General features: G+C 44.4%; 51 protein-coding genes and 1 riboswitch (1 of these 52 running past the window's edge). Of the genes, 34 read left to right on the top strand and 17 right to left on the bottom strand.

Features of this window, described 5'->3' with window-relative positions; translation table 11 throughout:
* The first annotated feature begins 296 nt into the window (after positions 1–296).
* A protein-coding gene (locus tag QQ041_RS09470) for an IS5 family transposase (protein WP_285953728.1) occupies positions 297–1,048 on the top strand; the annotation gives its coding sequence in 2 pieces (ribosomal slippage) (positions 297–357 and positions 357–1,048; 753 coding nt in all).
* Between the two features lie 141 nt (positions 1,049–1,189).
* Here the strand turns inward: QQ041_RS09470 and QQ041_RS09465 are convergent.
* A complete protein-coding gene (locus QQ041_RS09465; protein ID WP_285953727.1) occupies positions 1,190–2,461 on the bottom strand; it encodes a hypothetical protein in 1,272 nt (423 codons plus the stop codon).
* A gap of 584 nt (positions 2,462–3,045) precedes the next feature.
* On the opposite strand from QQ041_RS09465, the gene QQ041_RS09460 reads away from it, so the two are divergent.
* Positions 3,046–3,165 carry an AHH domain-containing protein gene (locus QQ041_RS09460; protein ID WP_285953726.1) on the top strand — a complete coding sequence of 40 codons (120 nt, stop codon included), beginning with the start codon at positions 3,046–3,048 and terminating at the stop codon, positions 3,163–3,165.
* A 361-nt stretch (positions 3,166–3,526) separates the two neighbouring features.
* Here QQ041_RS09460 and QQ041_RS09455 read toward each other — a convergent pair whose 3' ends face one another.
* On the bottom strand, positions 3,527–3,742 hold the full coding sequence (locus QQ041_RS09455; protein ID WP_285953725.1) for an acetyltransferase: 216 nt from the start codon (positions 3,740–3,742) through the stop codon (positions 3,527–3,529).
* A gap of 171 nt (positions 3,743–3,913) precedes the next feature.
* Here QQ041_RS09455 and QQ041_RS09450 point away from each other — a divergent pair, with 171 nt between their 5' ends.
* Positions 3,914–4,963 (top strand): cysteine synthase A, encoded by a 1,050-nt coding sequence (locus tag QQ041_RS09450; protein WP_285953724.1) that lies wholly within the window; start codon positions 3,914–3,916, stop codon positions 4,961–4,963.
* A 96-nt stretch (positions 4,964–5,059) separates the two neighbouring features.
* On the opposite strand, the gene QQ041_RS09445 is transcribed toward QQ041_RS09450, so the two are convergent.
* Positions 5,060–5,626: a helix-turn-helix domain-containing protein gene (locus tag QQ041_RS09445; RefSeq protein ID WP_285953723.1), complete on the bottom strand. Its 567-nt coding sequence runs from the start codon at positions 5,624–5,626 to the stop codon at positions 5,060–5,062.
* A 99-nt stretch (positions 5,627–5,725) separates the two neighbouring features.
* Here QQ041_RS09445 and QQ041_RS09440 point away from each other — a divergent pair, with 99 nt between their 5' ends.
* The gene (locus QQ041_RS09440; protein WP_239718838.1) at positions 5,726–6,919 is read left to right on the top strand and encodes a benzoate/H(+) symporter BenE family transporter; all 1,194 of its coding nucleotides are present in this window, start codon (positions 5,726–5,728) and stop codon (positions 6,917–6,919) included.
* A gap of 170 nt (positions 6,920–7,089) precedes the next feature.
* Entirely contained in the window at positions 7,090–7,476 is a 387-nt protein-coding gene (locus QQ041_RS09435) for a hypothetical protein (RefSeq protein WP_285953722.1), read from the top strand.
* 128 nt (positions 7,477–7,604) lie between these two features.
* Here the strand turns inward: QQ041_RS09435 and QQ041_RS09430 are convergent, their stop codons facing one another.
* Positions 7,605–8,537, bottom strand: a complete 933-nt coding sequence (locus QQ041_RS09430) for a LysR family transcriptional regulator (RefSeq protein WP_285953732.1) — start codon at positions 8,535–8,537, stop codon at positions 7,605–7,607.
* A gap of 199 nt (positions 8,538–8,736) precedes the next feature.
* Between QQ041_RS09430 and QQ041_RS09425 the strand changes: the two genes are divergently transcribed.
* Complete coding sequence (locus QQ041_RS09425; RefSeq protein WP_285953721.1) at positions 8,737–9,762, top strand: zinc-binding alcohol dehydrogenase family protein; 1,026 nt, start codon at positions 8,737–8,739, stop codon at positions 9,760–9,762.
* Positions 9,763–9,931: 169 nt separating this feature from the next.
* On the opposite strand, the gene QQ041_RS09420 is transcribed toward QQ041_RS09425, so the two are convergent.
* From QQ041_RS09420 to QQ041_RS09400, 5 genes are read right to left on the bottom strand one after another with little or no spacing between them, the layout of a single operon-like run.
* The gene (locus tag QQ041_RS09420) at positions 9,932–11,134 is read right to left on the bottom strand and encodes a type III PLP-dependent enzyme (RefSeq protein ID WP_285953720.1); all 1,203 of its coding nucleotides are present in this window, start codon (positions 11,132–11,134) and stop codon (positions 9,932–9,934) included.
* The gene (locus QQ041_RS09415; RefSeq protein ID WP_285953719.1) at positions 11,127–12,992 is read right to left on the bottom strand and encodes an IucA/IucC family siderophore biosynthesis protein; all 1,866 of its coding nucleotides are present in this window, start codon (positions 12,990–12,992) and stop codon (positions 11,127–11,129) included. The genes QQ041_RS09420 and QQ041_RS09415 overlap by 8 nt, the downstream gene beginning before the upstream one ends.
* Positions 12,964–14,181 (bottom strand): MFS transporter, encoded by a 1,218-nt coding sequence (locus tag QQ041_RS09410; RefSeq protein ID WP_285953718.1) that lies wholly within the window; start codon positions 14,179–14,181, stop codon positions 12,964–12,966. The genes QQ041_RS09415 and QQ041_RS09410 overlap by 29 nt, the downstream gene beginning before the upstream one ends.
* Before the next feature lie 6 nt (positions 14,182–14,187).
* A complete protein-coding gene (locus QQ041_RS09405) occupies positions 14,188–15,999 on the bottom strand; it encodes an IucA/IucC family protein (protein WP_285953717.1) in 1,812 nt (603 codons plus the stop codon).
* The gene (locus QQ041_RS09400; protein WP_285953716.1) at positions 15,996–17,207 is read right to left on the bottom strand and encodes an acetyl-CoA carboxylase biotin carboxylase subunit family protein; all 1,212 of its coding nucleotides are present in this window, start codon (positions 17,205–17,207) and stop codon (positions 15,996–15,998) included. The genes QQ041_RS09405 and QQ041_RS09400 overlap by 4 nt, the downstream gene beginning before the upstream one ends.
* Positions 17,208–17,447: 240 nt before the next feature.
* Between QQ041_RS09400 and QQ041_RS09395 the strand changes: the two genes are divergently transcribed.
* The 7 genes from QQ041_RS09395 (at position 17,448) to QQ041_RS09365 (ending at position 26,301) form a co-directional block, all read left to right on the top strand.
* On the top strand, positions 17,448–19,484 hold the full coding sequence (locus QQ041_RS09395) for a TonB-dependent siderophore receptor (RefSeq protein ID WP_285953715.1): 2,037 nt from the start codon (positions 17,448–17,450) through the stop codon (positions 19,482–19,484).
* A gap of 202 nt (positions 19,485–19,686) precedes the next feature.
* Positions 19,687–21,816, top strand: a complete 2,130-nt coding sequence (locus QQ041_RS09390; protein ID WP_285953714.1) for a TonB-dependent siderophore receptor — start codon at positions 19,687–19,689, stop codon at positions 21,814–21,816.
* 87 nt (positions 21,817–21,903) lie between these two features.
* Complete coding sequence (locus QQ041_RS09385) at positions 21,904–22,881, top strand: Fe(3+) dicitrate ABC transporter substrate-binding protein (protein ID WP_285953713.1); 978 nt, start codon at positions 21,904–21,906, stop codon at positions 22,879–22,881.
* On the top strand, positions 22,878–23,912 hold the full coding sequence (locus QQ041_RS09380) for an iron ABC transporter permease (RefSeq protein WP_285953712.1): 1,035 nt from the start codon (positions 22,878–22,880) through the stop codon (positions 23,910–23,912). The genes QQ041_RS09385 and QQ041_RS09380 overlap by 4 nt, the downstream gene beginning before the upstream one ends.
* Positions 23,912–24,883, top strand: coding sequence for an iron ABC transporter permease (locus QQ041_RS09375; protein WP_285953711.1), 972 nt, complete (start codon positions 23,912–23,914; stop codon positions 24,881–24,883). Before QQ041_RS09380 ends, QQ041_RS09375 begins: the two co-directional genes overlap by 1 nt.
* 2 nt (positions 24,884–24,885) lie before the next feature.
* Positions 24,886–25,650 (top strand): Fe(3+) dicitrate ABC transporter ATP-binding protein FecE, encoded by a 765-nt coding sequence (fecE, locus tag QQ041_RS09370; RefSeq protein WP_285953710.1) that lies wholly within the window; start codon positions 24,886–24,888, stop codon positions 25,648–25,650.
* 228 nt (positions 25,651–25,878) lie between these two features.
* Positions 25,879–26,301, top strand: a complete 423-nt coding sequence (locus QQ041_RS09365; RefSeq protein ID WP_285953709.1) for a VOC family protein — start codon at positions 25,879–25,881, stop codon at positions 26,299–26,301.
* A 113-nt stretch (positions 26,302–26,414) separates the two neighbouring features.
* Here QQ041_RS09365 and QQ041_RS09360 read toward each other — a convergent pair whose 3' ends face one another.
* Positions 26,415–27,314, bottom strand: a complete 900-nt coding sequence (locus QQ041_RS09360) for a DMT family transporter (RefSeq protein WP_285953708.1) — start codon at positions 27,312–27,314, stop codon at positions 26,415–26,417.
* Positions 27,315–27,581: 267 nt separating this feature from the next.
* Here QQ041_RS09360 and QQ041_RS09355 point away from each other — a divergent pair, with 267 nt between their 5' ends.
* The gene (locus QQ041_RS09355; RefSeq protein ID WP_285953707.1) at positions 27,582–28,982 is read left to right on the top strand and encodes an alpha-amylase family protein; all 1,401 of its coding nucleotides are present in this window, start codon (positions 27,582–27,584) and stop codon (positions 28,980–28,982) included.
* 92 nt (positions 28,983–29,074) lie between these two features.
* On the opposite strand, the gene QQ041_RS09350 is transcribed toward QQ041_RS09355, so the two are convergent.
* A complete protein-coding gene (locus QQ041_RS09350; protein WP_285953706.1) occupies positions 29,075–30,067 on the bottom strand; it encodes a LysR family transcriptional regulator in 993 nt (330 codons plus the stop codon).
* 100 nt (positions 30,068–30,167) lie between these two features.
* Here QQ041_RS09350 and QQ041_RS09345 point away from each other — a divergent pair, with 100 nt between their 5' ends.
* Entirely contained in the window at positions 30,168–31,520 is a 1,353-nt protein-coding gene (locus QQ041_RS09345; RefSeq protein WP_146490834.1) for an MATE family efflux transporter, read from the top strand.
* Between the two features lie 183 nt (positions 31,521–31,703).
* Here QQ041_RS09345 and QQ041_RS09340 read toward each other — a convergent pair whose 3' ends face one another.
* Positions 31,704–32,141 carry a Spy/CpxP family protein refolding chaperone gene (locus tag QQ041_RS09340; RefSeq protein WP_285953705.1) on the bottom strand — a complete coding sequence of 146 codons (438 nt, stop codon included), beginning with the start codon at positions 32,139–32,141 and terminating at the stop codon, positions 31,704–31,706.
* Between the two features lie 211 nt (positions 32,142–32,352).
* Here QQ041_RS09340 and QQ041_RS09335 point away from each other — a divergent pair, with 211 nt between their 5' ends.
* From QQ041_RS09335 to QQ041_RS09320, 4 genes are all read left to right on the top strand, one after another.
* A complete protein-coding gene (locus QQ041_RS09335; RefSeq protein WP_017630837.1) occupies positions 32,353–32,598 on the top strand; it encodes a hypothetical protein in 246 nt (81 codons plus the stop codon).
* A 303-nt stretch (positions 32,599–32,901) separates the two neighbouring features.
* Positions 32,902–33,906 (top strand): response regulator, encoded by a 1,005-nt coding sequence (locus tag QQ041_RS09330; RefSeq protein ID WP_285953704.1) that lies wholly within the window; start codon positions 32,902–32,904, stop codon positions 33,904–33,906.
* 1 nt (position 33,907) lies between these two features.
* Positions 33,908–34,345 (top strand): PAS domain-containing protein, encoded by a 438-nt coding sequence (locus tag QQ041_RS09325; RefSeq protein ID WP_048606084.1) that lies wholly within the window; start codon positions 33,908–33,910, stop codon positions 34,343–34,345.
* An 867-nt stretch (positions 34,346–35,212) separates the two neighbouring features.
* Complete coding sequence (locus tag QQ041_RS09320; protein WP_048659894.1) at positions 35,213–36,256, top strand: GMP reductase; 1,044 nt, start codon at positions 35,213–35,215, stop codon at positions 36,254–36,256.
* Positions 36,257–36,634: 378 nt separating this feature from the next.
* On the opposite strand, the gene QQ041_RS09315 is transcribed toward QQ041_RS09320, so the two are convergent.
* Complete coding sequence (locus QQ041_RS09315) at positions 36,635–38,428, bottom strand: AAA family ATPase (RefSeq protein WP_285953703.1); 1,794 nt, start codon at positions 38,426–38,428, stop codon at positions 36,635–36,637.
* Positions 38,429–38,819: 391 nt separating this feature from the next.
* Positions 38,820–39,494, bottom strand: coding sequence for a glutathione S-transferase family protein (locus QQ041_RS09310; RefSeq protein ID WP_285953702.1), 675 nt, complete (start codon positions 39,492–39,494; stop codon positions 38,820–38,822).
* Positions 39,495–39,990: 496 nt separating this feature from the next.
* Here QQ041_RS09310 and QQ041_RS09305 point away from each other — a divergent pair, with 496 nt between their 5' ends.
* The 11 genes from QQ041_RS09305 (at position 39,991) to thiM (ending at position 50,154) form a co-directional block, all read left to right on the top strand.
* Positions 39,991–41,088, top strand: coding sequence for an ElyC/SanA/YdcF family protein (locus QQ041_RS09305; protein WP_285953701.1), 1,098 nt, complete (start codon positions 39,991–39,993; stop codon positions 41,086–41,088).
* 107 nt (positions 41,089–41,195) lie between these two features.
* Positions 41,196–41,447, top strand: a complete 252-nt coding sequence (locus QQ041_RS09300; protein ID WP_285953700.1) for a DUF2999 family protein — start codon at positions 41,196–41,198, stop codon at positions 41,445–41,447.
* A 421-nt stretch (positions 41,448–41,868) separates the two neighbouring features.
* Positions 41,869–42,894 (top strand): DUF4382 domain-containing protein, encoded by a 1,026-nt coding sequence (locus tag QQ041_RS09295; RefSeq protein ID WP_285953699.1) that lies wholly within the window; start codon positions 41,869–41,871, stop codon positions 42,892–42,894.
* A gap of 173 nt (positions 42,895–43,067) precedes the next feature.
* Positions 43,068–43,808, top strand: a complete 741-nt coding sequence (locus QQ041_RS09290) for an AraC family transcriptional regulator (RefSeq protein WP_285953698.1) — start codon at positions 43,068–43,070, stop codon at positions 43,806–43,808.
* Positions 43,809–43,885: 77 nt separating this feature from the next.
* The gene (locus tag QQ041_RS09285; protein WP_285953697.1) at positions 43,886–44,803 is read left to right on the top strand and encodes an EamA family transporter; all 918 of its coding nucleotides are present in this window, start codon (positions 43,886–43,888) and stop codon (positions 44,801–44,803) included.
* Between the two features lie 98 nt (positions 44,804–44,901).
* A riboswitch (TPP riboswitch) is annotated at positions 44,902–45,013 on the top strand.
* A gap of 98 nt (positions 45,014–45,111) precedes the next feature.
* A complete protein-coding gene (thiD, locus tag QQ041_RS09280) occupies positions 45,112–45,996 on the top strand; it encodes a bifunctional hydroxymethylpyrimidine kinase/phosphomethylpyrimidine kinase (RefSeq protein WP_285953696.1) in 885 nt (294 codons plus the stop codon).
* Positions 45,986–46,765, top strand: coding sequence for an ABC transporter ATP-binding protein (locus QQ041_RS09275; RefSeq protein ID WP_285953695.1), 780 nt, complete (start codon positions 45,986–45,988; stop codon positions 46,763–46,765). The genes thiD and QQ041_RS09275 overlap by 11 nt, the downstream gene beginning before the upstream one ends.
* Positions 46,758–47,573 carry an ABC transporter permease gene (locus QQ041_RS09270; RefSeq protein WP_239718866.1) on the top strand — a complete coding sequence of 272 codons (816 nt, stop codon included), beginning with the start codon at positions 46,758–46,760 and terminating at the stop codon, positions 47,571–47,573. The genes QQ041_RS09275 and QQ041_RS09270 overlap by 8 nt, the downstream gene beginning before the upstream one ends.
* Before the next feature lie 120 nt (positions 47,574–47,693).
* Entirely contained in the window at positions 47,694–48,650 is a 957-nt protein-coding gene (locus QQ041_RS09265; protein ID WP_285953694.1) for an ABC transporter substrate-binding protein, read from the top strand.
* A gap of 8 nt (positions 48,651–48,658) precedes the next feature.
* A complete protein-coding gene (tenA, locus tag QQ041_RS09260; protein ID WP_146490818.1) occupies positions 48,659–49,339 on the top strand; it encodes a thiaminase II in 681 nt (226 codons plus the stop codon).
* A 29-nt stretch (positions 49,340–49,368) separates the two neighbouring features.
* The gene (thiM, locus tag QQ041_RS09255; protein WP_285953693.1) at positions 49,369–50,154 is read left to right on the top strand and encodes a hydroxyethylthiazole kinase; all 786 of its coding nucleotides are present in this window, start codon (positions 49,369–49,371) and stop codon (positions 50,152–50,154) included.
* A 124-nt stretch (positions 50,155–50,278) separates the two neighbouring features.
* Here the strand turns inward: thiM and QQ041_RS09250 are convergent, their stop codons facing one another.
* Positions 50,279–52,222 (bottom strand): methyl-accepting chemotaxis protein, encoded by a 1,944-nt coding sequence (locus QQ041_RS09250; protein WP_285953692.1) that lies wholly within the window; start codon positions 52,220–52,222, stop codon positions 50,279–50,281.
* 262 nt (positions 52,223–52,484) lie between these two features.
* Between QQ041_RS09250 and thiE the strand changes: the two genes are divergently transcribed.
* A complete protein-coding gene (gene thiE / locus QQ041_RS09245; protein WP_285953691.1) occupies positions 52,485–53,102 on the top strand; it encodes a thiamine phosphate synthase in 618 nt (205 codons plus the stop codon).
* 122 nt (positions 53,103–53,224) lie between these two features.
* Here thiE and QQ041_RS09240 read toward each other — a convergent pair whose 3' ends face one another.
* Positions 53,225–53,569 (bottom strand): thiamine-phosphate diphosphorylase, encoded by a 345-nt coding sequence (locus tag QQ041_RS09240; RefSeq protein ID WP_146490886.1) that lies wholly within the window; start codon positions 53,567–53,569, stop codon positions 53,225–53,227.
* Between the two features lie 405 nt (positions 53,570–53,974).
* Positions 53,975–54,877, bottom strand: a complete 903-nt coding sequence (locus tag QQ041_RS09235; protein ID WP_285953690.1) for a LysR family transcriptional regulator — start codon at positions 54,875–54,877, stop codon at positions 53,975–53,977.
* Positions 54,878–55,016: 139 nt separating this feature from the next.
* Here QQ041_RS09235 and QQ041_RS09230 point away from each other — a divergent pair, with 139 nt between their 5' ends.
* The 3 genes from QQ041_RS09230 to QQ041_RS09220 form a co-directional block, all read left to right on the top strand.
* On the top strand, positions 55,017–55,445 hold the full coding sequence (locus tag QQ041_RS09230; RefSeq protein WP_285953689.1) for a PACE efflux transporter: 429 nt from the start codon (positions 55,017–55,019) through the stop codon (positions 55,443–55,445).
* A 179-nt stretch (positions 55,446–55,624) separates the two neighbouring features.
* The gene (locus QQ041_RS09225; protein WP_353057835.1) at positions 55,625–56,605 is read left to right on the top strand and encodes a helix-turn-helix transcriptional regulator; all 981 of its coding nucleotides are present in this window, start codon (positions 55,625–55,627) and stop codon (positions 56,603–56,605) included.
* Between the two features lie 256 nt (positions 56,606–56,861).
* Positions 56,862–57,170 carry the 5' portion of an amidohydrolase family protein gene (locus QQ041_RS09220; RefSeq protein ID WP_285953687.1) on the top strand. 1,068 nt of this gene lie beyond the right edge of the window, so the window shows 309 of its 1,377 coding nt (coding positions 1–309); it begins with the start codon at positions 56,862–56,864; its stop codon lies off the right edge, out of view.

The following is a 57,170-nucleotide window of genomic DNA, read 5'->3' as shown; positions in this document are numbered from 1 at the left end:
ATTACGTAAAAAGTAGGACCGTCAATTTCCCTCGGTAATTAAGCTAACGACAAAGTCGCTTGGTAGTTAAGGTACGACAGAATCGCTTGGTGATCACAAGTCAACGAGGCTAGAGTTAACTCATTTATGCCCCATTTCCAGTTAGTGCTTTTACTCATACACACCTTGTTAATGTGTGTTTCCCCTACTAAAAGTTATCTGACATTAGGGCGTGTTGATCTTTCGTGATTGTTTTTTGAACGAGATGACAAGGAGTTATAATTTGTTTCGCCAATAACAAAACATGAATCCAAGTCATGCCAAGAACAATGTTAACTGATACTCGGTGGGAATTGCTGCTACAAGTTATGAAGAGCACGGACGTATTTATGATAAGCCTGAGCACAGAATTACTCTTGAAGGGGTCCTCTATCGAATGAGAACAGGTATCCCATGGCGAGACTTACCTCAAGAGTTTTGTGAATGGAGTACTGTCTACAGGCGTTTTAATCTTTGGTCGAAGAAAGGAGTCTTAGCTAAACTTTTCAATCAGTTATCGAGCACTGCCGATTTTGAATGGGTCTTTTTAGATGGCTCTATTGTCCGATCACATCAACATAGCACGGGCGCAGCTACTGAATGCTCTGAACAAATAGGAAAAAGCCGTGGGGGTAACTCAACGAAAATTCATTTAGCAGTGGATAGTGGTGGCTTGCCGATTTGCTTTGATCTATCAGAAGGTCAACGCCACGACATAGTGCATGCCGAAAGTTTAGTTGAGCAACTCGATGAAGTTAATACCATCGTTTGTGATAAAGGATATGACAGCGAACCTTTTCGTTGCTTTGTTAGGGAACGTGGCGGAGAAACGGTCATTGCTCAACGAAATTACGGACAAGATATAGACAAAGACAGTATGGATTGGTGTTTATACAAGTATCGTCACTTGGTCGAGAATGCCTTTGCGATAATTAAGCATTATCCCTTAACTCAGTGTCCAAACTACTGGTGCGAACAGAGATCTCGGTCGGTAAGCATATTTATTGCGCTTTCACGTGTGAGTTGTTAGACGATTATCTGATAGCAAGTGCGAGAAAGTGGCAGATCGTGAGCATCCGTTTTAAGGATGGGCAGACGATCTACCCTTGAGAATTGCTTGGTTTATATACCAGCCTCTATATTTAATAACACCGAGCTGAGATAGGAAGCACTACTCACTCAAAGAATGCAATGACTGGGAGTCCACATAGGAGAATACGATATTTTGCTTATTGGCAGATAAGCTAGGGGCTAATTTATCACCAGTAATATAAGCTGCTCCTGAAGTTATGGAAGTTATCTTCTCTTGTTGATGAGGAAGGCCAATTACATGGGCAATTTCATGTGTAATGGTTGGTGTTTGTCTTTGATAGCTATTACCAATGTTGAAGTGCTGGCTGGTTAGTTCATCATAGTTGTCGATCCAAATAACGTTTTTATTTAGAGTTGAGTCCCAAACCGCCCCCGCTCTTACATTAGAGGGTAAATTGCGCTTTGTGAAAATAAGGTCTGCCTCATCCTGCGTGCCAACTCTCTCGGCACTAGCAGTGTAGCCTAGTGCTGATAAAGAATCGATGACAGCCGATACACTATTTTCAATGGTTATCCTTTCACTTAGGTCATCAAATTCTGCTATGCCTGATGCTTTATCAATGAAATACTTGAAATGAGTATTTGGCCCTGTTGGATGCGCTGCAATAGCCTCTGGTTGCACATCCTTGAATGAGTAGTTGAGATAGACCATTGGTACAACTGTTCCATTTGGTATGGTTTCTTTTGAGAAATGATTATCTCCTTCTAAGAAGACGACACGATAGCCTTTAGTCGTTTCTTTCGAAAAGTGGGGCTGAAAAACAATGCCACCATAATCTAACGATATGTCATAGACCACATCATTCTTTTGTAACGCATTAAACGTGCAGGAAAAAGTACTTTGGTATTTAGCTCCATCTACTGGCACGCTGTGTGTTTTGAATACCTTGCTGTTTGATGAATTAAATAACCCAACAAAGTCACAGCTTACCGTGTCTATGTTGGTATCCTCTTCCGTCACCTCTGCCGTACCATGTTTCAGGCTTCTAGGGGTTAGTTTTAACTTAGGTACGTACTGGTGCGCTAAGAAATCAATAAAATCATCGTCCGTGAACCCGTCTGGTTGGTGTAGCGCTTGTTTCAAATCCTCTATCCCATTGAATATCTGGTTTACTGTAACATTGTACTTGTTGACTTGATCGGCAGCGCTCGTACTGACTTTAATGGATGGGTTATAGCCATAATTTCCGATATTGCCAGTGAATGTTTTTACATCGATATGAACGTTGCTTTCTGTTTTCGCGCCGTATAACAAATACGTGTATGGATCGATTTTAGGCTGAATGTTGGTTGCCGCTTGAGAGCTGCAAGACAACAGAATTAGGCTCAACAGTGAAAATTTTCTTTTCATTAGGTACTCTCCAAACTGAACTTTTGCGTATTAACATTGAAATTAAAATCAATAATGATTGCGTCTTCATATTAACCTTGTTGCATTTGATTTGGTGTTTTTTTTATGAAATCAAAACTTTCAATTATGGAAGGGGCTTTTTATTCTGTTTGGATGTCGTTTAATCTAAGGACGATGCTGATAAAGCTCTGCTCTAAACTGGTAACTCTATTCATGGACCTGATCTCATGCCACACAAGCACTAAAAACCTTTACTAGCACTGTCGATGGTTTAGTCGATGTCTTGCCAGATTACGATAAGTTAGCGGGCCATTTGTCATTGCGCCGTAAGTCCGCCATAGCAGACAAACGGGTTAATGATACCGCTCAAGTGGAAGAGAAACATGAGCCTAGAAAGGATAATGTCGACTGTGTAAGAGTGAAGAACATAAAACGCCTCGGTTGTACCGTGGTGAAATTAATTACGTATAGGATAACTTACCTATGAGTATACTGAATAACCAAGAAGCGGCTGAATCGGATTTCGTCGATGGTATGATTGAAAAAAAAGGCTATCGTAAGCGCTGGGTAAACAATGTAAAAAAATGGAGAGTCACCCTTATAATAATGGTATCCATATGGATACCCATCATATTATTTCGGCAGAAGCAGTAAAACACAGTGAGCTGGGTGAAAACCTAGTCAACAAAGGCTACGACATCTGATCCGCTCCAGCAATTTTGGACACTGAGTTACGTAATTTCCCATACTTGAAGTTATTCGTATTTTACTAATTTAAGTAAAAGCTCTAAGTAATTTCTGTTCAAACCCGTGTTAGTAGGTGCGGTGCTAATAGCTTGCCAACCAACGAAGAGCTCGTGATCGCTCAACAGTTGGTAGAACTATCTGTAATAGATTCTAAGAAAACCAGATAACGAAAAGCGAGCCCAAGTGGCTCGCTTTTTTGTTCAATAAAGATGCGTCTGGACGTCTTAACAGGGGGGGGATAGCCTACAAGGCTATCGTCAAACAGTTTTAGATCAGAGTTTCAATTACGCCCCATCGGCTGCTCTGGAAGAACTAAGGTTATTTAGTCTCTGAGCGGTAGTTTGGATCTGTCCAGCATCGAGGTAACTCTTCACCTGACATAAACATCAGTTCGGACTTTTTAAACATCTCGGGGTCTTGCTGTTCTTCACCAGCTTGAAACCGACCTTCGATACTGTCTTGAAATAAGTTGGTTAATTTGGTCATTTCAGTAACATCTACGAGGTCACCGCTTTTTTTCTCTTTTAGAAACATCTTATTTACCCTCAATCTAATCGATCACCCCTTATTATAATTGTTATTTTGAAAATGAGAGTCTTTTCGATTTCGGCACTCCTTGACTAAGCCGGTCTCAGAGCTACGCTTATGATCATCGACAAATCAATCGATGAACAAATTCATGCTCAATAAATAAATGGAGTCCCGATGTCATCTGCCCGCGTTGCAAACAATCTCAGTGAACTGATTGGTGATACTGATCTTGTTAGAATCAACAGTCTTTCAGAGATCTCAGGTTGTGAGATCTTTCTTAAGTGCGAACATCAGAACCCAGGTGGTTCGATTAAAGATAGAGCGGCACTTCAGCTTGTTATGGATGCAGTCGAAGCTGGCAAGCTTAAGCCAGGGATGACAATCGTTGAAGGTACCGCAGGAAATACGGGGATCGGCCTTGCTCTAGTAGCTAAATCCCTCGGTTACAAAATGTTGGTGGTGATGCCAAAAGGGCAGGCACAAGAGAAAGAGCGTATGATCTCGCTTTATAACGCTGAACTGTTATTGGTCGACCCTTGTCCTTTTGCAAATCCTGAACACTTTTACCACACAGCCAAGCGGATCGGTGTCGAAAATGAAAATTATTGGTGGGCAGATCAGTTCGAAAATCTTAGTAATTATCGAGCGCACTATATAAATACTGGACCAGAGATCTGGCAGCAAACACAAGGTAATATTGATGCTCTAGTTTCAGTGGTTGGGACTGGTGGAACCATTGCCGGAAACTCACACTACTTATCTGAGCAGCAACCCAATCTCGAAACTTGGTTAGTTGACCCAAATGGGTCCGGCATTTATTCATTTCTACGCGATGGACACTATCAATCAACGGGAAGCTCGTTCACGGAAGGCATAGGGATCATGCGAACGGTTGAAAACTTCAGGCAGGCAAAAATCAATCGTGCAATCACGCTGCCCGATCAGGATTTAGTTACAATATCTCGCCTTGTTGCGGAGCATGACGGTATTCTTCTAGGAAGCAGTTCGTCGTTGAACGTAGCAGGTGCGCTATACGCTGCGGCTAGAATGGGGAAAGGGAAAACCATCGTTACATTTAGCTGTGACCTTGCTGAGCGCTCTTATTCGAAGTTGCACAACGAAGCGTTTCTGAAAGAAAAAGAGATAAAGCTTAATAAAGAAAACCTTTCTCAACTATGGGCTCGTTATCAGGCAGAAGATGGCAGTATGGTCGTCAACGTATAGTCGTTCTAAGTTAATACTAGCCAGTGGTCTGCCTGCTCTTTCGTTAGCGCTGAACATCCGGTTAGATCTAAATAGCCGTTAGCGCCAAATCCGGCACTATTGCTTGTTATTAGGGTAGTGAATCACATTATGAAATACGGCATTTCCTTCACCGATATTTTTGTAGCCATGGTTTTGGTTAGCATTGAAGCGAACGGCTTGCCCTGCTCGTAACGTATGCCACTCACCATCAAACATCACGGCCATCTCTCCTGAAATACATAAGATGTGCTCGGTGACGCCTGCGTTATGTGGGTCGGATTTATGGTGGTAATCGGGTGCTAGGGTGAGTTCGAATATTTCAAACCCTAGTGCTTCCTCAAAAGGAAACAACAAACTGACGAAAAAACCAATGTTGTATTCCTCATGCCTTAGTTCGTTTGCATCTCTGAATAAACTCGTCAGTTCACTGTTTGGGCTAGCCGCTATAAAGCTCGAAAGTGACACCTCGAACCCAGAAGCTATCTGCCAGAGCTTAGCGATTGTTGGGCTTGATTCTCCACGTTCAATTTGTCCTAACATTGCTTTACTCACGCCTGTTGCTTTCGCTGTTTTGTCTAAGCTCCAGCCTTTTTCTTGGCGAAGGCGTTTCAAGTTAACGCCGACTTTAATTTCTGTTTGCATATTTTCTCTACAAGTTTTTCAAAAATTAGTTGTGCGTTATAGCGCACGAGTGCTAAGTTCAGTCTATGGACGTTATAACGCACGAAGGAAGAAATTAACATGACTAAGCTAAAATTTTCTCACGTCAGTACCGGCTTTATCGCTGTTTTCATTGGTTATGCGAGCGCTGCGGCGATCATTTTCCAAGCGGCAACGAGTGCTGGAGCAACCGAAGAACAAGTGGCGTCATGGTTTTGGGCGTTGGGAATTGGCATGGGCGTAACCACGATACTGCTCTCGTTTCACTACAAGAAGCCGGTGGTTACAGCGTGGTCGACGCCTGGAGCAGCGTTGTTAATCACGTCTCTTGAAGGGCTAACAATGAATCAGGCAGTGGCCGTGTTTTTGTTCAGTTCGATGTTGATTACGTTAGTTGGTTTGGCGGGAATATTTGAGAAAGTCCTAAAACAGATCCCAACATCGATTGCCTCTGCGATGCTCGCGGGGATTCTATTACAATTCGGCTTGGGTTTATTTACGTCGTTAATGGAAGAGGCACAAGTCGTAGCAGTCATGCTCGCCGTATTTATTTTGGCGAAAGCGCGGTTAGGAAATTTACTAATCCCAAGCATTTTCATCATAGCACTGGTCATGTGTGTGGGGTTTGGCAAACTCGATGTTAGTCAGGTGACTATGGGATTAACGACCCCAGTGTTCATCACGCCCGATTTTGAGTTCTTTTCGTTGTTCAGCGTGGGAATTCCATTATTTATAGTGACGATGGCTTCACAGAACTTACCGGGATTTGCGGTTCTAAAAGCGAACGGATACCAAGTTGATTCATCGAAGATCATTACCACCACCGGGGTGACAGGTTTGATTTTTGCACCATTTGGTGGCTTTGCGTATAACCTTGCAGCGATTACGGGAGCTATTTGCATGGGCCCGAATGCGGATAGTAATCCAAATACACGTTATATGGCGGGGATCTCGATGGGCGTATTTTATCTGTTAGCTGGAGTGATGGGGATGTCATTTGTATCGCTGTTTAGCGCAGTGCCTTCCGAGATTGTCATTGCGGTTGCTGGCTTAGCGGTGATGCCCACCTTGATGAATTGTCTTGCGGTATCAATGGCAGACAGTCACTACCGAGAACCCGCACTGCTTACTTTCTTATTCACTGCTTCTGGTACCAATTTACTGGGAATCGGCAGTGCATTTTGGGGGCTGTGCATCGGGTTGTTTTGTTGCTGGTTACACAATTACAAAGCTAAGTCGCGTGGAGCAAGCGAGGCTTCGCAAACTTCGCCGTAATGAGATGATCCCTCAAATGAGCGAAGCCTTAAATTTATCAGTCGTCATCATGGTGTTCTGTACTTGGTACAAATATTCAGATCGAACCAACCTTAGGTTGTGATTGAGATAGTAATTTGCTACAAAACGCGCATAATCTCGCTATACAACACTTAAAGAAGAAATTACCTATGACTGCCTTTCAATACTACTTTCACCAACTGCCTTGCTTCGATTGTAAAAAAACGACGGTAAGTACAGATCTTGGTTGGTTAACGCCTGCGATGAAAGATGATGCAATTGCACAAGTGACGGCGACACTCGCACAAGGTGAGGTTACTCCAGATCTTTCAGCAGACGTGGTTTGTACTAAAGATGAAGCTCGCGAGTACTTACTGCTTAACTTCTTTGGTTATTCAGAAGAAGAGTTAGCAAGCGGCATCGAAGCGGATGATGAAAAAGAAGTCGCTGATGAAATCGCAGAACTACTAGAAGAAGGTAAAGACACAATCACCTTCGAACATGAAATTGCGCTTCAGTGCTGTGCTGACTGCGATGTTGAAGACGAGTCAAACTAAGCACTCGTATTAGACGATACACCCATCAATATGGTGTGATGTTCAAATGATTAAAGGCGTTAGTGGCTTAAAAGTTCACTAACGCCTTTTTTGTATCTCTATTTCTTATCTCTAAGCTGCATTAGGCTTTATGATGCTTTGTTTTCTATAATGCCTTGCTCACTGAGTTGTGAAAGGATCTCTGAGGTTTTCTCTCTGAATAAATCTCTTAATAGACGCACCGTTGGGGTGATGGATTGGCGACTTGGACACACTAACCACAACTCGGTAGGTGTCGGCTTAAATTCAGGCATAATTTTAATAACTTCACCTGAAAGCAGATGAGGTGACATGTCTAGACAAGATTTTATTGCTACTCCTTTACCTGCGATGCACCAACGTCTTACAAGGTCTGCGTCGTTCGAAGCGCGATTTCCTTTTAGTTTCACTTTATGAGCTTGGGTACCATCGTTAAACACCCACTCGTCTTGCAACATGTCATGGAGTTGGTAAAGCAAACCATTGTACTGAGCTAAGTCTCTCGGGTGTTTTGGTGTTCCCATTTCAGCTAAGTATTCAGGAGCCGCACACAATACCCTCGGCACGTCGCATATCTTAAAACCATACATGTTGGCATCGATCGGGGATCCGTAGCGCAGCGCCATATCGACGGAATCTCGGTAGAAATCGATATTGCTATCGCTGATGCTAGTACGAAGCGTCGCCTTTGGATATTCAAGTAAGAACTCATCAAGCCAAGGTGTAACTAGGTTGCGCCCTAGATCCGATGAAAGCGCTATACGAATTTCACCGTCAACAATACCGAGTTCCTCGCGCATGTTGAGCTTCGCTTGCTCTAACAATTTCAAGGCTTGTTCGCATTCAGGCAAATAACGCTCACCTGCTGAAGAGAGCCTTAAATGGCGAGTGGTTCTTACAAACAGCTCAGCGCCCAGTGCGGCTTCAACACGTTTGACGGCAGCGCTCGCGGTGGCAGTACGCATATCAAGGTTGGTGGCTGCAGCGGTGATACTGCGAAACTCCGCTACCTTTAAAATCACTTGTAGGTCTTCAAGAAGCATTTCGTTTCCCTGCTCTGAACCTTGAATCGGTTGTTTTGTTACCGATAAATTAGGCATTTTCTAATTACTAATCTTAGTATTTTGCCTGCGCATATACATCTTATTATCAAAAGTTATTTGATAATAATTCAAATATTAGGCTGTTTATCTAAAGAGAAAAGTCTCTAAGCTTCAATTATCGAATTTAAGGAGAAGTATCATGTCATTACCATTAACAATGAAAGCAATCGGATTTACTCAGTCACTAGCGATTACAGAACAAGAAAGCCTATTTGAATTTGAAACGAGCCTACCGGAAATAAAAGAGAATGACTTGTTGGTAAAAGTGAGTGCGACTTCTATCAACCCTGCTGACGCAAAAATTCGTATTCGTAATGCCAAAGGCAAAACACTCGAACAACCAAAAGTGCTGGGCTATGACGCAGTCGGCGAAGTTGTTGGTAAAGGTGCTGACGTTGAAGGCTTCGAAGTCGGTGACCGTGTGTACTATGCGGGTGACGTAACACGTATGGGTGCTAACGCAGAATACCAAGCTGTGGAGTACCGTATTGCCGCTAAAGCGCCTAAGAGCCTTTCAGATGAAGCTGCAGCAGTGATGCCACTAGCAACACTGACTGCATGGGAAGCATTGTTTGACCGCCTACGTGTTCGTCCAGTAGAGAAAAAGTCTATTCTGATCATTGGTGGAGCGGGCGGTGTAGGTTCGATCACTATTCAACTGGCTAAGCAGCTGACCAACCTAAAAGTTATCGCAACAGCTTCAAGACCTGAAACGGAACAGTGGGTAAGGGATATGGGAGCGGATTATGTGGTGAACCACCGTAACCTTGTCGAGTCAGTGCGAGAGCAGGGCATTCAACATGTCGACTACATCTTCAATGTTGCTGATACAAAAGGGCACTGGGATGCGATGGTTGAGTTGATCGCACCACAAGGCATGATCAGTTCGATTGTTGAATTTGACGGTGGCATTGACTTATCAGCGCTGCAAGGCAAATCAGCGGGCTTTATTTGGGAGCTGATGTTCACGCGTTCACTGTTTAACACCGACGATATCCAGAAGCAGCAAGACATCTTATTCCAAGCTGCGAATCTGATTGATGCTGGTCGAATTAAATCGACGCTAACCACGACCCTAGATGGCTTTAGTGTGGATACAATTAAAGATGCACACCAACGTATTGAAAGCAGTGCCTCGATTGGTAAAACAGCCATCAAATACTAGTCTTTGATGTTTGAGTCTGTAGTTGTTTGGTAAAAGGGCTACGATAAACATAAGAAAGGCGTTAGCAGACCTGAGTTTGCTAACGCCTTTTTTATTTTGTGGTCTTAGCTAGCTCCACGGAGTTTCAACTCAACCCGTCAGTTAGAAACCATAGAGCACGGCGGAGTGCTTAGAAATAATGAAACACCGGAGGTTCATGCATTAAGAAGTTTTGATGCGAGATGTTCCAAGCATAAGCGCCTGCTAGGGTGAACACCACATAGTCACCGATATCGATTTGCTCGATATGTTGCTTTCGTGCCAGAACATCTTTTGGAGTACAAAGCTGTCCAACCAACGTGGCTTTAGCATGGTTTATCGGATGTGAAATGGTGGGTTGTTGATTACTTTTCACGATAGCAAAAGGGTGGTCATGGTTTTGTGCAGCCGGCGTACGGAAATGATGTGTTCCACCACGAGCAATCACGAAGTTCTCACCAAGGTTTTGCTTGATATCCAGTACCTCCATCACGTAATAGCCGCACGGTGCTGAGATATAGCGGCCACATTCAAAACGTAGCTTCCAGTCTTGCAGATGTTCTTTAGCAATCAAGAACTCCAATTTGTCGCAGAACTCTATCCAAGGAAAGTGTTGCTTCGGGTTTTGGTAATTGATTCCCATACCGCCACCAAGGTTGATGATCAGCTCATCGAGTGAGAATGTCTTTTGCCACTCTTTGACGACTTGGAAATAGCGTTGCATCAAGGCGAGGTGGCGATCGACTTCAAGTTGATGCGACATTAAGTGGAAGTGGAAGCCTTTTAACTTTATCAAGGGAAAGTCGCGCAGATACATCAAGGCGTTATTGAGTTCACCCTCATCGAGCCCAAACGGAGTGGGTTTTCCGCCCATGGCTAACTTGCTAAGTGTGATGTCACCAATGTCTATGTTCATACGCAAGAAGATCGAAGCAGGTCGATTCAATCTCTGAGTTAAAGCACCAATGCGTTGTAACTCAGTGAGGCTCTCTACATGAATCGCATCAACATCGAGTTCAATTGCTTGCTCTAGTTCACTTGGCATTTTCCCTGGGCCACCAAAGATCAGTGGTTTATTGAGTTGTTGTTGGTGAAGGTGTGTAAGCTCTCCGCCTGATGCCGCTTCGAAACCATCAACATAAGGGGCTAAAGTACGCAGTATTGGCGCTGAAGGGTTCGCTTTCGCGGCGTAAAATAGCTCTACGTTTTTTGGCAATACATGGCGCATCTGCTTAATGTGCTGCTCCAATGCATCGAGATCATAAAGATAAGCACATAATGGTTGAGTTTGTTGCTTGGCCAATTGGTGTATTTCTTGGTGGATGTTCTCAGGAAGTTGAGGCGAATTAAGCATGGTGAGCTCCTCTTTTATGAGTCGGCCAAGGTGCTGCTACTTGGGTGTACCCAGACTCTTTATCGGCATTTTTCATCAAACGTGTTGTGAAGTTGTTTTTGCTAGGGAAATGACCATCGTTAAGCAATGCCATTAGTTCGGGTTGCTGACCATTGATCGACTGCCAACGGATGATTGCGTCTTTTAAAGTTCCCCATAACGTATTTTCAAGTGCTGAGTCCCCCTCAGCGATAAAGAAAATCGCCTCACTGATATTGTTAATGAAGGTGCAATAGCCGATACGGTTCCAACCTTGCTCACGGCTGTAGTACACCGATTGACGAGCACGCTCTGAAAGTTGCTGAAGAGTCTCTGATGGCCAAAACTCGGGTAGCAGCTTGGTGCCTTCTAAGTCTCGAATCCATACACAGCATGGCATGTCTTTTTCAAATCCAATCAACGTATTTTGTAAATGAGGTTCAAATGCAACTCCATGCTTGAAGTAGTAGTTAAAAACGCCTGGAATCAAACAATGCAGATAGCGCTCAAACCACAGTGTGGCGACATTTTCATATTGGCTTTGTGTTGTTTGCGCTTTGTGTTTGAGTTGAGTGGCGATGCAACTGTTCCCGTCTGTGTCGTAAGCAAAGAGCGCACCCGCTAACGTTGGCTGCAAAATATCGGTTTCGCTTAAAGTGAAATTCTCTCTATATAAAATACCAAATGACTCTCGAGCCTTAATAACATCAGCATGTTCTTGTTCAGCCACAGATTCTAGATTCAATGTGGTTGCGTAAGGCTCTGTCATTACCTTGAAGACAGGGTTACGTAACTGCTCATCCTCTTTGATTGGGTGCAGAATCGAGGTTAATTGAACGGCACTATCGAGCTCATACCATGCGTTCTTACGTACACAGTTGGTTAAACGTACATTGATAGAGAACTTAGCAAACCAATCCATGTCTGGGTGATACAGAGTGCGCACGGATGAGGTGGGTAAGAGTTTCTCACCACCTAATCCAAGCGGGATGATTTTGCCTTGTTCAATGGCCGTTTTGACCACTGGGTTTTGCAAAAGTGTGTAACTTTCCCAAGGGTGGCAAGGGTAAAGAATAGTACCTGCTGAATTGTTTTCATCAGGTGCAAGTTGTTCAAGCATGGTCGTTGGTGAGGTTCGGTTATCTGAACTCAAGACGTCGAGCAACGCGGTGTTGACTTTAAACCAATACAGGGGAACCTTAGCGCCAACCTCAGGGGAACACGCTAGCAGATCATCGATACTGACACCTGAACGACTCTTTGGCGTTGGATGAAAAGTATGTCCCCAAAGTAACGATTGCTCTGATGCGATAAACGCATTGTGATGCTGAGGTGAGTTGTCTGAGTTTAGGAACTGCTCGGTAATCAACAAACTGTTTTCCATTTGCTCGACCAACTCGTGATTGAATGGAATCGTCAGCATTTCTTTTAGGTAACTGAGTAGAAGCGTCAGGGTTTGAGTTGCGTCCAATTTGCACCAAGCTGCACCGGGCATTTTAGCCCAAGGTGTATCACTGAGCTTCACTTTCCCCAGTTTACTGGTGTACTCAACGGGTAAAACCATCAGACCATTTTTCTGAGGTTGATCTTGGTGAGGTAGGTGAATGGCCACGCGTTGGTGAGCGTTGTAGTTTCTTTTCAAAGTTTGAGGCAGAGAGGCAGAACTGTAGCACCAATCAACCTGTTCATTGGGTATTGCGTATTCACGTAAGTAACAGTTCACTACACCCATGATGGTATTGAGTTGGGCTTTTTCTTGGTTTAGCAGTACTTTTTTACGATTTTGAAGAACTTGGTCTTCAGCGGAATATTCACTTGGAGATAATTGAGTCTGTAACATGTTGATGTCCAAATTTTGAATGGATGATCAGCGCGATAGCTGTAATGCCACTGACCAACATAGAAAGTATGAAAGGAACCTCAAGCCAGCCCTGGCTTGATATGAAAGACGCGCTCAACCCAGCCGCAACGCCACCCCATTTAGACATAGCGTCAAAGCGCGAAAATACTCTGCCGCTTTGTCGTCGATCAATTTGGTTTGCTAACGCTTGATGCAAGCCGTGATAACAGCAAACCATGCCAAGTCCGAAAACAATACGAGCAATAATCAACATTTCTTGATAAGGAGTGAGATGCATTGCGGCACTGAGTGAAAGCAAACTAAAGCCCAGCCATAAAGTACGCTGCGCTTGATTGCGTTCAAGCTGGTGGCGATCAATCCGTTCTGAGAACAGATGAACTTTCCCTGCAAAGAGGAGATAAACACCATGTGGGAGGGCATACAAAAATCCAATCCACGCTTGGCTTGTCACGCCATATTGCTGCACATAAGGCGAGAAATAGGGGAACGTGACGACCATGGCGAAAGCAAAACTGAACTGCGCGCCAAACACCCAATAAAGCGTATTTAACGAATTGACTTGGCTGCATTGAGCTTTATCCGATGCCTGATCTTTTACAATCCCCTTAGATTTCGCTAAGTCATCAATGGGTAATGTTAAGGTGATCACTAGCGCGAATAGCGGCAAAGCGGACAGCCACAGATACGCGTTCAGCGGGTTTGTTTCCGATAAACTCCAGCCAAGCCCAATCGGAGCAATAATTAGCGCCAGACGGGCAGAAAGCTGAGTTTTATTGAGTGACTTACCGAGTGCTTTCGCATCGTTGATTTGACTGGATAAGTAGCTGTTTGAGGCGGCCATGGTGCCACCAAAGGTTCCTTGAATGATAAGACCAAACACAAACATTGCGAGGTTATCGGCTAAGCCACACAGCGCGAAGCCTGCTGCAAGCCCGAGTTGCGCACGCAATAGAGATCGACGTCTGCCATATTTATCAGCAAACTGACCCCAAAAGCGCGCCGCAACGGCAGTGCAAAAGGTCGGCAAAATAAACAGTACCCCCGCCCAATCCGAAGTAATGTTTGCATCCAGTGTTGGCAATACCATCGGCAAAAACAGCGGCATTCCTAAGGCTGCAAACGCGGCGATAAAGTGGCTTAAAAGCACGCAATAGATGAGTTTGGTCATGATGGGTTAACTCACGCTCTGCTTGATGTTTTCAAGGTAAGCGTGTTGTGCTTCTTCGCTGGTTAGCCATAAAAAGTTCGGTGCTGACAAGCCATAAAATTTATTGATATCGCTTGCGCCAGATGCCTCTTTAGACAACAAGCTCCCCGAGCTCAATAGATATTTAGCGTATAGGTTGGGTGATTCAAACAACATCTCGTTTGCGAGCTTGGTGTTGTGTCCTTGTTTGTCCAACTGGCTAAGTTGTTGGGAGAGGCTATTGGCGACCATTTCATACAGATAAGCTGACGTGGCGATTCCTTTCGTCGCCATTGCTTCCACAATCGCGGCAATGTCTAACTGCAAAGTAATGGTGGTAAACATCTGACCAAGAGCAAGCTCGCTGTCTACTGTGATGCGTTGATCTAAAAGGTGATCGCATTTTACAGGCGATTGTTGCTCAAACGTTTGGAAACGCTCTGGCCAAATACGCGCTGCATCGTTGTCTTTCATGGCTAAGGTCATCTTACCTTGCTCATCGAATGCGATGATGGCGTTCTGTTGGTTAGACTCCAAAGCGATACCGTAACGAATCCACAATGTAAGGTGCACTTTGCATAGCAGATCAACGTAATCTTTAAACCAAGTCAGCGTATCTTGCTGATAATACTGCTCGGCGAGATGTTCCAAGAACAAACGTCCATCAGGCATTGGACTAGCAAGGGCAGCCACAGGCACCAGTGCTTTGTCTTGGAAGTAGCTCCGCGGGTATTCACGCACAATATAAGCAAAGGTCTTATCGTCTCCAACATGGCCGCCATGTTTCTCATTACAATGGAAAAGCGAGCCGTGTAAGTCTTGATCTGTTTGTTCTAAGTGCGTCAATAAACGTTCAAACCAATGCCCATCATAAAGTGTGGATGGTTTAATTAGGCGAATGTTTTTAGTACCTAAAGACCGCATGATCAGCGGCACCTTGATGTGGATCTGTGGTGCTTGATTCACGACCACAGTACGTACTGATAAAGTTGGAGTCACCTCTAGATATGCAACCGGAGCTTTGATAACACCGTCAGGAAGTCCATCAAGACTCCTTAGTGTCAATGGATGTGCGGGGAATAACTCATGGCTAAGAGCAAAGTCGGCGGGCAGACCCACTTGCTCCATCGTTGGCCAACATTCAGGTGGTGGACTGGTCAATGTAACCAGTGACTTTTCGATTGCGAGCCAACGAAGTTCAAAGCTTTGTGCAAATTCTGGCGCAAATTGTTCTAGATCGTGATCGCTTAAACCGAACTTAGCACGTGCTGTCGGGTAGTAAGGGTGGTCAAGATAGGATGCGATTTGATCGGCACGCAATAGCTTTTGCTCCCAACGCTCTAGTTGAGAAATCGGCAGCATGAGTGATTCGGATTGCTGACTGAAGGCGCTATCACACAATTCCTTGTGTTTTTCTGCGCATTCGAGTTCTTGTAAATAACCATCTAATAACGAATGCGAGCTTTCGTGAGCACCTGCTTTCAATAATTCGATCCAATCTTGATAGTGCAGCTGTGCTTCAACGACACCATTTCTCTCGATGAGCCAACCATCACCTTTCGAACCATCTGTTTGGCCGTATACCCAACGCTGCATGTAATAGCTCGGAGTAACGGGTAAGTAGAGTGTAAAGTCTGAACCCGCAAAAATAGCCCAAATTTGATTACGAGGATAAGAAGATAACTTGAGTGAACTCGGGAGCTGAGATTTAAATTGGCTTTGAGAAACTAATCCGAACAAATCTTCACGTAAGCAAGTATCGACTAAGCGTTGAGTGAGGTATAACGCGTTTTCATTCATGCTGTTACCTCGTTTTTTGATGTTAGATTGAAGCGAGAGATTGTCTGTTGTAGTGCGGGTTCTAGAGTTTGACCAGAAGGGGAAACGACCGAAATTCTCGCTAAGTAATCCTTGTTGGAATAACTTTGTTGGAACGTCTCACCAACCTTTTTAAGCACTTGCTGCTGAATGACAATATCGCCCTCTTGGTGAATGAAAGAGGCTGATGAGCCTTCAATTAAACCGCTTTGTTTGGCCACTACATAGTGCACATGGGCACTGCCATCAATACGAAATGTAGGGTCAAGCTTGTGACCCAAGTGAAGATTTAAGATGGTATTGAACCAATTCCCGCCACTGAGGTTATCAAGCAAAAATTCCCGGCCATCACCAATACTTCGATAGTTGATCTCGACCAGTACCGGCCCCGAACCTGTGATGATGAACTCGCTATGACAGACACCAAACCCCACCCCGAACTCTTGAAGCTGACGTATACATTCATCACGGTAGTGCACGCTGTTAATACCATTCCAACTCGCCGCTGTTTCGATGAAGTAAGGTGGCGCAGAGAGTTCTACATCGAACCCACCAAGTGCGATCAAATTTTCCCCGTCGCCGATGGTTTCGACAGTGATAAGCGGACCTTGTAAAAATGCCTCAACTAAAATGGGAGTAGTAGGGTACTTTTGCCAAAACGCATCGCAATAGTTATCCAGCTCAGCCGCAGAATCGCAGCGCTGCACGTCTAAACTAGCCACGCCTTCCTTGGGCTTCGCAACGACAGGAAAATCGAAATCGAATATAGGAGCGCTCTCTCGACTTAACAAAACACTTCGAGTATTAGGTAACGACTTTTCGTTGAGAACCTGACGAGTTAAGTATTTGTTTTTCGCCTTAATCGTCACGTTCCAATCTTTAGCGGGTAAACCAAAGAACTGTGCACAGATTGCAGTGGAAGTTTGTAGGTGGTCGCTATTACTGAAAACAGCATTAGGCGCTAGATTTTTCTCGGTGATGATTTCGATGAGTTCAAGAGGGTTGAAGACATCGCATTCTAAAATTTCATCGGGATTAAAGCGCTCATCATCATTGCTCAATTTCAGGTGGTTGAGCTTGTGATCTGTGATCAAAACGACGTGAAGACCCATCGCCTTTGCGGTAGGTACGAAGCCGTGAGTGACTGCATCATTCACGACGTGACTTACGATAATAATCGTAGATTTCATGGGGCTTTCCTAATTTTAAAACGTTGTTGTCGCCTGCTCACAACTCGCTTTCAAGTGCTCTCTTTCGGGGTTAAAAGAAAGAGAATTTTTCTATCTTATTGTTTTTATTGATTCTTATGTCATTAGTGGTGTTGCATATTGCTAGGCAAATATAGATCAAAAAATATATATTGCAAATATAAATGATATTTGTTCTTATTCGCAATAATGTAATTTTATAAACTAAAACGGAATTAGAAAATGAACATGAGATTGAACTTGTCTCCTCTTGCTTTGGCAATTGGCGGAGCCTTAACGGCGGTGGCTGGTGTGTCAACTGCAGTGGCGGAAGAACAAGTCACTGTAGATGAAACAGTGCAAATTATTGGCCATCAATACGAAGGTTATGCAGAGCACATGCCTCAGTCAGGAACCAAAACGGATGTCGAGTGGTTAGATGTACCGCAAGCGGTATCTGTGGTTACAAAGACAGAAATGGAAGACCGTGGTGCGGTGCGTTTAGTGGATGCACTTGATGGTGTCGCAGGGGTGAACAATACTCTCGGTGAAGGTAGCCGAGACCAATTCGTGATTCGTGGTTTTGATTCGTTAAATGACATGTATCGTGATGGTATGCGTGATGATGGAACGTTGCAGTCGTATCGCAGCCTAGCCAATATTGAGCGTGTTGAAGTGGTAAAAGGCCCAGCCGGTGCACTTTATGGCCGAGGTTCTGCGGGCGGTATCATCAACTTGGTAACGAAACGCGCTAACGGTGACAATTTCACCAACGTAAATGGCAGTGTAGGCAGCAACAGTCAGTTTGTGGGTCAAGTTGACAGCTCTATGGCGTTTTCAGATAAGGTTAATGGCCGTATCAACGTGGAACATCGACAAGCGGACTCTTACGTCGATCATGTCGATTCCAATGATTTCTTTATTGCCCCAACCATTCGAGTGATGCCTTCTGATGGACACATTATCGATCTCGATGTTGAATATTCTCACCAAGAACTGGTGCCATATCGTGGTGTTCCATCTAAAAATGGCAAACCTGTTGATGTCTCAGAGAGTACTTTCTACGGTGGCACCAACGATTATCAAGAGTCAGACAGTATTCGTGTGGGCGTTGACTATGAGTGGCGTTTGAACAGCGAATGGGCATGGACAAACCGCGCAGCGTATAACCATATCGAGCTTGAACAAAAAGGCACGCGTCAAGGCACGGTAACAGGGGATCAAGTATCTCAAACCGTGAACAACTTCGGTTATGATCCTCGTACCACGACAACACTACAGTCTGAGTTGGTTTGGGAAACGGACTCTAACCAAATGATGATTGGTGCCGATTACAACCAGATTAATATCGATCTCACTCTCGCAAGCGACAAAACCTTACCTTCGAAAGATATCTATAATCCTGTTGCAGGTCCAACACCTGATCCGGGTTTCAAACCTTTCCGTGATAACACGACCACGACCACTGGCGTCTACATTCAAGACGTTTACACCTTTGGTGATCTTTCAGTGATCGGTAATGTGCGTTACGACTCGATGGAGCTTGAGCAGCAAAAAGCAGGCTCAGCAAAAGAGAACCTCGACGATAACAAAGTGAGCTACCGCGGTGGTTTGGTCTACCGAATCAACAACGATATGTCCGTGTACGCAAGCTTAGCTCGTTCATGGCAACTGCCTTACTCAGGTATCTACATCAACCCTAAATTAGCTGAATTCTTCCACACCGATCTAAAAGAAATTGGCGCAAAAGCTTACCTATTAGATAACGCTTTGATGCTGAATGCCGCGGTCTTCCAAATCGATCAAGAGCAACCAGAAACCAATACAGACGGAGACGTGGTCAACAAGATTGAAGCGCGTCACCAAGGTATTGAACTGGAAGCTCGCGGTCAGATAACAGAGCAATGGGACATTTCGGTTGGATATAGCTATCTCGATGCGGAAGACAAAGAGACAGGCAAAAAGCCAAATGATGTGTCTGACCACCTGTTCTCACTTTGGAGTACTTACCAGCTAGACGACAACTGGCGTTTAGGTGGTGGTGTGAAATATGTTGGCGACCGTTACGCAGGTAATGATGAAGCGGTAGCTCTGGGTGACTACACCACGGTTGACTTGATGGCAGCGTACACCACGGGTCGTCACAAAGTTCAAGCGAATGCTTACAACGTACTTAATGAGAAATACATTCTGGGCGCAACCAACGGCACGTCTGGTACTAACCAGATTGGTTACGGAGCGCCAGCCGAATTTATGCTCAGTTACGGCTATCAGTTTTAAAAGCTAATTATGTTCTAAGAGCTAGTTCAGTTCTAGGAGTTAGCTCATTTCTAAGAGCTATTTTAACTCTAAAAACGATTGATTTATTCGCTACGAATGAATGAACAGTTGGCTTCATTTTGAGGTCGTTTAGCCCATAGGATCAAAGCGCCGAATCGTAAACATGGCCTTTGATCCTAACTTGCCTATTTAGGAGATTTTCATGCCTTACCAGAATTTGGATAGTAAACCCTGTACTCAATCACATCAAAAGTTGCGTCTAAGTGCCCTTGCAATGGCCATCGCTTCAGTGACTTCCATGGGCGCATTTGCCGCGTCAGATCCACAAACGACGACCATGGAAACGGTTGTCGTGACGGGCAGCTTGATCGGTAATTCAGAACTTGAGGATGTGAAAGAGTATCCGGGAGCTCGTACTGTTCTGACTAATGAACAAATTAAAAAGACTGGCGCACTCTCGATTGACTCTGCCTTCCAAAGTGTACCGGGCATTAAGGTTCAAGACGAAACGGGCACCGGTGTTTTGCCTAACATCTCAGTGCGTGGTTTGAAAGCGAGTCGCAGTGGGCACGCTCAATTCCTCATGGATGGTGTTCCTCTGACACTGGCGCCGTATGGTCACACAGGACAATCAATTTTCCCTGCAACGCTGTCGATGCTTGATCGTATTGATATTGTGCGAGGTGGTGCGGCGGTTCAGTACGGACCAAACAACGTCGGTGGTGTGATCAACTTGGTGACCAAGCCTATTCCACATGAGTGGCAAACGGAAATCAGTAATCGCTTTACTGTATTCGAGGATGGCGATACGCCGCTCAACGACTTTTACCTGCGAACGGGTGGTTGGTTAACCGATACGCTGGCACTTCAAGTGGAAGGTAACTTCTTAAAAGGTGAAAGCTTCCGTGAGCACTCCGACACAGATGTAAAAAACTTCCAGGCGAAACTGCAATGGTTATTGAGTGATACTCAAGAGCTACAAGCCTTCGTGCAGCGTTATGATGCAGACACGCAAATGCCGGGTGCTTTATCGCCAGAAGATTACAAGAATGATCGCACCCAATCGAAGCGACCATATGATGAATACCAAGGTAAATCGACGCGTTGGAGCCTAAAGTATTTGCATGATTTGAACATTGCCGATAGTGCAGAGCTAGAGATACTGACATTTGGTCACCGCTCTGAGCGTTTCTTCCAATGGGGCTTTAATAGTGCGGGCGGCCACTGGGCGGATCCTGCATTACCATCAACCGATATTCGCACGTCACCACGTGAATTTGCTGTTTATGGTGTTGAACCTAAACTCGCGATGTACTTTGACGGAAATACCGTAACGCAAAACGTCATTGTGGGTGCACGCTATGTTAACGAAGATATTGATTACAAGCTGACTCAAACGCCAATTGCTGGTGGTGCTACAACAACCCCACGTGACTGGCACTTAGATACTGACGCTTTTGCTGGTTACATCAGCAATGAAATCGGCCTGTTCAATGACGTACTGAAAGTCACGCCGGGTATTCGTTACGAATCGATTGATATGACGTTTGATGATCTGGGTACAGCACAGAGCACAGACAACAAAGTGACGGAATGGCTTCCTGGCTTAACTTTGGCATACCATCTGACTGAACAATGGGTTGGTTACACCAATGCACAGAAATCTTTGCGTGCACCACAAATTGCTTACATCCGTGGTAAAGGTGAAGAGGGCAGTGAGCTAGCGTGGAACTACGAGTTGGGTGCTCGCTACAACCAAGATTCAACCAGCTTTAACATCGCACTTTACCGCATTGATTTTGAAGATCAGCTGCAATGGCAAAGTGCTACCCAAACTTTCGATAACATTGGTAAAACCCTTCATCAAGGTGTTGAGCTCTCTGGTCGTTACGTGCCGCAAGCGATGCAAGCTTTGAGTTTGGGCGCCGGCTATAACTACCTAGATGCAACGTTAGAGGAAGAGGGTGCAAATAAGGGCAATCAACTTCCTTATACGTCTAAACATCAATTTAGTTGGGATGCGACTTACGCCTTTAGCAAGGTAGATACGACTTTGTCTGGTTACTACTTCAGCGAGTCTTACTCTGACAATGCGAATACAAGTGCCGAAGATGCAACGGGCGCGACAGGTAAAGTGCCTGCCTACATGGTCTGGAACTTTAACCTAGGTTCGGATTTGTACAAGGATGAAAACAGTAAGCTGCGCATGAACCTTGCGGTGAACAACTTGTTTGATGAGGACTATTACTTCCGCGGTATTGATACCAGTCCAGTTGGTGGTTATCCAGCCCCAGGACGTTCTTACACTTTGGATCTGAATTATCAGTTCTAATACGTAATTTATTGAAAGTAATAACGAATAAAAGTCGCCAATACTCTTGGCGACTTTCACGGTTCTAGCGTTTAAGGAAAATTAAATATGGAAAACAGCTCTCGCCTTTTGTTTTCGAATCCATTGCTGCTGTCGAACGGACTGCTGTCATTCAATAAGCAGTGTTTATTCAGCAGGATAGCGATAACCTTAACTTTGCTGATTTTAAGCTTGTTCTCATTCTCCAGTACAGCGCAAACCAGGATCATACAAGATGAGCAAGGTCAGTTTGAGATAGCGACTACTCCGCAACGTATTGTGGTGTTGGAGTTTTCATTTGTAGATGCACTCGCTGCGGTGGGTGTTTCTCCTGTTGGTGTTGCGGATGACAATGATGCTTCGCGAGTGATTCCGGCGGTACGCGAATTGGTTCAACCATGGGAATCGGTTGGCATGCGTTCCCAGCCTAGCCTAGAAGCCATTGCGGTATTAAAGCCTGACCTGATCATTGCTGATGCAGAGCGTCATCGTACGGTCTATCAAGATCTACAACGCATCGCACCAACTCTGCTGCTCAAAAGCCGTGGTGAGACTTATCAAGAGAATTTGGAGTCTGCGCTCAAGATTGGCATCGTTCTCGACAAGCAATCGTCAATGGAACAACGAATTCAACAACATCAACACGCCATGGCTGAATTCAAAAGTCATTTCTCGCTCAAACAAACTGTCCAATTCGCTGTCGTGTCGGATAAAGGTATGTGGTTACATAGCCCTGCATCTTACGCAGGGGGCGTGTTGACCGCATTAGGAATTGCGAGCCCTATTGTGGAACCAACAGAGAAGGCATATTTACCAACCAGCTTTGAGTTGTTGTTGAAAACCAATCCGGATTGGTTGCTTCTTGGTGCTTACTCTCATCCAAATATTGTTGATGATTGGCAGAAAAATCCGTTATTCAATGTACTAACCTCTGCAAAAAAACAGCAAGTTGTAGAAGTGTCACCAGCACTTTGGTCATTGAATCGAGGCATGTTAGCGGCAGAACAAATGGCGAAAAATCTTGAGCAGATCTTGGATCCATCATGAGTACGATGTTGTTCTCTAAAAGTCAGCGATTCTGGCCAATATTGTCGTGGCGAGTCATATTATTTACGGCATTAGTGTTGTGTTTGGCATTATCTGGTTACGCGGCCTCTATGACCGGATGGTCTAATTTCTCTTTAACATTGAGTGACTTGATTCACTACTGGTTTGCGTTTGATGAAAACAATATGACTCATCAAATATTGGCGACACTCAGAGCGCCAAGAGCTTACGCAGGGTTGTTTATTGGTGCGAGTTTGGCCGTCGCTGGGTTATTGATGCAGGGATTAACGCGCAACCCACTCGCGTCTCCGTCGATTCTTGGCATTAACGCTGGCGCAGCCTGTTTTATGGCGTTAGCTGCAATAGGTATACCTGTGGTCAGTGAGCTAAACCCAATCCTTAATGCGGTTCTTGGTGCATTGCTAAGCGGCGGTGCCGTGATGCTCCTCGGTGGTTTTTTCTCCGAACGTTCTCATCCGTTACGTTTGGTTCTCGCAGGTATCGCTATTACAGCGTTATTGATTGGACTGACACGAGCGGCGCTAATTCTTGCTGACGATATGGCTTATAGCGTCTTGCATTGGCTTACGGGTTCACTGTCTAGTGTGGATGATGGGCAATGGCAACAACTTTGGCCGCCTGCAGTGATTGGTTTGGTGTTGGCAATGAGCCTTGCTCGTAACCTCAACTTACTTGCACTTGGCGAAGAAGTTGCAGTGGGGTTGGGCAGTAATATCAGGCTTACTCGCCTCGTGAGTGGACTGACGATTGTGTTGCTAGCTGGAGCAAGTGTCGCTATCGCAGGGCCAATTGGCTTTGTTGGTTTGTTAGTGCCTCCTTTGGTTCGACCTATGGTTGGGCACAATTACCATTTACTGATTCCTATTTCAGCATTGGCAGGCGCAGCATTAGTCTCTTGGTCAGATGCGCTGTCGCGAGCGATTGCTTTCCCGACTGAAACACCCGTTGGTGTTATTACTGCTTTGCTCGGAACACCTTGTTTTATTTTGATTGCGACGAGGAGATCTTAATGCACCATCACACTAAGATAGTTTTGTTATCAGGGATTCTCATATTAGTGGCATCCGCAGGTTTGTTTGTCGGCGCAGCTTCGCTTTCTGTTTCTCAAGTTATCGAACATTTGGTCGCGCTTTCCAGCGACGACTTTGTTATCCATCAGTATCGGCTACCACGTATGTTGCTCGCGATAAGCGTGGGCGCAGGGTTAGGGCTTTCAGGGGTATTAGTGCAAGGCGTGATACGTAATCCATTAGCATCGCCTGATCTTATGGGTATTAGCGCAGGTGCCGGGCTTGCTGCGACAGCGAGTTTAGTTTGGTTCCCCAATGCACCAGTCAGTGTGCTTCCGGTTGTAGCGATGTTCGGTGGGGTATTAGCTGCTGGGCTGATTGCTGTATTGGCATGGTGGTCAAGGCCAACACCCGCCAAATTGGCGCTGATTGGTATTGCGGTGAGTGCGTTTCTGGCTAGTTGTATCGACTTCTTGCTGGTCACCAATCCGATCGAGATAAACACGGCCATGGTATGGCTAACAGGCAGTCTCTGGGGCCGAAATTGGCAGCAAGTCCCGTTTATTTGGAGCGTACTGCTCTTGTTATTACCCATGGCATTATGGCTTGCTTGGCGATTAGATGTGATGGGGCTTGGTGAGGAAAGTGCGACCACATTGGGTACTAAGCCAAAACAGATTCAGGCTCTTGCGTTATTGGCCGCTGTTTTGCTTGCCAGTGTTAGTGTTTCTGTTGCTGGAACGATCAGTTTTGTGGGTTTATTGGCACCTCACTTAGCACGCATGTTGTTTGGGCATAATCATAAGTTGTTAATCCCAGCATCTGCACTGGTAGGGGCAATTCTGGTTACCAGCGCTGATGGGTTGGCCAGAGGTCTACAACCACCTATTGAATTGCCAGCAGGCGTTCTCACGTCTGTGATTGGCGCGCCATATTTCATCTTTCTTCTCTATCGTTATCGAGGTTGGTAACCATGCTTAAAACGCAGAATCTTTCCGTCGCGTACGGCAAACAAACGATCATACCGAACCTGTCTGTTTCTATCCCTAAGGGAAAAATCACCGCATTGATAGGACCTAACGGGTGCGGTAAATCTACCTTGTTAAAGACGTTAGTCAGAATTAACAAGCCAGTGGCTGGAGAGGTGTTGTTTGAAGACAAGCCGCTATCAAGCTATGGCGATAAAGCGCTCGCTCGTTCGTTGTCACTTCTTCCGCAAATCTTGGTCAGTCCGGAAGGCATTACGGTAAGAAAATTGGTCGAATATGGCCGTTCGCCTTATGTCTCTCATTGGGGAAGATTAGGACAGGACGATCAAAGGGTTGTCGAGCAAGCAATGCGAGATACAGGTGTGCTCGAGTTTGCTGATAAGCCTGTTGAGTCACTGTCTGGTGGGCAGCGTCAAAGAGCATGGATTGCGATGGTAATTGCACAAGATACGGACGTAGTGATGTTGGATGAACCGACCACATACCTTGATATGTCTCACCAGGTGGAATTAATGAACCTGATGCAACAGATGAATGCCAAAGGAAAAACGGTGGTTGTTGTGTTGCATGATCTTAACCAAGCCAGTCGTTACTGCGATCATTTAGTGGTTTTGGAAAAAGGGTGCTTAATCGCAGAGGGCTCGCCTGATGAGGTGATGACCGAAACTATGCTCAGTAAGGTGTTTGATCTCAAAGCGAGCGTGTTTCGAGACCCCATTTCAAATACACCAATGTGTGTCGCGATTTAGTTACCTGCTCTGAACAACGAGATCACCAAGGCACAAAGAACAGAACACTGGCAAGGAAGCCACATTAGATTAGGTCGTCTAAACTTAAAGTCTGTATGTAGTCAAAGTAGAACAATTTGGGCTCTAAAGACGTTCTCGAAATAAATGCAAATTAGTGCTTTACCTCAACTTAACTTGAGGTATTAGGATATGCAACGTTGCTTACGAGAATACTTTAAGGAGAGAAGAATGATCCAACTTGAACATGTAAATTTAGCGGTAAAGGACATCCCTGAAATGCTGACTTTCTATAAAGCGGCGTTCCCTCATTGGTACGTCCGTGATGAAGGAAAAGGCGAATGGTCGGGTAAACCACGCAATTGGCTGCATTTTGGGGATGAATATCAATATATTGCGTTGAGTGATCACGGCGAAGGTGAAAATAGAGATTTGGCCGGGCACTCTGTTGGCCTCGCACACTTCGCTTATGTGACCCACAATATTGAAAGTGTCACTCAACGTCTTATTGATGCGGGCTTTCCAATTGCCAAACCCGGCGCTGAAGAGCCTTATCGAAAGAATGTCTACTTTGTGGATCCGGCAGGCTTTGAAATCGAGTTCGTTGAATACCTTAGCGATGATCCCAAACTGCGTAATGCTACAAGCGAGTAGAGCCTTTGGGTAGAAATCACCAAAAAGGGCATTGTGGAATATTCCGCAATGCCCTTTTTAGATCTCTTTGATCGCTGATTGGCTAACTGATATTGAGCTCTTTTAGCTGGTGTTTACTTAGTTTTAAACGGCACCAACAGTTGTTTACCAAACACATTGATTAGCGCGCCTGTTACGATTAGGCCACCACCTAGGTAAGTCCAAACTGATGGAATCTCATTGAAGATCCACACACCTAATAGCGCTGAGAATACGATTTGAACGTATGAGTAAGCCGAAGCTTTGCCTGCAGCTTGGGTTTGCATCGCTTTGGTCAAACCGTATTGGCCTATCTGTGTGAAAATTCCGACCAGAACCAGCATCACGGTAAGGAATAGACTTGGCCACACAAAGTCGTTCCAGATAAGGGCAGTTGAGATTGGTAGAGCAACCAGTGGGAAGTAGAAGATGATGACTGAGCTGTCTTCCGTTTGGCTAAGCTTTCTCACAATCACATAAGCAATTGAGCTACCAAATGCGCCACATAATGCCACCATTATGCTAAATAGCGGTAACTCGCTGCTCGCGCCACTGTTCATGCTTGGCTGTACCATTACTAATAGTCCCGCTAGGCAGAACGCAATGCAGATCATGGTCGATTTTTGGACTCGTTCTTTCAGAAATAGCACACCAAGTAGGGCGGTAAATACAGGGTGAACATATTGTAGAATGGTCGCTTCTGCTAATGGCAAGGTGGTCACAGCGTAGTAAACACACATTAAGGCTGCTGTGCCAACTGCGCCTCGAACAAACAACAAAGGTTTGTTATTTCCCCAGATCGAAATGCCTTTTCGCTTAACGTCGATATAACTGATGATCAAAGACACCAAAGCCCTTGCTGCAACAATTTCGAATACAGGTATGCCGTAGTTGCTGATGTATTTCACACATGCAGACATCAGTGCGAATCCAAAAGCGGAGAGGATCATGAATCGAACCCCAACAGGGATCATTGAAAAAGAGAAAGAGGGCATAAAAATATCAATCGGTTGAGGGAACAGGAATCATAACTTAGTTTAGAAGAGCCGACCAAAGTCTTTGTCTTGTTCTAGTCAACTTGATTCAATTAATTCTCATTTCAGATCGATTCGTTTTTATCCCACATAATATCGGCCATAACACAATTTTATAAAATCAACATCAACAGAAGGTGACGCTAATTCAACTCTGATTTATCGGTCGTTTTAATTGTCGTTCTTAGTCATATCATTCTCGTGAATTTATAATAAGAGATATGTTCTATGAAACCAATCAATACCCTACTCATATCCACGTTCGCACTTTGCTCTTTCAGTTCAGCTACTTATGCAGACACCATCTTGCACGCATTCAACTGGAAGTATTCAGATGTGACTACCAACGCTAATCAAATTGCTCAAGCTGGCTATAAGAAAGTGCTTGTGGCACCTGCAATGAAATCGAGCGGCAGCCAATGGTGGGCGCGTTACCAACCTCAAGATCTTCGAACCATTGATTCTCCTTTGGGAAACAAACAAGATTTAACCGCAATGATTGCCGCACTCAAGGGGGTGGGTGTTGATGTATATGCCGATGTGGTACTCAACCATATGGCGAATGAAAGCTGGAAGCGAAGTGACTTGGATTACCCTGGCACAGAAGTGCTAAACGATTATGCGAGCCGTTCAAGCTACTTTGCTGACCAGACTCTGTTTGGCAACTTAGCGCAAGGTTTTGTCTCGGCTAACGATTTCCATGCCGCAGGTTGTATTTCAGATTGGAACGATCCTGGTCACGTTCAGTACTGGCGTTTGTGTGGTGCCGATGGCGATGTAGGTTTACCTGACCTTGATCCGAATAACTGGGTGGTTTCACAGCAACGTTTATATCTGAAAGCGCTAAAAGATATGGGGATCAAAGGGTTCCGTATTGATGCGGTAAAACACATGAGCCAGTACCAAATCGATCAGGTATTCACGTCTGAAATTACTGCGAATATGCATGTGTTCGGTGAAGTCATTACCAGCGGTGGAGCAGGGAACAGCGGCTATGAGTCATTCTTAGCGCCGTACCTGAATAATACTAATCACTCCGCGTACGATTTCCCGCTGTTTGCGTCGATTCGCTCGGCATTCTCAATGGGCGGTGGCTTGAACCAACTGCATGATCCAAAAGCGTACGGCCAAGCACTTGATGATAATCGCTCAATTACTTTTGCTATCACACATGATATGCCAACCAATGATGGCTTCCGTTACCAAATTATGGACCCACAAGACGAGCAGCTTGCTTACGCTTACATCCTTGGCAAAGATGGCGGCACGCCGTTGATCTACAGTGATGATCTACCGGATTCTGAAGATAAGGATAACGGTCGCTGGGGCAATGTTTGGAATAGTTCGAGTATGAAGAATATGCTGAGTTTCCATAACGCAATGCAAGGCAAATCGATGACGATGATTTCGAGTGACCAATGTACTTTGCTGTTTAAGCGTGGCAAAGAAGGCGTGGTTGGTATTAACAAGTGTGGCGAAACCCGTGGCGTGACGGTTGATACCTACCAACATGAGTTCAATTGGAATGTTCAATACAAAGACGTATTAAGCAGTGCGACAGAAACCATTTCTTCTCGCTACCATACATTCAATCTACCACCACGCAGTGCGCGTATGTTTAAGCTTTAATGCTCACTAAATAAGAGCAATAAACGCCTGGTAGAAAGCATAAGCCGCAGCAAGTTCTGCGGCTTAGTTGTATCTGGGCTTACGGCTTACCGTTACTGATGATCGCTAATAACACCAAACCAATGATTCTGGTGAGCTAATGATTTCAGCAACTCGATCTCTTTTGCTGTCTCTTCTCTAAGCCATTCAATAAGGTCATTGATGATAGGCGTGTGAGTACGCTGGTGCATAAAGTAAGTCCAAGCACTGTGTTGGATTTTTGCATTCTTAGGGCAGTACAAGAAGCCTCGTTGGAGATCTTGTTGTACTAACAATAGATCCGTGACCGTAACGCCTTCACCGGATAAACAGGCACTCAGTGCCATATCTAAAGACAAGAAGCTTGTATTTCTGACGGGTTTCTTTGGTGGGAATTCAACATCGGCCAACCACACTTTCCAGTCGTGATGATCTAAGGTCGGGTGCAACCGTGGCATGGTTAAGATCGAATCGAGATCGGTGTCTTTATTAGTTAAGTTGGTCGAATTAGTTAAGTTGGCAGAATTAGTTAAGTTAGTCGAGCAGACCGGTGCCATGAACTCTTCACGCAAGAAGGTGATGTCAGGTGCCTTGTCATAGCGCTTTTTGAAGCGCGTGTGGAAGATAAGTAGGTCATACTCACTACTATTAATCGATTCGTCTTCTTCAATTACAGGAACAATGACGATCTCATGATCTTGATAACGCTCGTTTAATTCCCGCACTTTAGAGATCAATACTCGCGTCGCGAAACTCAAGGTCGCTTTAATCACAATACGTTTCTGCTTCGGCTCACTCCAAGAGGCGATGACAGCTTCGATATTGCCGTAGCTTTCACGCAAAGCCACATACAAATCATGACCTTGTACCGTTAATTCAATCGCTCGATGCTTACGAATAACCAGTGATGCGTTTAACTCATCTTCAAGCTGTTTGATCTGTCGGCTGATCGCACTTTGTGTCACATGCAGCTCTTCGGCAGCCAGAGTAAAGCTCATCAGCCTTGCAGCAGCTTCGAAGGCTTTTAAGCCATTATGTGATGGTGGCAAGCTAGGATATGGGGTCATAATTCGTTCGCATGAGTTTATGGAATGTTAGAGTCGCAAATTTATCAATTGAACGCCAGCCTCATCGATCGTATTTTGGGCGAAATTAACTGAGGCGCTCATGAAAAAAATACTCACTCTTGCATTTCCTTTGATCATTTCACAGCTGATTTCTATGGCGTTAGTCCTTACTGATGTTTGGATGATGTCGCGTATCAGTGTGTCAGCCCTTGCGGCTGGTGGCTTAGGTGCCTCTATTTACTTCTTCATCTTTATTATTGCGAGCAGCACAGTCGGTTGTGTAGCGAACCTGATCGCTATTGCTTATGGTCAGCGTGTCGCACGCCCAGAGTTTGGTAATACTCAAATTAGATTGGCGGTGAAAGGCGCAACCATGTTGGCGTTCGTGCTCAGCGTGACCTTAATGGCCAGCTTCTGGTTTGCTCCGTTGGTATTAGAAGCCGCAAAACAGCCGCCAGAAGTGATCACTTTAGCGATGGAATATGTGCATGCCTTGAAATGGGTGATGCTGCCTTCGCTTATCTTGTTGGTACTGCGTGGCTTAACCAGTGCGTTTGGTAATGTGCGCTCAATTCTCGTGATGTCGATTATCACCGTGATTTTGAATGTACCAGTGAGCTACTTCCTAACCTTCCAATTAGATATGGGTTTAACAGGCTTAGGTTTAGGGACGGCTATTGCTGCATTTATCGTGATGGTTGGATACACGGTTTGGGTGTTCAAACGCGACGAGTTCAAACAGTTTGCTCCTTGGCTAAATACCGAAGAGTACTCCATCAAGCTGATGAGCCCTTTGTTGTTGATGGGTTTACCTATCGGCTTGGCGGCGTTACTTGAGCACGGCTTGATTTATGGCGGTACCTTAATGGCAGGGACGATCAGTATTGCTTCTCTGGCGCTGCACCAAATCTTACTGCAATGCCTAAGCTTTACTTGGAACTTCAACTTTGGTTTCTCACAAGCTGCCGCAATTTTAGTAGGTCGTGATTATGGCGCAGGTAACTACGAAGGGATCAAGAGAACCTCGATTCAAAGCTTTATATTGGTATCGGTATTGAGTGTGGCCTTGTCTGCTGTGTTCATCATATGGCCTGAAATGATCGCTTCTATCTTTAAGTTAGACGACGGTACTGGCGCTATGACATCGCTATTGGCTTCTGTTATCTGGGTAGTGGCGTTGTGCTTTATTGTTGATGCTTGGCAATTGTTGGCGATTAACCTGCTAAGAGGGATGAAGATTGTCTCTATGCCAACCGTGATGACAGCCATTGGTTACTGGATGTTTGGCCTGCCTGCTGCTTGGTACTTGATGCCAAAATTCGAGCTAGCAGGGATCTGGGGTGGAATCGGCGTTGGTTTGGGTGTGACCGGTATTCTGCTGCTTATCCAATTGATGCGTGTCATCCAAAAGAACAGCCAATCTCCAGATTTGTCGAATCATGCTTATACGTGATTTGCTAATGGTGCACTGAACACAAAAAAGCCGCAGTCATCATAATGACTGCGGCTTTTTGTTGTCTATTCAGACTCTCCCTTTTGGGGGAGGGGGAAGAATCAATCTCAGGATTAGGGGCCGCCAGTTTCTACTAGATGACTTATTACCAGGCTATTCTCTACCAAATTACTCTCTACCAAACTACTTTCCGCCAGAGAGCGCTGACTTCATCATCGTCTTAAATTGCTCTTTTTGTTCTTCAGTTAATACGTTATAGATGTTGTTCTTTAGACGCATTTCTTGCATCACCATCGACTTCTCGGTTGCTTGAACCGTGTCGATGATCTTTTCCATCTCGGCTTCATTGAAATCAGGTTGAGTCACAAGGCTGAACTGTTTCTTCTTGAGTTCTATCGCACTATCCATGTCAATCTGTGTTCTATCAGACTGATAGTCTTCAATAAGTGAGATGACTTCCGCATGTTGTGCTTCACTTAGGTTTAAAGAAGCAATAACCATTTGCAGTGGGCTCACTGCTGGTTGTGGCGGCTGTTGTGGTGATGATGCACTCACAAACGGAGCGGTAACAAGTAGAGCTGAAGCAGTTAATACACAAAGTGACTTTTTCAGTGATTTCATTGAGTTTCTCCTGTTAGTGGAAACATGAGTATAGATGGCGAAGCTGAACTCGATATGAACATGTCGTTCAGTTTAATTCGCAGAGCTAGTGCTTTCATTTAGTTACATTCATCTAGGCACGGAACGAGTTAGACCTTGGTCTTACAGAAACCGAGCTAAAAGGTGACTAGAATGACTTAAGTTGCTCACCGTTTTATCAAGGAATACACAAATGGAAGTTGGATTGTTCTGGGCTGAAAAAGGGATGTTGGTGCTTGGCGCACTGTTTGTTTTGACGAGCATGATGCAGTACGGAAGACGCAGTAGCGATTGGAAAGGCGTGATTACTATGTTCTACAAGCGTATCCCAATGAATATTGCGGAATACAAATGGTACCGTTTGGGTATCGCGTTGTTGGTTTTTGCCGTGATCATCCGCTTCGCATTGTTGATTTTATGGCCTACCTATCAGTTCTAGCTCTTCACACTATCTCTCTTATCATGGGTCATAAAGCCAAAATGAATGAGTAAACCAAGCCTTAATAAACCCGCTTATTAAGGCTGCTATTTAATAAAATAGTCCTATTACTCAACAATAAGGAGTGACTATTGCCTTTGTAGCATATTGTTTTTCATGAAGAATAATACGAAATAATAGCTTACCTAATTGTTTCATCATTCTTACTAATAATCTGCACATAAATCCATTCACCCCGTACCTGATACCATAATGTTCTGTTACACTCGTTTGAATTAGCTTTAATTTGTTAGTGGTGCATTTATGTCATTCCCAGTTCTTATATGTGATGATTCTGCGTTAGCAAGGAAGCAGATGGCTCGATCACTGCCTAGTTCTCTAAATGCAGATATAACTTTTGCTGTTCATGGGCTTAATGCACTTGAAGAGTTAGCTCAAAACCAGTTCAAACTGATGTTCCTCGACCTCACCATGCCGGAATTAGATGGCTATGGCACATTGGAAGAGATGCAACGTTTAGGTGACACCACGCCTGTTGTGGTTGTTTCTGGTGATATCCAACCAAAAGCGCAACAGAAGGTCATGGACCTTGGTGCCAAAGCGTTTTTGCAAAAACCGATCGATAAAGAAGCGTTAAAATCGATTTTACGTGAGCATGTTGAGCCGCCAAAACAGCCTCAACTGATTACGCCTTCACCTTTAGAACTCCCAATACTGCGCCGTCGCGATATTTATATGGAAGTGGCGAACGTGGCGATAGGCCGTGCAGCTGATGCACTGGCTCGTCACTTTAATGTGTTCGTTCATTTACCATTACCAAACGTGAATATCTTCGAAGTGAGTGAATTGCACATGGCACTTCGTGACCTAGCCGACAACGACCAAGTGTCGGGTGTTTGCCAAGGCTTCAGCGGAGAAGGCATCGCAGGTGAAGCACTAGTATTACTGAGTGACTCTAGCGTAAGCGACCTTAAGAAGCTCATGAAGGTGCCAACAGAAAGCGAACAGCTAGAAGAACTAGAGTTGTTGATGGATGTATCGAATATTCTCGTTGGCTCATTCCTTAATGGGTTAGGGGAGCAATCAGAAGTTCGTTTCTTCCAGAGTTCGCCTGTTCTGCTTGGGCAACATATCTCGATCGATTCGGTCATCGAAAATACCAGCGGCTCGTTCAAAAAGACCATGACTTTCGAAGTCAGCTACAACATCGATGGCACTTCCATCCGTTGTGACCTTCTGTTTATGTTCGTTGACGAATCTCTGCCTCTTCTAGACAACAAATTGGCCTACCTAATGGAGGAGTTTTAATATGCTGAATCTTCCTGCTGAATTTGAACAGTTTCACTGGATGGTGGACATGGTTCAAAACGTCGATATGGGGCTGGTGGTCATTAACCGTGATTTTCAGGTACAAGTCTGGAATGGTTTCATGACGCACCATAGCGGTAAGCAATCGCATGATGCTATTGGTAAGTCTATCTTTGAACTGTTCCCTGAAATTCCTGAAGAGTGGTTTAGGCTCAAAACTAAGCCCGTTTACGATTTAGGCTGTCGTAGCTTCATTACATGGCAACAAAGGCCTTATCTGTTTAAGTGCCGTAATGTTCGCCCTGTAACTCAACAAGCCGACTTTATGTACCAGAACGTGACATTAAACCCGATGCGCTCGCCAACAGGGCAAGTCACCTCATTATTCCTGTCTATTCAAGATGCGACTGCAGAAGCGTTAGTCTCTCAAAAGAACTAGATCGTTCTATTCGCTAAACAACGCTTTCCTGCGCGTGTATTAGAATCAGTCTAATCAGCGAATAAAAAAGGCTAAGGTTTATCACCTTAGCCATTTTTTTGCTTTCTATTCTTCAAATCTTATCTTTTCCTCAGTTTTTCAAGTCAACCAATCCTCTTTTTCTGAGCGAATATTGCTGAATGTTCCAGGTTGCATGAACGAAAGGGCGGCGACGAAACGTGCTTTTAGAACCGCAATGCTACGGGTTAATAGAAATTAGATTTATAAAGTACAAGCTGAAAAGGTGGATTTAATGGAGTGTGAAGGTTGAATTATCAAACCCAAGTGAATCTTTGTCTCTAGATTGAGTCTTTATCACTCTACTTTTCCTAGTAGATGCTAACCAACCGCACCATGAGTTTGTCGAATTTGGACGAAAACAGAAAAAATTTGGAAAAAAATCGAATTTATTTAAGAAAAAAGGCATTTTTTTGTTGGAGAAAAGTGTGATTTTTATGTGATCTCGAGGCACTTTCTTCACATATTTGCTTAATGAAGTCGATATTGTTTGAAAAGGGAAGGAAAACGATTGCGCAATAAACCGACAGCGTTTGCGTAATTGGTTAGCTAAGTTATTAATTAGTAAGAATTTAGTGGGGAAGTGTTACTTAGGAGGTTTTACCAGATATGGAATCTTTGAGAGGATAGCATAAAAAAAAATGAAATATCAGACTTGCTGTTACTAAATCACGACCTATAATGCTGAAAACCGGAGCGTCTGCCAACGCTCCGGTTTTTTTGTGTCCGAAGAAAAGTAAACTCGTCTGCCAACGGTTTTACTACGCATTTCGCGAGAGACACATAATTTTATGAATCAAGGAAAACACCATGCGTATCGAACAAGAACTTAAGTTAGGTTTCAAAGATGTACTCTTCCGTCCGAAGCGTTCTACCCTTAAAAGCCGTTCTCAAGTTGAATTAACCCGCGATTTTACATTCAAGCATAGCGGTCGTCAATGGTCTGGTACTCCAGTAATTGCAGCTAACATGGATTCGGTAGCAAGCTTTGAAATGGCAGCTGCTCTAGCAGAGCACGGTGTTATGACTGCAGTACACAAGCACTACACAGTAGAGCAGTGGGCTGAGTTCGCTAAAACAGCAGACAAGAAAACACTGAACAACGTATTTGTATCAACAGGTACATCTGAAGCTGAGTTTGAGAAGACTAAGCAAATCATGGCACTTAGCGAAGACTTCGTATTTATCTGTATTGATATCGCTAACGGCTACTCAGAGCACCTAGTTGAGTACGTACAAAAAGTACGTGCAGAATTCCCGAACAAAGTTATCTCTGCTGGTAACGTTGTAACAGGTGACATGGTTGAAGAGCTAATCCTAGCAGGCGCAGACATCGTTAAGGTTGGTATCGGCCCTGGTTCAGTTTGTACTACTCGTGTTAAAACAGGTGTAGGTTACCCTCAACTTTCTGCAATCATCGAATGTGGCGACGCGGCTCACGGCCTTGGCGGCATGATCATCGGTGACGGTGGCTGTTCATGTGCGGGTGACGTATCTAAAGCGTTCGGCGGCGGTGCTGACTTCGTAATGCTAGGCGGCATGCTAGCTGGTCACTCTGAGTCAGGCGGTGAAGTTGTAGAGCAAGACGGTAAGCAATACATGAAGTTCTACGGCATGTCTTCACAGTCGGCTATGGACAAGCACTCAGGTGGTGTTGCTAAGTACCGTGCTGCGGAAGGTAAAACTGTTTTACTTCCGTTCCGTGGTTCAGTTCACAACACAATTTCTGACATCCTTGGTGGTGTACGTTCAACTTGTACATACGTAGGCGCAGCAAAGCTTAAAGAGCTAACGAAGCGTACGACTTTCATCCGTGTACAAGAGCAAGAGAACAACGTATTCGGTAAAGAGTAATCTGAACGAATTCGAATAGTTTGAAAATCAAGAGCCGCTTTTGCGGCTCTTTTTTGTTTGGGACTTACCAACACATTTCTGTCCCGAAACGTTTTAGAGGAATGATTCTCATTAAAATGCTGATCTTCATTCTTCCTTAGAAAATGTTATCTAGAATGCGTGCGCAAATTGGTCAGTTGATGCCGTGCCAATACACGGGCAGTTACACCAACGGCAACACTGGATTGGTTCATCTTGATGCAATACCTGGGCGAAGTGATTCAAGAAAGACAAAAACGCCCTGTAAGCGATTCTAAGCTATGAAAATGCAAAAGCCCACGCTCATGTCGTGAGCTTGGGCTTTCTTTGAAATTAAACGTCGTTTAATTTCAAACAGGGTTAATCATTAAATTTAGCTTGCCTAACTTTAGCACGCTCAACATATTCTACGGTTTTATCTAAATACCCTAGCAATTCAGTAATTTTTCCTTTCTGTAAAGAGGTATTGAGAGACTCATGAGCTACTTCGAGTTTTTCTTTTAACTGTCTAACAACATCAAACTCTTCAGAGAGGTAATCGTAAATGTTAGATATTTTATACCGAGCCTCCATATATTGACCAAAAACAACAGTATCGTAGCGGCTCCAATTGCTGACAATCCCATCAATCACAGCGTCTAATTCAAAAGAATCAAAAAATGGCTTGGTGTCATACTTTTGATAGATAACACCACTAGATTCAGTCCACGATTGAACAAACTGTTCCTGAAGTGCATTTGATTCCTTAAGTGAGACTGAACGAAGAAATGTTGGTTTAACCTCGTTTTGAATATTGGATACCTCGGAGCTATAAAAGTCGCGTGAGTAGAATCTACTGGATGAGTGTGACTCACGTGTGAAGAAGTCCTGATGGAAACAAACAGTACGTGCTTTTTTTATTGCGTCGCTAGAGCTTCCATGTATGTAATCGTGGTCAACTAAGTAAACCCAGGTGTCCAAAGCGTTGAACCACTTATAAAACGGTTTAGATTTTCCTTCAAAAACGAAAGTCTCCAATTGTTCAATATCGTACTGAAAATCTTGTTCATTCATGGCTCCAAAATTTAACGAAATCAGCCTATCTATTGGATTGGACTTTAAAGGGAGATTCAGTTCTTCAATAGGATTTTCTGGGCAGTCACTGAGTCCAAGAACGAGCTTTATCATAGCGGGTGGAATGCGTCCTCTGGGGGATTTAATAATACTCATTAATAAATCTATGCGTTCGTCTTCTTCGGGCAATTTAGTTGTTTCAGAAGGTTGCTTTCGTTTCTCAATTAGTTTTTTGAACTCTCGTGTCTTAGATTCGGCGTTTCCACACAGCTCGTCGAATTTAAAGCCGTGTTCATAATGCGCGTGACAAATTCTAGCTACGGCGTCGATTAAAATGGCATTTGCAGCCTGGCAATCTACGTTTTCTTGGGACTCAATTAAAGATTTTATTTTGGCATAGCGTTGCAATATACGCTGCACAACTCTAAGGTTCGTTAACTTTAGCTGTTCCACAACCAGCGTAAAATGTCGCTTTATTTCATTATTCAAAAGGTTGGGGTGAACTTCGCTAACAAAGTTAATTATGTCTGTCGTTGTCGGACTGATATGAACTTGGTCTAAAAATGTCTTCTCTAATAAATCAGTGTTGTTAATTTGGTCTTTATTTGCAATTACCACCACCCAAACATTAGTATTGTTTTCAGCAAAGTTTAAGCACTCTCCTAAAACCTCTGAAACCAGATGTTCGCTAGAAGCTCGCTCCAGATCATCAACTACGAGTATTCGGTTATTAACTTTAGAAAGAAGCTTATGCTTAATGGGTTTAGTCAAAGCGTTCATAGCACCTAATGTTGTTCCACTGTCTCCAGCTATTGCACTCGAAGCTCCGACTATATTTTTAATGTATGCCCCAACACTCATTGTTGAACTAACCCCTAAACTAGTACTAGCTAGAACACGATCTCTAAAATCATCTAGGGTGGACAACCCGAACAAAGACATGTAGTGAGTTTTCTTATCCGAAATTTTGTTAAGCTCGGGAATGAGTTTATGTCTAGCAAAATGTGTTTTACCACTACCCCAAGGGCCTGATAGGAGAACAATTGATGCAAAGCTTCTATCTTCTAGACAGTCTTTAACTTGTTGGCAAGTTCGTTCCATAATTCAGCTTTAGTTGTGAAATTTAACTTATATTACTGCCTAGGCTATGAAATAGCTAAATACCGACATCCATTAACCAATGTTAATCTCACCTCACCCCACAAAACCGTAATCTGGTATTCAAACTAGCGCTTGGATGCCAGATATGACCATCAAAACTTACCTTTTTGCTACCTGAACTAATCTGAAAAAAGGTACTTCTGTGAAAACAAAACTCATTTATGTCCAGAAATGTGTTTGATAGAAGTGGATAATAACGAATGTTGAACCTTGGTATCAATCCATAAAAGACTATCAACTTGTGATTTTTCAACAAAAAAGAGCCGCTTTTTAGCGGCTCTTTATGTTTGGATTTTAGCTATTACTCAGTAGAGCGTTAACTTTCAATTTTCTACTTCGCATAATTCGAAGGAAACAGTGCTCGTTTCGCTTCTTCATCACGTTCGGTTTTAAATTCAACGTCTTTGCCGGTTTCTCGGGCGCGAATTGCAGCAGGACGAGTGTTGATGGCGTTAAACCAACGTTTCAAGTTCGGGTAAGGTTCTAAGCCTTCTTCACCAAGCACGAAAGGTGCTTTATCAATCCAACCCCATGCAGCAACATCGACAATGGTGTACTCATTTCCGACGATAAATTCGCGACCTTCCATATGCTTTTCTAACACTTCGTAGTGACGTTGTGCTTCACGTAGGTAACGGTTCACAGCGTAGTCTAGCCCTGCTGGCGCAGCATGGCGGAAGTGTACCGATTGGCCTGAATAAGGGCCGAGACCGCTTGCGATAAACATCATCCAAGAGAGCAGTTCAGCTCTGTCTTCTGGCTGACCACCTAGTTTGCCCGTCTTCTCTGATAGGTACAGAAGGATAGCGTTAGAATCGAAAACGCGTTGTCCTTCGTCTTCAATAGCTGGTGTTTTTCCGTTCGGGTTGATTAAGCGATATTCCGGCGTGTGTTGTTCGCCTTTTAAGGTATCAACGGGAACGAGTTCAAAATCTAGGCCGGTCTCTTCTAGAAACAGAGCGATCTTCATTGGGTTGGGTGTTTGGTGAAAATAGAACTTAAGCATGGGGTAACTCCTTGTATTGGTAATTCATTAAAGCACCACTTGAACGGTCGTTCAATAATTGATTTTAATTTATTTGAAAATCGGTTGATGCGTGTTTTAAATCTATGTGCTTAAAACTTCGTTATTTGAGCGAGGATTAACATTGCGCGATTCAGTGTGTTGAATTTTAAGTCGTTGAAAAAATGAGCTTAAAGATGCTGATTTGGTTTGTTTTTGATGCGGGATTTAGCTTTGTGATGGGTGTTTTTTGGCGGGATAGGGCGCATGGAATCCGTAGTCAGATACTCTAAGGTAATTGTTGTTCACTGCTTCAAACCAGAATTATCTGGATACGCAGGCTTATTGGTAAGTTCAAAATCGTGATCTGCTGCCATACCTTATGCAACAAATGAATATAAACGTTAGAGATTAAGGTGTGCTTCACGGTTTTTTAATCTTAGGGACTTACATTGGTGAGCAAATCTGATGTGAACACTTAACGACACAGGATCTTTCCATGAAAAAGAACATTATCGCCCTCGCTCTTGGTGGCATGCTCGCTTTTGGCGCAACTCCATTTTCTTTTGCTGCTAACGATGGCGCAGTACAAGCTTCAGCGGATTACGCGCAGTTGGTGACGAAGCGACAAGTTGTCGACCAATTACTTCTTGATGCGTTGCAGGCGTTTAAGTCTCCGGCAAGAATTTCTCACGCGGGCTTCACGGCCAAAATGCCAAGTAACATGGAAATTGTGACTAACCGATTGTTAGAAGCTTACCAGCTAGAACCTTACCGTACTGATTTGCTTATCTCGGCAGCGAACGCTCAGATCTACAACAAGAATGCAGAGCGCGCTATTGAGCTGTTTGAGCAAGCGCTGACAGTTGCCCCAGACGATGTCGACTTGCATGCGTATTTAGCGGTTTGGCAGCGATTTGAAGGCAATGACAGTGAATCTAACAAGCACATGGAGAAACTGGAAAGCTTAAACAAGGGCAAGGCAGAAGACATCAAACGTATTTTTGCAACGGTTGATCGCGTGTTAGAAACACCACTGAAAGAGTCTGCGGATAAAGGCTTGCTCGATGATCATGGTGCGATCGTTACATTGGGCTACGCGCTTAACCCAGACGGCTCAATGCACCAGATCTTGATTGAGCGTCTTGAGACAACATTGGCGATGGCTAAAGCGAACCCAGAAGCGATGATCGTGTTAACGGGTGGCGTGCCGAAGAACCATAAGACTGAAGGTAAGTTAATGGCGGATTGGCTTATCGAGAAAGGGGTAAGCAAAGACCGCATCATTGAAGAGAACTACGCGACCAGCACAGTGGGTAATGCCTTGTTCAGTAGCTACGCGCTTGCTCGTCATGACATTAAGCACGCGACCATTATCAGTTCGGCAAGCCATGTTCGTCGTGGCCAAACTCTGTTTGAAATCGCTAGCTGGCAAACGGGCCCTCAGGGCATCACCTTTGATACGGTTTCTTACCCAGATAAGCCACTCGCAGATCTTAAGAAGGCGAGTGATGGCGAGTTACTAGGTATCTACCGTGATGCTCTTAGAACGTATGGGATGTGGAGCTACCGCTCTTACCCATTAGAGTCTCGCTAGGCTTAGCGTTACTTCACAGTAGGTAAAGTATAAGTTGCTAGTACAATCGAGCACAGCTAGATGGTATGCTGTGCTCCTACTTAATTTAGTGTTTCAAAGGCAAAAAAATGAACCCGATTTTAGCAATGTTGAAAGAGAACAATATCAGCGACGAGCAGATCAGCGAGATATTCAAGACGTTGACCGAGAACCCTCTTGCAGCAATGGCGACAATCAGCCAACTTGGTTTACCACAAGATAAGCTTCAAATGCTGATGGGTCAGGTAATGCAAAACCCTGCGCTAATCAAAGAAGCAGTTCAAGAGCTTGGCCTAGATTTTTCTAAGGTTGAAGCCGCTAAAGAGCAACTTCAAAAATAAGTGAGTTTGAATGAGCTGATATCGTCTTAGCTCAATCAAAATTCAATGAAAAGGTCGTTTAAGTTCAGCAATAGGCTGTCTTAACGGCCTTTTTTGATCTTGGTGGCGATTATTCACTTTGATCAAGTTGCTTTCAATCCCAGCCTCCAATTATCTACTCAACGACTATTTCAACACAATTGACAGCAACCTTGCCAAATATGCGTTACTACTGACAATTTACTTACTAGAATTAATTAACCTATGTGCGACCTGATATGTGCACCTTGATGAACAGAGTTTTTGGATGAAGAAATCCCTAAATAATAGGGGTAACCGATTTTGACATAAGCGCAGTTTGTCTATGAGTCACATTAAGGAAAAGAATAAGAGGGCAACAAACTAAGCCCTTTATTGAGCAGTGATTTATAGGAAATGAGTTATGAAGTATTTAAAGGAAACCGCTTTAGCGAGCCTTGTGCTGGCTGGGCTTGTGGGTTGTGGCGGTGATTCAGGTTCATCAAGCAGCACGACACCCATTACCTTGAGCGTGAGTGATGCGCCCATTGATGATGTTAAAGACGTCACCGTGACATTCAGTAAGGTTGCTTTACTTCCTCAAGGGGGAGGTTCGCCACTGATTTATGATGTGTATAAAACGGATGAAAACGGCGACTATGTTGATGAAAATGGCGATCCATTACCCGATGGTGCGGATCCTATTCCATTAAGTGTGAACTTGTTGGATTACCAAGGTAGCGATGCGCTCCCTTTGATTGAAAATGAGATTATTCCGGTCGGCAGTTATAAGTTGTGTGTGTTCGCAAATGACGGCGATCATCCAACAGATCCATCCTACGTGATAGAAAACGATGATACGACCCATGAGTTAACGGTGAAAGGTGAAGGTGCGTGCCCGCAAGGTGTGGGTAAAGAAGATAACGCTGGCGTGCTTTACTTCAATAACTCATTTAATGTGAACCAACAAAGTAACGACTTTGTTGTCGAGTTCGATCTTCGACGTGGCCTAAAGAACAGTTCGACTTTCCCTGATTACACCATTCAAAGAACGTCTGTAAGCCTTATCAATACGGTTGAGACAGGAAACATTGAAGGCACTGTTGCTCTTTCTACTTATGACACTTGTAACGGTGGTGATAATACATTTGTTCAGTCGGTGTACTTGTATGAAGGTAATGTTGAACAAGCTAACATGGCTCCGATTGGCGGCAGTGATGAAGTGAAACCGATTACTTCAGCGTCAGTGGCAATGAATGAAGCACAGACTAACTATGAGTTCTCTCTGGGCTTCATTGATCCAGGTACTTACTCATTAGGTTATACCTGTACTGCGCAACATGACAGTGATGAAGAAAATGTTGATCCGGTTGCTGATGGGTTCGAAATATATGAAGCTCAAAATGGCGTGCAAGTAACCGTTGGTCAAGACAGCCAAGTGTCATTCTAACCTTAATGTAAATGACGATTTTTTATAAAAACGGCCTCTCATTTAGAGGCCGTTTTTGATCACGTCACTTAATTAACATGAATTTGATGAGCATTGAGTGTGACTCTAGGGAAGTGATAATGTAACGTTATGTCTCTTACTCTAACCTAGCGAAATGTACTTCGGCGTTGCTCATGAAATCTAGCTTAAGCATTCGATCTTACACCAAGCAATTTAATACTCATGCCCATGATGGCTACCATCAACTGGTGCTGCCGATTCAAGGGAGTATTAGCATTGAAATGGTTGGGTATGTTGGCAAGGTTTCTGTCGGTGAATGTGTGGTGATTCCGGTCACCACAGCGCATGCGTTTAAAGCGGATGAAGCAGCACGGTTTATTGTTGCGGATATGGTGGAGTTACCGCAGCACTTGTTAGAGCATGAGCTCTCGGTTTTCACCATAACGCCACCTTTAATGAGTTTCTTGCTGTTTGTTGAAAAGCAGTTGGAATATCAAGTCGACAGTGGCATTGAGTCATCCATCTTGGATGTGTTTTCACTGTTGTTAGAGCAACAAGAAGTGAGTAAAAGTATCGACCCTCGTATTCGCGCGGTACAAAGGCTCATTGCGGATAATTACGCCCAACCTCTCTCTATTTCTCAGCTTGCAGAAACGGCATGTTTGAGCCCCACTCAATTTAAGAAACGCTTTAAAGAGTGTATTGGAATCAGTGCGCTTAAGTACATCACTCGCTACCGTATGGAGAAAGCACAAGCCTTGCTAAGCCATACCGATTTACCCGTTCAATTGGTCGCAGAAAATGTGGGTTATAGTGACCTCTCTGCATTCAGTCGACGCTTCTCTCAGCACTTTGGCATGTCTCCAAGGGCGTTTTTGGGTTCGATGAAAGAGAGTCTTCCAAAACAAGAATAGCGTCCTTTCTGCAAACTAAAACCAAAGTATGTTCACTATTATCTATTTCAGAAATGAAAATAGACTAGGTAATAGCAATGAATCTTGCCATCAATCGCGTTAACGAATTCCAAACAGGCACTTTAGCTATCGTGTTTGCATCTGTTTTATGGGGCACGACAGGTACAGCCGCAAGCTTTGCGCCTGATCTCAGCCCATTAGCGATTGGTGCTTTTTCAATGGGCGTCGGCGGCTTAATACAGGCGGCCTTGGCGTATCGAAAGATCTTATCTTCACTTGATAAGCTTTTGCTCAACAAAAAGCTGTTAGCGGCGAGTGCGCTGGCTCTGGCTATTTATCCTTTGGCTTTCTACTCTTCAATGAAATTATCGGGTGTCGCGATGGGGACGGTGGTGTCGATCGCTACTGCGCCGTTCTTTTCTGCACTTCTAGAGTGTCTTATTAGCAAAAAGAATAAAATCAACAAGCGTTGGCTCATGAGCTTTGCTATTGGTGTGGTTGGTATTGGGTTACTGGTATTTTCAGAATCATCATCGACGAGTGATTCTGGCGATGACCTAAAGCTTTTGGGCATTGGGCTGGGGTTGGTTGCTGGGTTGTGTTACGCCATTTATTCGTGGGCGACAAAAGCTTTGATAGACGAAGGCATTAAGTCGCAAGCGGCGATGGGCAGCATATTTGGATTAGGAGCGGTGTTATTACTGCCAACGCTGTGGTTCACAGGGGATAACCTGTTCGCGTCGAATACCAACATTTTAGTGGTGAGTTACTTGGTGTTACTTCCTCAATGTTTGGGTTATATCGCGTTCAGTTTTGGGCTACGCCATGTCACAGCAAGTAGCGCAAACTTGATTACCTTGCTTGAGCCAGTTGTTGCCGCCGTATTGGCCGTGTGTATTGTGGATGAGCTTATTCCATTGGTTGGATGGCTAGGCATGTTCTTGATTGTGATGTGTTTATTCATCCAATCTCAGCCGACTAAAAAGCCGTTATAAGTATTTGTTAAAGCGAGATTAATTGAATTAAATTCATGCGTGATTCTTATAATTGAATAAAATGAGTATCTCAGTTGCGAGAGTGCTGTTACTATCGCTATCAATAGTCGGGGGGCATCTACCTTAATTGGTATTTGCTGAGATCGTTATTCGAGACCCGTTGAACCTGATTCAGTTAACACTGGCGTAGGGAACTATGATTACTTTGCCTACGTGGTTCAACAATGATCTCTCATTGGTTTCACCTCCACACTCTCTTTGCGGCCAAAGTTCGGTTCTCTTACGTCTTTTAGACAGTAGGAGCGACCATGACACAGCATTCCAATTCTCAAGTATCACTTAGCAGCACTCAAACACCAGAAAACCAATCTTCTTCAATCAATACTCCGATTGTTTTGACCATTGCGGGTTCTGATAGTGGCGGCGGCGCAGGTATTCAAGCGGATATTAAAGCCATGTCTGCAACGGGTAGTTTCGCTTGTTCGGTAATTACCGCTATCACTTCCCAGAACACTCAAGGCGTTTCTGCCATTTTTCCAATCCCACTTGAGCATGTTGCCAGCCAGTTAGATGCGGTGTTCACCGATCTGAATATCGTGGCGGTAAAAGTCGGTATGTTGGCGGACTCGCAAATCATCAGAGTCGTTGCTGACAAGATCAAACAATACCAACCAAAACACTTAGTGATTGACCCTGTAATGGTCGCGACAAGTGGCGACCTTCTTCTAGAAAACTCGGCTATCACTACGTTAAAACAAGAGCTGATTCCGCTCGCAGACATCATTACGCCTAACTTGCCAGAAGGTGCAGCACTTACCGGTAAAGCTGTGCCTGAAAGCGAAGCGGAAATGCAGGATATGATTGAAGACCTGCGCGCTTTAGGTGCTAAAGCAGTGCTGCTAAAAGGCGGTCACTTGGAGAAAGATGAAAACAGTAACGACTTACTGATTCTACCAACCACATCTGCTCTGATTAGCGCGAAGCGTTTTCCTACCAAAAACACTCATGGCACGGGTTGTACCCTCTCTTCTGCTATCGCTTCTTTCTTGGCTCAAGGCAACACGCTTTCAGAGGCTGTCGACCTAGGTAAACAATACATTTCACGTGCGATTGCCCATGCTGACGAATTGAAAGTCGGTCCAGGTCATGGCCCGGTAAACCACTTCTTCGCTGGACACGGTAATGTCCGTTAATACGATTGGTGTTCAACTTAGCAATGCGACGCTGCGTTACCGAGATAGCGAGCGCGCGACCCTGTCGGGACTGTCACTTAATTTAAGCGCAGGTAAGTGGACAGTGCTGCTTGGTCGCAGTGGTTGCGGGAAAACCACGGTATTGCGATACCTAGCAGGTTTACTCGATGACAAAGTGGAATGGCAGGGCACATTGGCAACGTCTGATGAACGGCCTCTAACCGATCGCATCGCTTACATGGCGCAGCAAGATTTATTACTGCCATGGTTGTCGGTAATCGACAACGTGTGTCTGAGCCATCGCTTTCAAAATTCCGCAGACAAGCATCAAAGCCAAGCATCCGATAAACAAGCTCAAACTCACCAAGCATTGGAATTGCTAGCATCGGTTGGTTTGGTTGATTACGCAGATACCATGCCGGATCAGTTGTCTGGCGGTATGCGCCAACGTGTTGCTTTGGCTCGCACTTTAATGCAAGACAGGCCTGTCGTGCTGATGGACGAGCCTTTCTCAGCGCTGGATGCGGTAACAAGACACAAGTTACAGAGCTTAGCGTGTGAACTGTTAAGAGATAAAACCGTTGTGTTGATTACCCATGATCCACAAGAAGCGGTGCGTTTGGCGGATAACTTGTATGTGTTACAAGGCACGCCTGCGAGTGCCCAGTCATTGTCTGTGCCTAACACCCTCACACCAAGAGTGTTAGATGGTGAATGTGCTGAGTTACAACAAGCGATCTTAGATCAGTTGGAGCGTGATTATGAATGATCTAACGCGAAGTGAAGCTGTGGCTCGTTCAGCTAACACGCAAGCTAGCACAACACATCCTCGTCAGATGAACCCCGTGATGCGTTTGCTTATCAGCAGTGCTGTGATTCTTGGTTTGTGGCAAATGGTGGTGGTTATCTTCGAGATGCCAAGCTTCATTCTGCCAGCGCCTGCTGAAGTCTTCCTCAAGCTTATTGAACGCTATGACGTATTACTCAAACACACTTGGGTGACAGCGCAAGAGATCTTACTTGGGCTGTTACTGGGCTTGTCTATGGGGCTGTTTTTCGCCCTACAGATGTTGATGTTCGAACCGCTGAAACGTTGGTTGTTGCCTATCTTAATTGCTAGCCAAGCGATTCCTGTGTTTGCGATTGCGCCAGTATTGATGCTGTGGCTGGGTTATGGCATCGCGTCAAAGGTCGTCATGGCGGCGATCATAATCTTCTTCCCCGTGACCACTTGTTGTTATGACGGCTTACGTAATACACCGACGGGTTATCTTGACCTCGCTAAGACGATGGGCGCATCGAAATGGCAACTACTGCGTTATATCCAGCTACCTGCTGCGCTGCCAACACTGGCATCTGGCATTCGTGTGGCTGTGGTGATTGCTCCAATTGGCGCAGTAGTCGGCGAGTGGGTTGGTTCGAGTGAAGGGTTAGGTTACCTAATGCTGCAAGCCAATGCGCGCATGATCATTGATGAGATGTTTGCGGCCTTGTTTATCTTGGCGGTGCTCTCTATCTCGCTCTACTTCATCACAGACAAATTACTTAAAAAAGCTATCCCTTGGGAGAATCAGTGATGATTCGCTCAATAACTCTTTGTTTAATAAAGCTTCGCTCAAGGCTATTTATATAAACAACACCTCGTTAAAAATTAGATCGATAAACACAATAATAATATTCAAAAGGAAAGGTTAACTATGAAAAATACCAAATTGGTAGCTGCAGTGGCACTGCTTGCTTCGCTAGTTTCAGGTCATGCATTGGCGGATTCTGAACAAAAGAAACTGACACTGATGTTGGATTGGTTTGTGAACCCGAACCACGGCCCAATTGTGATTGCTCAAGAGCGTGGTTACTTTGCTGACCAAGGCCTAGAGGTTGAAATCCAAGAGCCTGCTGACCCAAGCACACCTGCAAAATTGGTTGCAGCCGGTAAGGTCGACCTCGCAGTCACTTACCAACCAAGTTTAACCATGGATGTGGCGGCGGGGTTGCCTCTAGTTCGTGCATCAACCCTTATCGCGACACCACTGAACACACTAATGGTACTGGATAATGGCAAGAACGATTCGTTAGCGGATCTGAAAGGCAAGAAGATTGGTATCGCGATCGCGGGTAACGAAGAAGCGACGATCGGCACCATGCTGGCTCAGGAAAATGTTGAGTTTACCGACGTGCAAACCATCAATGTCGGTTGGGCACTGTCGTCTTCACTGGCATCAGGCAAGGTAGACGCAATCTGGGGTGGCTTACGTAACTTCGAAACTAACCAGCTAGCCCTTGAAGGCTTTAAAGCAAAAGCGTTCTTCCCTGAAGAGCACGGTGTGCCAGCTTACGACGAGTTGATCTTTGTGGCGAACGCAAAGAAACATGATGACGAAGCCATCAAAGCATTCAACAAAGCACTTGAGCAAGCAACCACTTACATTGTGAACCACCCACAAGCTTCATGGAGTGAGTTTGTGGCGTATTCACCAGATACGTTGAATAACGAACTTAACCAACGCGCATGGAACGACACACTGACTCGTTTTGCACTTCGCCCTTCTGCAGTCGATATGAAGCGTTACGATGATTACGCGCAGTTCATGTTCGACAAAGGCATTATCAAATCACTACCAAAAGCCGTTGATTACGTACCGACTTTTGACTAAGGAATCTCATGAAATACCAAGACTTAATCCAAGCCTGTCAGCAAGATTGGCAAGACTACACCGAGCATGATTTTGTTAAAACGCTGGCAAATGGCACTCTCGCTCAGCCGTGTTTTCTGCATTATTTGAAGCAAGATTTTCTGTTCTTAAAACAGTATGCCCGTGCATACGCGTTAGCGATTTACAAAGCCAAAACCTTGGCTGACATGCGTCGTGCATTGCCAAGTGTTCATGCGCTGTTAGATTCTGAAATTTCACACCACGTGACTTACTGTGGTCAGTGGGGTTTAACGGAATCTGACTTGGAAAATGAACCTGAAGATTTCGGCACTGTGGCTTACACACGCTACGTTCTAGATGCGGGTATGACAGGTGATCTTGTCGATCTTTATGCGGCATTGGCTCCGTGTTCAATTGGTTATGCCGTGATTGGTAAAGCGCTATTAGAAAGCAGCGATACTGTTTTGGAAGGCAACCCATACGCGAGCTGGCTGCAGCTTTACGGCGGAGAAGAGTTCCAATCTGGCGTGGCAACGGGTGCTGAGTATTTCAATCAGCTACTGGCTGAAATTGATATTAACAGCGAACGCGGTCAGAACATCGTTCATATCTTCAAAACGGCAACACGTATGGAAGTGGCTTTCTGGCAGCAAGGTCTGAATGCACTTACTGACTCGACAGCGGCTTAAAAGCGACTTTCACGAATAAGGATTCCCCCATGCTAACCGAACAAATTATCCAATCGCTGCGTGCAGTACGAGAACAAAAACCGTTGGTTGTGAACATCACCAACTATGTAGTGATGAACAACACGGCCAATGCGTTATTGGCGATTGGCGCCTCGCCTATCATGGCGCACTCACAGCAAGAACTGGCAGAGATGATGTCTTTCTCTGGCGCTTTGGTGATCAACATCGGCACGCTCGACAGCGTTTGGACACCACGAATGTGTTTTGCTGTTGAACAAGCGAATGCGAACAACAAGGTTGTGGTGCTTGATCCTGTGGGTTGTGGTGCAAGTACGCTGCGTACCGAGACTTCTCGTGAAATTGCACGCTTAGCTGACAAGTTGATCATTCGTGGTAATGCGTCTGAGATTATTGCTCTTGCGGGCGAGCAAGCACAAAGCAAAGGTGTTGATGCGTTAGATAGCAGTGATGCAGCATTAGGCGCAGCGCAGTGTTTAGTGGCTGAATACGGTGCAAATGTGGTGATTTCTGGTGAGACAGATTACGTTGTCACTAAAGACAGCGTGGTGACCTTAAATAATGGACACCCAATGATGCCGTATGTGACAGGCATGGGTTGTACCTTAACCGCATTGGCGGGAGCATTTGCAGCTGTTGGTGATGAAAGTGGTTTGGCTGCTGCGGCAGTATTAGGCGTGGTTGGTGAAATCGCAGCTGAAAACTCACGCGGCCCGGGTAGCTTGCAAATGAATTTGCTTGATGAGTTATACCAGTTAGACGAAGAGACTCTGATTCAACGTTTGAAGATTCAGTAAGCTCAATCTAGCGACAAGAGCTTAACTTATAGCTCTTAACTTAAAGAAAAGCCCCCGACACTTATGTGTAGGGGGCTTTCTATTCTGATTCGGAACTACGCCAGTTGTGTTAAGTCTGGTTTAGCTAAGTTCTAAATCGATTCACTTGGCTCTCTAGGTGATGAGCAACCTCAGTTAAGTCGCTCGCTGCACCTGAAATGCTGCTCACAGACTCTTGGTTACTTTGCGAGATGGTATTGGCCCCTTGCGCGTTTTCACCTAGTGATTTTGTTAAGCAATCTTGCTCATCGACGGATATTGCGATTTGGCTGTTGGCTTGATTCAAATCTTGGATATGTTGGTTGATCACATGCAAGTTCTGAGAAGCTTGTTGTGCCTGAGTTGAAGCATCGGAAACCGTGCTGTGGCTCTCTTTGATAGACTCTAATGCATCTTTAGCACCACGTTGTAGCGAGGTGATGAGTTCATCAATCTGGCTTGCCGAATCTTGAGTACGCTTAGCTAAGGTTCTTACTTCATCGGCTACTACTGCAAATCCACGACCTTGTTCACCAGCGCGCGCAGCTTCAATCGCGGCATTCAACGCTAGTAGGTTGGTTTGCTCAGAAACGCCTTTGATTACTTCAAGAATGGCACCAATGTTCATCGACTCTTTGTGTAGGTCAGTCACTTTCTGGCTGCTGACTTGCATGCTTTCATCGGCGCTGCCAATTTCATGCAGTGTCTTGTCTACTTCTTTAAGTCCCATAGCCACATTCTCGGTCGCTTGATTTGCGACTTGAGAGGCGTGGTTAGCACTTGAAGCAATTTCTGATGTGCTTGAAGCCAGTTGGTCAACCGCGGATGAGATGTTCATCATTTCACAGTTCAACTGTGTTGCGTTAGTCGAGCTGTTATTGGTCACTTGATTGAGTGATTTGGACATCTCGCCAATACGCACGCTAGAGCGGTTCACTTGACCAACAATATCGCGCAGAGATTCAATGGTGATCTCCATGTTCGTTAGTAGCTCGCCAATCTCGTTCTTGCTCTCAATGTTTACTTCAACATTCAGGTTACCTTGAGAAAGCTCATTGGTGATCTGCTTAACTTGTGCAATACCCTTGGTGATAGAGCGAGTCACCAACACGGCACTCGTCATGCCGATAACCAAAGCGACACCCGTTAGCAAGATGATGATTTGAATCGATCGCTTCTCACTGGCTTGTAGCACTGGCGTGAGCGCTTGCTTCTGCTGCTCGAGAATACTTTGAGCATCCGCGACCGCAATCGCTAAGCTGTCACCAATAGAGGCGAGGGTAGCGGTTCTTTGCGTGTTCTCAATCATCTGTTGATGAACTTGCTCAAAGCCTTTTGCATACGCTTTACGTTGGTTCGAGAAGTCTTCAATCAGCTCACTTTGATAAGGTGATGATTTGAGAGATTCAATATCGCCTTCGATACCTGGTAGAGCATATTCAAAAATGTCTTTACCCGCTTCATAGGTTTTAAGGTCGTTGTTGTTTGAGTAGCTCAGCACTGTGATCTTGGCGGCGAGGAAGTTCTCCATCAACATGCCCGCGTATAAGCTCGCGTTTGGATCGTTGTTATTGTAAGACTCATACAACAAGCTCTGAGCAGCTTTCAGTGCGTTGGTTTCGCGTTTGACCATCTCAACGTTTACCAGTTGGTCAATGAGGATCTCACTTTGTTTCATTGATCCATAAGCCACATCAAAGGCCGCCACGCTGTCTTGCACGAGCTGCAAGCTAGCTAGGCTATCGGTTTTGGTGGTGGATTGGATTAAGTTTTTGAGCAGATCATCAATCGCAAGTTTACTTGATTGATAATTCGTTTCGTACTGTTCATCCAATGACTCTAAGTAACGTTCAGAGGCTAAACGCATCTGAAGAAAGTGCACTTGAATGTTGCCTGAGAGTGTCGCTTTATGGCTGAATTCACTGTATTGGCTGAAGCCGTTCGACAAGGTTTGGATACCTTTGTAACTCACAAAGCCTGAAATGACGAAAAAGAGCAAGCAGATGGCATAACCCAGCTTGATCTTGAGCGCTATAGAAAGGTGGCGCATAACTATCCCTATATTTACCTGATTCCTTCACAGCGGAGTATTCCATAAAACAGCATTCTGGGCATGCTCGAAGTGAACACTTTGTGTAATAAGTAACGCTTTCGTTAAAAAGTTCAGGTTTTTCGACATGCTTTCAACGAGTTGCGTATTTGATGACACATGTGTAAGTGAGCTAATTTAGTATTAACTTCCATGCACATGATGCGATTTGTCGGTAAAATGGTGCAACGCCAATTTTAGACATCGACTCCGAAGGTACGAAATGAACCCTTATAAGCTCTACTTAGTAACGGATGACCAACAAGATTTAGAAACGCTTAAGTTCGTGGTTGAACAAGCGGTCGCTGGTGGTGTCACTATGGTCCAAGTGAGAGAGAAACATGGGGATGTGAGAGCTTTCATTGAACGAGCACAAGCTGTTAAGTCGATTTTGGTTGGTTCAGGTGTTCCGCTGATCATCAATGACCGAGTGGACGTTGCATTGGCTGTCGACGCCGATGGTTTGCATCTGGGGCAATCGGATATGCCTGCAGTGCTAGCTCGTCAGTTGATCGGCCCGGATAAGATTCTCGGGTTATCAATTGAAACTGAACAGCAGCTACAACAAGCCGACAGTTTGCCGATCGATTATATTGGACTCAGTGCCCTTTTTGCCACGCCGACCAAGACGAATCTAAAGAAACATTGGGGTTATGAAGGCATTCAAATGGCTTTGGAAACAACGAAGTTGCCGATTGTGGGTATCGGTGGAATTAACGAGTCGAACATTCCGCAGTTGGTTAAGACAGGCATTCATGGATTGGCCTTGGTATCAGCGATATGTCACGCTGAAAGCCCAAAACAAGCGACACGGGATTTGCTATTTTTAATGGAAGAGTGAAGGGGCTATAGACTAGAAAACAAATGAGGTTAGTCATCTGTTTTCTAGTGAAAACACAGAGCTGTGCTAGATGTGCTTATCGATTGAGCATTTAAGGTGCTCTATCTAACATAGGGTTTGGTTTACTGAATGCACAGAGCAACGGTGCCGATGATCATAAGAACGATCGCAGCGTACCAACCGTATTGTGCGGTTTTATCAGCAACAAACACCTTAATGTAGTTGATCTCTTCATGTGCCATTGCGATGAAGTCCGTGTAGTTAATCGACAACTCACGGCTAGCTTCTTTCAGGTCTTGCTGAAGCTTGTTGAAAGACTCATCGATGAAGCCCTTTGTTTCCGAAGCAGACGGAGTAACAGTTAACGCTAGGCTATTCCAAACCGCCATACGCGATTCATATTCGCTTTCACTGACACAATTAAGTACGCGTAAATCATACTCTCGTTTGTTACGCTCTTTACCCATTTTTTCAGGGCAAATATTTCTTAAAACGTTCACGACAAATTTTCCAAAAGGTTCATTTAGATATAGAAAAGCACTTGAAGAGCGCTCATAAACTGGGTGCGAATTAATATTCAAAAAGTGATCTATTTGAAACCGGCATAAGCGACTGCAAGGCAGGGCGTTTATCTGGGAGATTTGAAGTTGGGTCAGTGGTGTTAAAGAGCGATTTGGGTCTGTCTAAATTCATTTGAAAAGACAAACCCGTTGGGATCGCAGTGTAGTTAGGTCACTTTTGGACATCAACTAGGGTGTTCTATCCACACGACAAAGATATTTATCGGCAAGATAAGCAGAAATGAGGTAGCAGTGGTGAGTTCCACGCCGATATTGAATCTCTGAACTGACGATGTTTGAAGATTAGGGAGCTTAGTTTGCTTGCCATTGATTGTATTGCAGTGAGTGTCCCTTAAGCTTTTCAATAAGGCTGGTGAGAACAGGGCCATTGATGTGGCTACGAGACACCAAACAACCCACAGGAGTAATCCAACCACCATGCTCGTGCGAGACAGGTAACGCCACAAGATCGCCTTTTTGAATGCTTTCCATCACCATCATTTCAGGTACATTTGCCCACCCAATATTTTGTTCAACGAGATCAATAATGGTTTTGTGATTGTTGGCATACCAAAGCATGGAGCTAATTCCGTAGGTGAACCACAGTTCGCGTTGCTTTGAACTGCGATGCACGCATTGGCGGTAACGTTTTAAATCGGAATCTTGCACAACGGGCATTTGACTTAGTTCGTGCGTGGCAGAACTGACAGTGAGAAAGCGTGCTTGGCCAAGTAAGAAAAAGTCCATATCCACCTTAAGTTCACCATCCGCATAGATGATGCCAATCTGCGCTTTTCCACGCCTCACCATGTCCTCAACATCGAAGGTAGAAGCGGTAATTATATCGAAGTGAGTAATTGGAAATTGATCAGCTAGTGAGCTGATTATCTTTATGAAGTTCTTATCAATGATGCTCTCATCAACCGCAATGATCAGTTCATGCTCATCTTCTTGGGTCAGCGATTCTACTTTTTGGTCGAAGTACTTTTGCTGGTCGAGAATCGACTTGGCGACAGGCAATAACGCTTTACCTGTGGAGGTTAAAACGGGGATGTTCTTCTCTCTGTTGAACAGCTCTTGGTCGATGGCAATTTCTAGGTTGGCGATCGACTGGCTTACTCCAGACTGTGCACGTTTCAGCTTGCGTGCCGCGGCAGAGAAAGAGCCACTTTCACACACAGTGACGAAGACTTTTAGTTGCTCAAAACTGTACATGCTATCTCTCGCTCAATACTAAATAAGGGTGATAACGTTTAGGCTATCACTATTCGTGATGGCTGTTAACTTTCTCTTATTATTTCGGATGACATAATCCTACCTAATCCAACACTTACTAGATTATTTAGAGGAATGTATGAGTACCTTAGAAAGAGTGTTTCACTCAGTGTTATTCGAAGTTTTAGCCGTAACGCTTTCAATAATCGGCTTAGCGATATTTACCGATCACGATGTGAATGCCTTATCAGGAACAATGATAGTTGTTGCGACCATCGCGATGATGTGGAACTACTGTTTCAACCGCATTTTTGATCGCTATTTCACGGGTGAAAAATCCAAGCGTTCTCTGAAATTACGCATTTTTCACGTGGTGCTGTTCGAAGCTGGACTGTTGATAGCGACTATCCCGGTAATGGCTTACTTACTTAACGTGGGTATATGGCAGGCGTTCTTGATGGATATCGGCGTGACCATTTTTATTACCATTTACGCGTTTGTGTTTAACCTGATTTACGATCATGCGCGTGCATTCTGGGTACGAAAAGCTGATTTGGCGGTTCAATAAATTGCTCATTGAATCAACGTGATTATAGATACTAACCGTTTGTTTATTCGTTATTTTAGCGGAGGTATTCGGTTAGTAAACCTAGGTCACTCGTCATTTATTCTGCTATCTTAAATAAGGTGATAATTTGAGTTCGTGAAAGAACAGATTAAGAGGAAAGGATGTCCAATACCCTTCAAATGACGGTTGTAGATAAGAAAGAAGTCGAGCTTTTTGCTGAGCTTTTCAAAAATATCGATGGTGAAATCTACACTTTGCTACGCTGCGCTAAAATTCCTAATGACATTCTTACCAACAATGAACATTACGATTATCTCCCTGAGACAACCGTTAAAAATGTGGTCAAGATTATGGGGGAGTCGGCGTCACGAGAAGAGTTTGCGCTGTTTATGTGGAGCTTTTGCAAGCAAACCTATGTGCCCAGGTTTGTGGCTAAATTAAGTCAGCAAGATTCGTTAAAAAGTGCGCTAGACCAGTTTGGCGAGCAGTTAAAGCTCATTTCCAATGGTGCGATTGTCTATACCAAGCATTCTGGTGGCAAGTGGTGGTTTGTACGCGAGAAGCCGTTTACTAATGCACCTTGGTTTAAATTTGCAGAGCTGTTCTCTGTGATTTTTATCAACGAGTTACTTTCAGTATTAACACAAGGGCGCTGGAAGCCTTCTGAAGTGGGTATTCAGAGCGATGACCTTGATTGCTTTCAATCTTTGCCACAAATGGGGAATGCTCAGTTTTACACGCACAGGCCTGTTACGGCTTTCGAAATTCCAGAAGATATCATGCTTGAGCCAATTGTCTTGCCAAAGGTTGCCGAGGCACTTGAGCCAACAGCCCCTTTACCTAGTACATTTCTCAATGCCTTCAAGTTGGTGATAAAGCCTTATCTCACCATGGGAAAGCTCCCGATTAGCTTGGCTTCTGAGATTCTAAATATTCATGTCAGAACGATCCAGCGTCGGCTGGAAAGTGAAGGAGTGGTCTACAAAACCTTGATTGAAGAGATGGTTCTAGATCAGGTTTTAGAATTGCTCAAGCAGCCCGATCTATCGATCACTCAAGTAGGCGCGAAGATGGGATATTCCGATTCATCTCACTTCACTCGAGCTTTTAAGAGGCAGATGAACATGACGCCAAGACAGTACAGAAAGGAGCACTGTTAAATTCCTTATGTAGAAACCGGAGCCCAGATACATCTTTATTTATTGTCACCAAATGGCAATTTATCAACCTTGAATACTGGCAGTATGTCTACTAAGTTATTGAATGTTGATGAGTTGTTTTTTCCTCGATTTTTGCTTAGATTTTGCGATTTTCGTGGTCAATAAAAGCACCTTTGAAACCTCATAACACTCATTAGTAGTTACGGAATCGTTATGGGAAGTGGACTCCACTCATAAACGGAATCAAGGTGTATAAATGAAAAATGCAGGTTTAAAATTCTCTGTTGTTGCTCTCTCGTGTTCATTTGCTCTTTCTGCAAATGCAGCGTCAACATTGTTTACTAATGTTGATATTTTTAATGGCACAGAAAATAAATTGTACGAAGATCATCACGTACTGGTTGAAGATAATCTAATCAAACAAATTTCGGCAAACCCAATTGAAGCTGGTGAAGCTACTGTCATTGAAGGTGAGGGTAAAACGTTAATGCCTGGCTTAATCGATGGCCATGCCCACGTTATGATTAACTATAATTTTGGTGACATCGAAACCAATAAAGATCTC

It is taken from the genome of Vibrio sp. TMPB1044 (genome assembly GCF_030442075.1).
Classification (GTDB): Bacteria; Pseudomonadota; Gammaproteobacteria; order Enterobacterales; family Vibrionaceae; genus Vibrio; species Vibrio satsumensis.
Note: the sequence above shows the minus strand (reverse complement) of the source record. Positions and strands in the feature narration are given on the sequence as shown.

What these genes read in the sequence shown, in the direction of transcription:
- QQ041_RS09320 (WP_048659894.1), top strand. Translation starts at nt 35,213, where the DNA reads ATGCGTATCGAACAAGAACTTAAGTTAGGTTTCAAAGATGTACTCTTC.
- QQ041_RS09395 (WP_285953715.1), top strand. Translation starts at nt 17,448, where the DNA reads ATGAACATGAGATTGAACTTGTCTCCTCTTGCTTTGGCAATTGGCGGA.
- QQ041_RS09230 (WP_285953689.1), top strand. Translation starts at nt 55,017, where the DNA reads ATGAGTACCTTAGAAAGAGTGTTTCACTCAGTGTTATTCGAAGTTTTA.
- QQ041_RS09355 (WP_285953707.1), top strand. Translation starts at nt 27,582, where the DNA reads ATGAAACCAATCAATACCCTACTCATATCCACGTTCGCACTTTGCTCT.
- fecE (WP_285953710.1), top strand. Translation starts at nt 24,886, where the DNA reads ATGCTTAAAACGCAGAATCTTTCCGTCGCGTACGGCAAACAAACGATC.
- QQ041_RS09465 (WP_285953727.1), bottom strand. Translation starts at nt 2,461, where the DNA reads ATGAAAAGAAAATTTTCACTGTTGAGCCTAATTCTGTTGTCTTGCAGC.
- QQ041_RS09420 (WP_285953720.1), bottom strand. Translation starts at nt 11,134, where the DNA reads ATGCTTAATTCGCCTCAACTTCCTGAGAACATCCACCAAGAAATACAC.
- QQ041_RS09315 (WP_285953703.1), bottom strand. Translation starts at nt 38,428, where the DNA reads ATGGAACGAACTTGCCAACAAGTTAAAGACTGTCTAGAAGATAGAAGC.
- QQ041_RS09450 (WP_285953724.1), top strand. Translation starts at nt 3,914, where the DNA reads ATGTCATCTGCCCGCGTTGCAAACAATCTCAGTGAACTGATTGGTGAT.
- QQ041_RS09445 (WP_285953723.1), bottom strand. Translation starts at nt 5,626, where the DNA reads ATGCAAACAGAAATTAAAGTCGGCGTTAACTTGAAACGCCTTCGCCAA.
- QQ041_RS09335 (WP_017630837.1), top strand. Translation starts at nt 32,353, where the DNA reads ATGGAAGTTGGATTGTTCTGGGCTGAAAAAGGGATGTTGGTGCTTGGC.
- QQ041_RS09365 (WP_285953709.1), top strand. Translation starts at nt 25,879, where the DNA reads ATGATCCAACTTGAACATGTAAATTTAGCGGTAAAGGACATCCCTGAA.
- thiM (WP_285953693.1), top strand. Translation starts at nt 49,369, where the DNA reads ATGCTAACCGAACAAATTATCCAATCGCTGCGTGCAGTACGAGAACAA.
- QQ041_RS09225 (WP_353057835.1), top strand. Translation starts at nt 55,625, where the DNA reads ATGACGGTTGTAGATAAGAAAGAAGTCGAGCTTTTTGCTGAGCTTTTC.
- QQ041_RS09405 (WP_285953717.1), bottom strand. Translation starts at nt 15,999, where the DNA reads ATGAATGAAAACGCGTTATACCTCACTCAACGCTTAGTCGATACTTGC.
- QQ041_RS09250 (WP_285953692.1), bottom strand. Translation starts at nt 52,222, where the DNA reads ATGCGCCACCTTTCTATAGCGCTCAAGATCAAGCTGGGTTATGCCATC.
- QQ041_RS09290 (WP_285953698.1), top strand. Translation starts at nt 43,068, where the DNA reads ATGAAATCTAGCTTAAGCATTCGATCTTACACCAAGCAATTTAATACT.
- QQ041_RS09410 (WP_285953718.1), bottom strand. Translation starts at nt 14,181, where the DNA reads ATGACCAAACTCATCTATTGCGTGCTTTTAAGCCACTTTATCGCCGCG.
- QQ041_RS09350 (WP_285953706.1), bottom strand. Translation starts at nt 30,067, where the DNA reads ATGACCCCATATCCTAGCTTGCCACCATCACATAATGGCTTAAAAGCC.
- QQ041_RS09295 (WP_285953699.1), top strand. Translation starts at nt 41,869, where the DNA reads ATGAAGTATTTAAAGGAAACCGCTTTAGCGAGCCTTGTGCTGGCTGGG.
- QQ041_RS09275 (WP_285953695.1), top strand. Translation starts at nt 45,986, where the DNA reads ATGTCCGTTAATACGATTGGTGTTCAACTTAGCAATGCGACGCTGCGT.
- thiE (WP_285953691.1), top strand. Translation starts at nt 52,485, where the DNA reads ATGAACCCTTATAAGCTCTACTTAGTAACGGATGACCAACAAGATTTA.
- QQ041_RS09300 (WP_285953700.1), top strand. Translation starts at nt 41,196, where the DNA reads ATGAACCCGATTTTAGCAATGTTGAAAGAGAACAATATCAGCGACGAG.
- QQ041_RS09435 (WP_285953722.1), top strand. Translation starts at nt 7,090, where the DNA reads ATGACTGCCTTTCAATACTACTTTCACCAACTGCCTTGCTTCGATTGT.
- QQ041_RS09265 (WP_285953694.1), top strand. Translation starts at nt 47,694, where the DNA reads ATGAAAAATACCAAATTGGTAGCTGCAGTGGCACTGCTTGCTTCGCTA.
- QQ041_RS09270 (WP_239718866.1), top strand. Translation starts at nt 46,758, where the DNA reads ATGAATGATCTAACGCGAAGTGAAGCTGTGGCTCGTTCAGCTAACACG.
- QQ041_RS09430 (WP_285953732.1), bottom strand. Translation starts at nt 8,537, where the DNA reads ATGCTTCTTGAAGACCTACAAGTGATTTTAAAGGTAGCGGAGTTTCGC.
- QQ041_RS09235 (WP_285953690.1), bottom strand. Translation starts at nt 54,877, where the DNA reads ATGTACAGTTTTGAGCAACTAAAAGTCTTCGTCACTGTGTGTGAAAGT.
- QQ041_RS09285 (WP_285953697.1), top strand. Translation starts at nt 43,886, where the DNA reads ATGAATCTTGCCATCAATCGCGTTAACGAATTCCAAACAGGCACTTTA.
- QQ041_RS09440 (WP_239718838.1), top strand. Translation starts at nt 5,726, where the DNA reads ATGACTAAGCTAAAATTTTCTCACGTCAGTACCGGCTTTATCGCTGTT.
- QQ041_RS09460 (WP_285953726.1), top strand. Translation starts at nt 3,046, where the DNA reads ATGGAGAGTCACCCTTATAATAATGGTATCCATATGGATACCCATCAT.
- QQ041_RS09375 (WP_285953711.1), top strand. Translation starts at nt 23,912, where the DNA reads ATGCACCATCACACTAAGATAGTTTTGTTATCAGGGATTCTCATATTA.
- tenA (WP_146490818.1), top strand. Translation starts at nt 48,659, where the DNA reads ATGAAATACCAAGACTTAATCCAAGCCTGTCAGCAAGATTGGCAAGAC.
- QQ041_RS09455 (WP_285953725.1), bottom strand. Translation starts at nt 3,742, where the DNA reads ATGTTTCTAAAAGAGAAAAAAAGCGGTGACCTCGTAGATGTTACTGAA.
- QQ041_RS09425 (WP_285953721.1), top strand. Translation starts at nt 8,737, where the DNA reads ATGTCATTACCATTAACAATGAAAGCAATCGGATTTACTCAGTCACTA.
- QQ041_RS09305 (WP_285953701.1), top strand. Translation starts at nt 39,991, where the DNA reads ATGAAAAAGAACATTATCGCCCTCGCTCTTGGTGGCATGCTCGCTTTT.
- QQ041_RS09345 (WP_146490834.1), top strand. Translation starts at nt 30,168, where the DNA reads ATGAAAAAAATACTCACTCTTGCATTTCCTTTGATCATTTCACAGCTG.
- QQ041_RS09360 (WP_285953708.1), bottom strand. Translation starts at nt 27,314, where the DNA reads ATGCCCTCTTTCTCTTTTTCAATGATCCCTGTTGGGGTTCGATTCATG.
- QQ041_RS09385 (WP_285953713.1), top strand. Translation starts at nt 21,904, where the DNA reads ATGGAAAACAGCTCTCGCCTTTTGTTTTCGAATCCATTGCTGCTGTCG.
- QQ041_RS09390 (WP_285953714.1), top strand. Translation starts at nt 19,687, where the DNA reads ATGCCTTACCAGAATTTGGATAGTAAACCCTGTACTCAATCACATCAA.
- QQ041_RS09310 (WP_285953702.1), bottom strand. Translation starts at nt 39,494, where the DNA reads ATGCTTAAGTTCTATTTTCACCAAACACCCAACCCAATGAAGATCGCT.
- QQ041_RS09330 (WP_285953704.1), top strand. Translation starts at nt 32,902, where the DNA reads ATGTCATTCCCAGTTCTTATATGTGATGATTCTGCGTTAGCAAGGAAG.
- QQ041_RS09415 (WP_285953719.1), bottom strand. Translation starts at nt 12,992, where the DNA reads ATGTTACAGACTCAATTATCTCCAAGTGAATATTCCGCTGAAGACCAA.
- QQ041_RS09240 (WP_146490886.1), bottom strand. Translation starts at nt 53,569, where the DNA reads ATGGGTAAAGAGCGTAACAAACGAGAGTATGATTTACGCGTACTTAAT.
- QQ041_RS09400 (WP_285953716.1), bottom strand. Translation starts at nt 17,207, where the DNA reads ATGAAATCTACGATTATTATCGTAAGTCACGTCGTGAATGATGCAGTC.
- QQ041_RS09325 (WP_048606084.1), top strand. Translation starts at nt 33,908, where the DNA reads ATGCTGAATCTTCCTGCTGAATTTGAACAGTTTCACTGGATGGTGGAC.
- QQ041_RS09340 (WP_285953705.1), bottom strand. Translation starts at nt 32,141, where the DNA reads ATGAAATCACTGAAAAAGTCACTTTGTGTATTAACTGCTTCAGCTCTA.
- thiD (WP_285953696.1), top strand. Translation starts at nt 45,112, where the DNA reads ATGACACAGCATTCCAATTCTCAAGTATCACTTAGCAGCACTCAAACA.
- QQ041_RS09380 (WP_285953712.1), top strand. Translation starts at nt 22,878, where the DNA reads ATGAGTACGATGTTGTTCTCTAAAAGTCAGCGATTCTGGCCAATATTG.